We start from the raw sequence: 56,380 nt of genomic DNA, 5'->3' as shown, positions 1-56,380 counted from the left end.
CCCACTCAGCACCAAGGTTTCAGGGGGCAACGGCGCGCGCCGCCGTCGCTACCACGCGGAGGGTCTTGAGGCGGGCAAGCGCAGCACCAGGACGCTGCTCTGGATCCTCCTAGCGGCTGCCATGATCCTCTACGGCTTCCCGTTCCTCTACCTGCTGTTCACGTCTTTCAAGACGCCGATCGACACCATCGCCGTCCCGCCCACCATCCTGCCCAGGGAATGGACGCTGGAGAACTACACCAACGCCCTGGGACGCAGCGGGGTGCTGGCCTCCTTCATCAACAGTGCGCAGACGGCTATCATCAGCACGGTCCTGTCCCTCGTGCTGGCGGTTCCGGCCGCGTACGGCATCACTCGCTACAAGACACCCAGCGGCCGCGTTTTCATCATGGCGGCCCTCGTCACCCGGATGGTCCCGCCGGTGGCCATCGGCATCCCGCTCGCATCGATGATGTCGGCAGCAGGACTCGCTGACACCCCCATCGCCCTGTCCATCGCCCACACCACCATCTCGCTGCCGCTTTCCATCTGGCTGATGTCCAGCTTCTTCGAAGCCGTGCCGCAGGACCTTGAGGAAGCGGCCACCGTGGACGGCTGCAGCAGGCTCGGAGCCCTGTGGCGGGTGGTGATCCCAGTGGTGTCCGGCGGCATCGCGGTCACGGCGATCTTCGCCTTCCTCGCCTCCTGGAACGAGTTCCTGTTCGCCCTCCTGATGACCGCCGTCAGGTCCCAGACCACCCCCGTGGTGATCGCAAACTTCCAGACCCAGTTCGGCCTGGACTGGGGATCCATGACGGCACTCGCCGCCGTGTACTCCATTCCGGTCATCCTCCTCACCCTTCTCTTGCAGCGCAAGATCGTCGCAGGCATGACGCTCGGCGCCGTCAAGGGCTGAGAAACCACAACACAAAGGGAAGAACCTGTGTCAAGCAATAACTGCTACGACGTGACTACGTGGCCCGTCGGCAATCCGTCCGAGGACGTCGGTGAAGTAATCAACAGCATCATCGCTGACATCAAGGACCGGCAGACGGTCACCGATGCGAACAATGGCGGAAAGCCAGGCGCGGTGATCTACATTCCGCCCGGGGACTACCACCTTCGTACGCAGGTGGTGATCGACGTGAGCTTCCTCAGGATCCATGGCTCGGGACACGGCTTTACTTCGTCGAGCATCCGGTTCAACGTTCCGGAAGACGAATGGCCCGACTTGCATGAGCTGTGGCCCGGAGGAAGTCGCATTCTCGTCGACATTCCCCTCGGCGGCGACGGGGAGGAATCCAAGGGAGCTGCCTTTTACGTTGAGCGAAGCGGGAGCCCGCGGATCAGCTCGGTCGAGTTCTCCAACTTCTGCATCGACGGGGTGCACTTCAACCCGGATGGCTCGGGGATGCCTTCGGAGAACACCTACGTCAACGGCAAGACCGGTATCTATGTCGCGAACGCCAATGACTCATTCCGCGTAACCGGCATGGGGTTCGTCTACCTTGAGAACGCTCTCACTATCTACAACGCGGACGCGCTTTCCATTCACGACAACTTCATCGCTGAATGCGGAAGCTGCATCGAGTTGCGCGGGTGGGGACAGGCATCAAAGATCACCGACAACTTGGTCGGAGCAGGTTTCAAGGGTCACTCGATCTACGCCGAGAACCATGGCGGACTCCTGATAACCACGAACAACGTCTTCCCCCGTGGTGCGAGCAGCGTCCATCTCGACGGCGTCACGCGGTCAAGCGTCACCAACAACCGTTTGCATTCGTTCTACCCTGGGATGCTGATTCTCGCAGCGAATAGTTCGGAGAACCTCGTGGCCACGAATCACTTTTTGCGTGACCATGAGCCCTGGACGCCCTTCCTGGGAGTCGACAACGGACTGAACGACCTCCACGGACTTCTCTGCGTCAGCGGCAGCAATAACTCTGTCATCGGAAACCACTTCTCCGAGATCATCGACTCACAGAGCATCCGGCCGGCAGGGGCGACGCCTGTCATCATCCGGCTGATGGCGGGGGCTGGCAACTTCGTCTCCAACAACCACGTCGTGGCGCTGGACGTTCACTCCGAGTCAAGTGACTCCTGCTTCTCGGCTCAGGTGGACGCTCTGTTGACGACCGAGGCTTCGGACGCCCTCGCCGTTACGGCCGTCATGGTCGATTCCGAATCAGCTCGGAATACCATCCTTGATTCCGGAAGTGACGCCCAAGTGATCGCAGACAGGGCTGTTAACGCCTTGAGGGCCACACCCACGGTCGGTTTCCAGGCGGCACACGCACTTGTGGCCCAGTAACCCGCTCAGGCCCGGCGAGCCCCCCGGGGATCGCCAGCATCGAGGGCAGGGAAATGATTTACGAATAAGTTGAACGTAGGATCAGCACCAACACCATGAGGACGTGGGAGACCAATGACCAATAGATCAGTCGGTATCAAGGAAGTAGCAGTCGCCGCCGGGGTGTCTGTGACCACGGTCTCCCACGTCCTGAATGACGTGTCGTACGCACGGATCAGCGCGGAAACCAGGGGCAAGGTGAAGTCCGCCGCCGAGCAGCTCGGCTACGGTCCCAACCGCCTGGCCCAGGCGCTCCGCACGCAGCGGACCGGAATGCTTGGCCTGGTCAGCGAGGACATCGCCACCACACCCCATGCAGGACGCATCATCCTGGGCGCGGACGAGGCAGCCCGTGCCCGCGGCTACAACCTGATGATCATCAACACGTCCGGGTCCGCGAGCCCCGAATCCAGGGATGCCGACGTCGAGGCCCTCCTCGAGCGCCGCGTCGACGGCATCCTCTACGCCACCATGTACCACCGCCAGGTGCAGGTGCCGGTCAACCTTGGCAGCGTGCCGTCCGTTCTGGTGGACTCCGTCAGCACGCGCGGCAGCATCACTGCCGTGGTGCCGGACGAGGAGGGCGGTGCCCGTGCCGCCGTCGGAATCCTCCTGGCGGCCGGCCATACCCGCATCGGCTTCCTTAACAACACCGACAACGTCCCCGCAACCCGGGACCGCCTCCGCGGCTTCCGGGCCACACTGACGGAGGCAGGGCTCGACGGCGACGCGGCACCTGTCGAGTCGGAGATCTCCGAAGTGCAGGGAGGCTATGAGGCGGCCAGCCGGATGCTGCGGCGTGAAGACAGGCCCACCGGGCTGTTCTGCTACAACGACCGGATGGCCATGGGCGCCTACCGGGCCGCGGCGGAGCTTGGGTTGTCCATCCCCGGCGACCTGTCCGTGGTGGGCTTCGATGACCAGGAGCTAATCGCTGCAAACCTGTACCCGGGCCTGACCACGGTGGCCCTGCCGCACTACGAAATGGGTGCCTGGGCCGCCGAGAACCTGATCGACGCTATCGAGGGTAAGACGGACCTGGCCCTCATGGCGCTCCACCCGACCATCCTGGACTGCCCGCTGGTGCGGCGCGATTCGGTGGCGGCGCCCGCGCGCTGACCGCTGCTGCGTTACCGCCAGTTACAAGGGCCAAGGCCAGAACCTACCCACACCAGACCAAGGACCCACCACCCATGTCCAGTTACCTTGATGACGCACGCCCCGAGACGGACCCGGCCGGAACGCCGCACCTGCGTCCCGCCCTCCACTACACGGCGCGGGACACCTGGCTCAATGACCCCAACGGCCTGGTGTTCCACCGCGGCATGTACCACCTCTACTACCAGAACAACCCGTATGGGAACGTGTGGGGCAACATGTCATGGGGCCACGCAATGTCCACCGACCTGGTGCACTGGACCGAGCAACCCGTGGCCATCGCCTGCGACGATTCCGAGGACATCTACTCCGGAAGCATTGTGGTGGACCACGCCAACAGCTCGGGCTTCGGCAGCGCCGAAAACCCGCCCCTGGTGGCCATCTACACCAGCGCGTTCAAGCCCGGCACCCCCCATGAAGGCACCCAGGCGCAGTCACTGGCCTACAGCAACGACGCCGGCATGACCTGGACCAAGTTCGCGGGCAACCCCGTCCTGACGCGCGGCTCGGCAAACTTCCGCGACCCCAAGGTCTTCAGTTACCCCGGCCCTGACGGCCTGTGCTGGGTGATGGCCGCTGTCGAAGCGGGGGAGCAAAAGGTGGTCTTCTACCGCTCCGCCAACCTGCGCGACTGGGAGCTGGCCAGCGAGTTCGGACCAGCCAACGCAGCCGGGGGAGAGTGGGAATGCCCGGACCTGTTCCCGCTGCCCGTGGACGGCGATCCGGACCGGACCAAGTGGGTGCTGGTGGTCAACATCAACCCCGGCGCAGTGGCCGGAGGCTCCGGCGGGCAATACTTCGTGGGCGACTTCGACGGCTTCACGTTCACGCCGGATCCGTCGTCCCTGCTTGACTCCCCGGTCTACGGAACCAGCGGTGCGGGCGCCGAGGCTGGACGGCTCCGCGAATGCCGCTGGCTGGACTGGGGCCGCGACTACTACGCCGCCGTCTCCTTCAGCAATGTTCCCGACGGACGGCGCCTCATGATCGGCTGGCTCAGCAACTGGGACTACGCCAACAGCCTGCCCACGTTCCCGTGGCGATCCGGGATGTCGCTGGTCCGTGAGGTCTCGCTGGAAACTGTGGACGGGCGTCCGGCCCTGGTCCAGGCCCCCGTTCTTCCGCCCCTTGAGAGTGTCCAGCGCCTGGACGGCCGCGAGCTTCACGGTGTGCTGCCGCTGCCGGAAATCCTGCCAGGCGAAGCGCAGGTCATCGACGCCGAGATTCTCCCGGGCGCCGCGGGCCGCTGCGGTTTCCGGTTCTGGGAGGATTCCGACGGCGGTGCCGCCATCCTCGCCTACGATCCCGCCGCCGGGGTGCTGACCCTGGACCGCACAGATGCGGGGGAAACGGCCTTCCACCCGGCCTTCGCGTCCGTGGAGTCCGCCCCTGTCCTGCTGGAGGACGGCGTGCTCACGCTGCGCATCGTCGTCGATCATTGCTCAGTTGAGGTCTTCGCCCAGGGCGGGAAGGTGGTCCTGACCGACCTGATCTTCGCGCGCGTTGGAAACAAGGGTTCGTCCGTGTTCGCCGAGGGCGGCGCGGCCATCCTCCGGAAACTGGCTGTAGCCGCAGTCGACTGACCTGCGGAGTTCCGCTTTGCCTCCCACATCCCGCTACGCCCAGAGGGAACTTTTGCGCGGCACCGTGCGTGAATTACTCCGAACGGTGTATAGCTAGTAGCTGATGCAGCACCACACGCGCGTAGACTCACTCGCCGTGCAGCACTACCAGGAGGGACGGGGCCAGCCCCCGAACAGATGAAAGCTAAGAGTTTCTTCAAGGGCCCGGGCATCTGGATCGTTGTTGTGATCGCCATGCTTCTCGTGGCTTTTGCAACACTGGCTCCCGGTGGTGCGGCACGGATCGATACGGACAAGGGCCTTGAGCTCCTCGCCGACAGCGGCAAGGTTGAGCAGGCAAAGATCTTCGACGGCGAAAACCGCGTTGACCTGACCCTCAAGGACAACCTGGATGTCAACGGGCAGGACAAAGGCAAGAGTGTCCAGTTCTTCTTCGTCGACGCCCGCGCCATCGACGTGGTCAAAGCAGTCACCGCTGCCAACCCCGCGAACGGCTACACGGACCAGCCGATCGAAAGCAACTGGTTCTCCGGCCTGCTCTCGCTGCTCATCCCTGTCATCCTGCTCGGAGCGCTGTTCTGGTTCCTGATGACCCGGATGCAGGGCGGCGGCTCGAAGATCATGCAGTTCGGCAAGTCCAAGGCAAAGATGGTCAACAAGGACATGCCGCAGGTGACCTTCGTTGACGTAGCCGGCGCGGACGAGGCTGTGGAGGAGCTCCAGGAAATCAAGGAGTTCCTGCAGGAACCGGCCAAGTTCCAGGCCGTAGGCGCCAAGATCCCCAAAGGCGTGCTGCTGTACGGTGCTCCGGGAACTGGCAAGACCCTCCTGGCCCGTGCCGTCGCCGGTGAGGCTGGCGTGCCGTTCTTCTCCATCTCCGGCTCGGACTTCGTGGAAATGTTTGTCGGCGTGGGCGCGTCCCGTGTCCGCGACCTTTTTGAGCAGGCCAAGGCCAACTCTCCGGCCATTATCTTTGTCGACGAGATCGACGCCGTCGGCCGGCACCGCGGTGCCGGCATCGGCGGCGGCAATGACGAACGCGAGCAGACCCTCAACCAGTTGCTGGTTGAAATGGACGGCTTCGACGTTAAAACCAACGTCATCCTTATCGCTGCCACCAACCGCCCCGACGTCCTGGACCCGGCACTGCTGCGTCCGGGCCGTTTTGACCGCCAGATCTCGGTGGACGCCCCGGACCTGATCGGCCGCGACCAGATCCTGCAGGTGCACGCCAAGGGCAAGCCGATGGCCCCGGGCGTTGACCTCAAGGCCGTGGCGAAGAAGACCCCGGGCTACACCGGTGCGGATCTCGCGAATGTCCTGAACGAGGCAGCCCTGCTGACCGCGCGCTCCAACGCCAACCTCATCGATGACCGCGCCCTGGACGAGGCGATCGACCGCGTTATGGCCGGCCCGCAGAAGCGCAGCCGCGTGATGAAGGAACACGAGCGCAAAATCACCGCCTACCACGAGGGCGGACACGCCCTGGTGGCGGCCGCGCTGCGGAACTCGGCCCCGGTCACCAAGATCACCATCCTGCCCCGCGGCCGTGCCCTGGGCTACACCATGGTGGTCCCGGAGAACGACAAGTACTCCATCACCCGCAACGAACTGCTGGACCAGATGGCGTACGCGATGGGCGGCCGCGTGGCGGAGGAGATCGTCTTCCACGATCCCTCCACGGGAGCCTCCAATGACATCGAAAAGGCCACCTCCACGGCCCGCAAGATGGTCACCGAATACGGCATGAGCGAACGTGTCGGCGCGGTACGCCTGGGCCAGGGCGGCGGCGAACCCTTCCTGGGCCGCGACGCCGGCCACGAGCGCAACTACTCCGACCAGATCGCCTACGTGGTGGATGAGGAAGTGCGCCGCCTGATCGACCAGGCGCATGACGAGGCCTACGCCATCCTCACCGACAACCGGGACGTCCTGGACCAGCTGGCCCTGGAACTCCTGGAACGGGAAACCCTCAACCAGGCCGAGATCGCGCATATCTTCACGGACATCCGCAAGCGTGACTTCCGCGAGGTGTGGCTCTCGAAGGAGACCCGCCCGGTCCAGCAGGCCGGCCCCGTGGAATCCCGCCTGGAGAAGTCTGAGCGCGAAGCCCAGGAGGAAGCCAAGCACGCCCGCCTCGAGGAACCGCTGGACGCGCAGCCGCTGCACCCGCAGGGTGTCCCGGATGACGCCGCATTCCAGGGCGGCATCCCCGACTCGGGGCCTGACGCCACGCACGGCTAAGCTTTCTCCTGTGACTCACTTCGACGACGACGCTCCCGCCTCCGCCGGACACCCGGCGGAGGACGGCTCCCACCACAAAAAGCACGAGAAGGTGGACCGGCCCCGAATTGAGGCGGCCGTCCGTGAAATCCTCCTGGCCATCGGCGAGGACCCGGACCGCGGCGGCCTCCTGGACACCCCCAGACGGGTAGCCAAGGCCTACGCCGAGGTGTTCTCAGGGTTGCACCTTGACCCGGCGGACGTCCTCTCCACCAAATTCGACCTGGACCACGAAGAACTGGTCCTGGTCAAGGACATCCCGTTCTACTCAACGTGCGAGCACCACCTCGTGCCGTTCCACGGGGTTGCCCACGTCGGCTACATTCCCTCCCACGACGGCAAAGTGACCGGGCTCAGCAAGCTGGCGCGCCTCGTGGACATCTACGCCCGGCGCCCCCAAGTGCAGGAGCGGCTCACCACCCAGATCGTCGAAGCAATGGTCAGCCACCTCAAGCCGCGTGGCGCGATTGTCGTTGTCGAATGCGAACACATGTGCATGTCCATGCGCGGTGTCCGCAAGCCCGGAGCAAAGACCGTCACCAGCGCGGTCCGCGGGCAGCTTCATGACCCGGCCACCCGTGCCGAAGCCATGAGCCTCATCCTCGGAAGGTAAGTATCAGACCATGGACTCACTCGCTGCAGCCCCGGGAACCGGGCCCGCAACATCTCCGCTGCCCATCCTGCGCAAACCGCGCCCGGCCGCGAAATTCGCGGACCTGCCCACCGGCCGCACCCTGGTCATGGGCATCCTGAATGTCACCCCGGACTCCTTCAGCGACGGCGGAAAGCACCCGACGGCGGACACTGCCATCGCGGCGGGCCTGCGGATGTTCTACGCCGGAGCGGACATCATCGACGTCGGCGGCGAATCGACGCGCCCCGGCGCGGAGGACGTGACCCTGGACGAAGAGCAGCGCCGGGTGATCCCCGTCATCGAAGCCCTGGTCAAGGCCGGCGCCCTGGTCAGCATCGACACCACTCACGCCGCCACGGCCGCTGCTGCCCTGAAGGCCGGCGCCGCCATCATCAACGATGTTTCCGGGCTGACCATCGAACCTGAGATGGCCGAGCTCGTGGCCGCGTCCAAGGTCCCCTATGTGCTCACGCACCGCCGCGGCGACGCCCGCACCATGGACTCCCTGGCCCAATACCAGGATGTGGCCGGCGAAGTGGTGGCTGAACTGGCCGGCGTCCGCGACAAGCTCTACGCAGCCGGGGTGAGCAAAGAGCAGATCATCATTGACCCGGGCCTGGGGTTCGCCAAGAACGACGCCCAGAACTGGGAGCTCCTGCAGCACCTGGACCAGCTGGACAGCCTGGGGCACAAGGTCCTGGTGGCCGCTTCCCGCAAGCGTTTCCTGGGCACACTCCTCACGGTCGCCGGCAAGTCCGCCGCCCCCGAGGAGCGCGGCGCCGCCACGGCCGCCATCACCGCGATCAGCGCATTCCGGGGGGCCTGGGCCGTCCGTGTGCACGACGTCGCTCCAAGCCTTGACGCCGTCAAGGTGGCCGCGCGGATGGCCGCCGCCCCTACCACCACCTAAGCCGGGCACCCATGGACAGGATCACGCTGAGCGGTGTCACCGCCGTCGGCCATCACGGAGTCTTCGATTTCGAGCGCCGTGAGGGCCAGCCGTTTGTGGTGGACGCCGTGCTGCACCTGGACTTCGCCAAGGCCGCAGTATCTGACGACGTCCGGGACACTGCCCACTACGGCGAAGTGGCTGAGCGGATCAAGGACTGGATCACGGGGGAGCCGCTGAACCTGATCGAGGCCCTGGCCGTCCGGATCGCCGATGGCCTGCTCGCCGAATTCACCATCCAGGCGGTGGACATCACCGTCCACAAGCCCAAGGCACCCATCGAGGTGCCCTTCGGGGATGTGGCTGTCAGCGTGCACCGGGAGCGGCCATGAGCGGCGGGTACACCAAAGCCGTCCTGGCCCTCGGCAGCAACCTGGGCGAGCGGAACGACACCCTGTCCGAGGCCGTTGCCGACCTGGTGGACCCGCCGGAGGTCCGGCTGCAGGCCGTTTCCCCGGTGGTGCAGACCAAAGCCGTGGGCGGCCCGGCCGGCCAGCCCGACTTCCTGAACATGATCATCACCGTGGAAACCACGCTGTCCCCGGCGGAACTGCTGAAGCACTGCCAGGCCGTGGAAAACAAGCACCTCCGCGTGCGTGAAGTGCGCTGGGGGGCGCGGACGCTCGACGTCGACATCATCACCTACGGCGACCTCACCAGTGACGACCCGGTGCTGACCCTGCCGCACCCGCGCGCGGCCGGACGCGCCTTTGTGCTGTATCCGTGGTCGCTGATCGAGCCGGCGGCCACCCTGGGCGGGGAACGCATCAGCGAGCTGGCGGCCCGTGCCCCCGACTTTGACGACCTTGCCCCGTTCGACGGTTTCGGCGATTACGACGGCGTCCCCACAGCCGGGGCGGTCGAGTAACCGGTGAAGCCCATCAACCCTGTCCGCCTGCTGCTGATCGGCCTAGTCCTGACCGTGGCCGGCTGGTCCGCCACCGTGGTGACCACACGCTACAGCATGGCCACGCCGGTTCTTCCGGCTACCGCGCTGGCCACCATGGGCGTGATTGTTGCCATCACCCTGGTGCTTGGCATCCGTGTTCTCCGGTGGCGCAACAGCACCAAACGCAAAAAGGCATTGGACCCGATCCTGGCCGCCAGGACCCTGGTGCTGGCCCAGGCGTGCGCTTATGCGGGCACCGTCCTGCTGGGCTGGCATGTTGGAATCTTCCTGGACCAGCTGCGGATCTGGAACTTGCGCAGCGACCAGGGCATCACCTGGGTGGCAGTCGCGATCGCTGCTGGCGGTCTGGTGATGATCGTCGTCGGCCTGCTGGTGGAGCGGTTCTGCAAGATCCCGCCCGAAGACACCGATGCAACGCCCGGTGAGGGGAAACCCGGCCGCGGGGTACGCGGCGAAGCCGCAGGGGAAGGCGAATATGCGTACAGAGGCGATTGATCCGCCGGGCATCACCTGGCAGCGGGTATCCCCGAAATACGTCACGGTGCGGCTGGTGCAGTGGGCCATCGGGAACCTGGTCACGGTGATTGTCCTGGCACTGCCCCTCATCTTGGTCCTGCTCGGCTGGTGGCGGTGGCCGCCCCTGTGGCTGGCCATCACCGTCCCGGCGGTGACCCTGGTCCTGGCCATCTGGCGGCTGCTGCTGATTCCGCGCCAGGTGCGGGCCATCGGTTACGCCGAGCGCGACGATGACCTGCTGATCCGCGGCGGCATTTTCTTCCAACGGACCATGACGGTTCCCTACGGCCGCATGCAATACGTGGACATCGGCGTGGGCCCGGTGGAACGCGGGCTGGGACTCTGCACGCTCAAACTCCACACCGCCTCGCCCGGAACCAACGCCACCATCCCCGGCCTGCCCGCTGCGGAAGGGGCACGCCTGCGCGAGCAGCTGGCCGCCCGCGGTGAAGCGAGGCTGGCAGGGCTGTGACGGCAAACGTTCCGGAGGCCGGCGCACCGACTGCGGTTCCGGTGGCGCCCGACGGCGAGTGGCTGCGTGTGCACCCGGCGTCCCCATTTGTGCGCGGCTGGGTGGCCTTGGCGGCCATTGGTTTCTTCTTCGGGCGGGACTTTTTCGAACGGTTGCTGCAAGGCCGTCCCCTGTTCGAGGAGGACTTCGCCGGCCGGGCACCCTGGCTGGTGGCCGGCGGCGGCATCATCCTTGTGGTGACCGTGCTGGGCTTCATCCTGACCTGGTACTTCACCAAGTACCAGGTCGCCGAAGGGTACGTCCGGGTCAACTCCGGCTTCCTCTTCCGCCAGCAGCGCCAGGCCCGGCTGGACCGCGTCCAGGCCATCGATATCGTCCAGCCCCTGCTTGCCCGGATCTTCGGCCTGGCCGAACTCAAGTTCGAGGTGGCCGACGCCGGTGAATCGGCCGTCAAACTGGCCTACCTGCGGATGGACGACGCCCGCCAGCTCCGGGCCACCATCCTGGCGCGGGCCGCAGGCGTGATCCCGGACCCGGCCCGGCCGCAGGAGGCCGCGCCGGAGGCGCCCGAATATCCGGTCCTGTCCGTGCCGCCGTCGCGCCTTATCGGTTCCCTGCTGCTCAGTGAGCAGAGCTTTTTTGTGGTGGTGGGCGGCATCGCCTCCGTGATCCTGTCCGTCGTGACGGACAACCGCGGCTTCTTCTTCTACCTGATCCCGGCGGTGCTGGGCCTTGCCGCCAGCTACTGGGGGTCCTTTAACAAGGGCTACAATTTCACCGCGGCCATATCGCCGGACGGGATCCGGCTCCGCTACGGGCTCTTGGACACGCAGGCGCAGACGCTGCCCCCGGGCAGGGTCCAGGCGCTGAAAGTGGCACAGTCCCCACTATGGCGGATCTTCGGCTGGTACCGGATCCAGGTCAACGTGGCCGGGTACGGCGCAGTGGGGAGCAACGGCGAGACAGCGTCCCGGACCACGCTGCTGCCCGTAGGCAAGCTGCCCGACGTGATGTCCATGCTCGCGCTCGTGCTGCCGGATCCCGGCACACCGGAGCCCGGACGCACCTTCGCTGCGGGGCTCTCGGGATTGGATTCCGACGGCGGATTTGTCACCACGCCGCACCGCGGCAGGTTCCTCGCGCCGCTGGGCTGGCGCCGCAATGGCTTCGCCACCACTGACACCGCCCTGCTGATCCGCTCGGGCCGGTGGTGGCGGGAACTGGTGGTGGTCCCGCACCAGCGCACCCAGTCAATGGCACTCCACCAGGGTCCGCTCGCCCGGCGGTTCCGTGTGGCGGACCTTGTCCTGCACACCACGGCGGGGCCGGTCTCGCCGCGGCTCACCCAGGCCGGACTTGACGAGGCCCGGGGCCTTTTTGATGCCCAGTCCGCCCGCGCCCGGCTCGCCCGCAAGCGGCAGACCAGTGAACAATGGCTGGCAACGGTGGCGCCCGCTGCGGTCGTTGAGCCTGGGGCCACGACCGCAGGGTTCCCTGACCGAGCTCGCGAGGTTAGGGAGCGGGTGGGGAGCGAAACCGCTAGTCCGGTGGTCGAGCCCGCTCCGGTGGTTGAGCCTGTCGAAACCTCGGTGGTTGAGCCCGCCGAAACCAGTCCCCAACAGGAAGGCCCGCAACGTGGCTAAGCCCGGGCGCCTTGGCGTCGGAATCATCGGTGCCGGGAAAGTTGGCGCCGTCCTTGGCGCGGCGTTGCGCTCGGCCGAGCACGCCGTCGTCGGGGTTTCCGCGGTGTCCGAGGCCAGCCGCGAACGGGCGGAGACGCTGCTGCCCGGCGTGCCCATCCTGGAGATCCAGGAGATTGTGGAACGGTCTGAACTGGTGCTCCTGGCCGTGCCCGACGACGCCTTGGCCGTACTGGTGGACGGACTCGCCAAACTCGGGGCGTGGCAGCCCGGACAGATCGTGGCGCACACCTCAGGCAGGTTCGGCGTGGGGGTGCTGCGCCCGGTGCGCGCCGCCGGAGCCATCCCCCTTGCACTGCACCCCGCCATGACGTTCACGGGCATGAGCCTGGACCTGACACGACTGCTGGATTGCACCTTTGGCGTGACCGCTGATGCCGCGATGCTGCCCATTGCCCAGGCGCTGGTAGTGGAGATGGGTGCCGAACCCGTGGCCATCGCCGAGGGGGACCGGACGCTTTATCACACGGCCCTCGCCCATGGCTCGAACCATATGGTCACCCTGGTGGCACAGGCTTCGCAGCTGCTCCGCGACGTTGGCGTCGACGCGCCGGAGCGGATGCTGGGGCCTTTGCTGCGGGCCACGCTGGAGAACGCGCTCGCCTCCGGCGAATCGGCGCTGACCGGGCCGGTGGCCCGCGGCGATGTGGGGACAGTGGCGGCCCACGCCGAGGCGTTAAGGGAGTACGACGCCGGTGCGCACGGCGATGTGCTGGAGGCTTACCTCGCCATGGCCCGCGCCACGGCACGGCGGGCCAGCAGTCGGGGGCTGCTCAAAGAGGATCAAGTGGGGGCCCTCCGCGCGGCCCTGGAAGAGGGAAACTGACATGGCCACGCAACTGGTGACAACTGCCGCAGAGCTCAGGGAGGCGAGTGCCCGGCTGCTCGGGCAGAAGGCGGGCAGGTCGCAGGGCCTGGTGCCCACCATGGGCGCGCTGCACGAAGGCCACGCCCGGCTGGCGCGCACCGCCGTCGAACAGAACGACGTAGTGGTGGCGTCCATCTTTGTGAACCCGCTCCAGTTCGGCGATGCGGTGGATCTGGACCGGTACCCGCGCACGCTCGACGCCGATCTTGCCCTGCTTGAGGAACAGGGCGTGGACCTCGTGTTTGCGCCTCCGGTGGAAGAGGTCTATCCCGGCGGCGAGCCGCTGGTCCGCGTGACCGCCGGCTCCCTGGGGGAAAAGTGGGAAGGCGCCTCACGGCCGGGCCATTTCGACGGCGCCCTCACCGTGGTTGCCAAGCTGCTGCACTACTGCATCCCCGGCTCAGGGCTTCCGCCGGCCGGTGCGTTTGCCTCCGGCGGCGGGGGACTGCCGGCCTATCGGGCCTATTTCGGGCAAAAGGACGCCCAGCAACTGGCGCTGGTGCGCCGTATGGTGGCGGACCTGAATTTCCCCGTCGAAATTGTTGCCGTGCCCACCGTCCGGTCCGAGGACGGGCTGGCCCTTTCCAGCCGCAACCGGTTCCTCTCCGCAGAGGAGCGCGAGGCCGCCCTGGTGTTGTCACGGGCGCTGCGGCTCCTGGCGGAGCGGGCAACTGCCCACCAGCCGCTTGATCTGGAATCGGCCCGGGCCATGGTTGAATCGCAGTCGTTGGTGGGACTGGACTACTTCGACGTCGTGGATCCGCTCACCCTTGAGCCGCTGGCCGAGAACTGCCGGAAAGTCCCGTTCCGCGGCGAAGGCCTGGCTCTCATCGCCGCCAAGGTGGGGCCGGTCCGGCTGATCGACAACGTGCCGCTCAGCAGCTGATAAGTAGTGCGCGCCAGTGCGGCGTTCGTCAAGCTCACTGACACGCTGGTGGCCGACTACGACGTCGTGGATCTTCTGCATATCCTGGTGGAGGAATCCGTGGGTCTCCTTGACGTCGCAGCCGCGGGTCTGTTGCTTGCCGATCCCAGCGGAGAACTGCAGGTTGTCGCATCCACCAGCGAGCAGAGCCAACTCGTCGAGGTGCTCCAGCTTCAAGCCGGAGCCGGTCCCTGCGTTGAGTGCTACGTGACCGGGTCGGCAGTCTCAGTGGACGACATTGCCGGGCTTACCAAGTGGCTGGGCTTCCGCCAAGCCGCGCTGTCGCAGGGCTTCCGCTCCGTGCATGCTGTGCCCATGCGCGTTCACGGCAGGATTATCGGGGCCATGGGGCTGTTCGGCGCCCGGGAGGGTTTCCTGACTGCAGAGGATGCCGCGATCGGCCAGGCGCTTGCCGACGTCGCCACCATCAGCCTTATGCAGGAACGCACCATCCGGGAAGCGGTACTGGTCAACGAGCAGCTGCAGCTGCCTTGAACACCCGGGTGCTGATTGAGCAGGCCAAGGGCGTCATTGCGCACACTGCCGGAGTGGATATGGACGCAGCATTCAACCTGCTCCGGAACCATGCCCGCGCCAACAGCCAGAGCCTGCATGTGACCGCCGGGCGCATCGTGGACCGCAGCCTCACGTTTTAAGGCCAGCCGTTACTGCGTTGATTCACCCTGCGGGTCGCGGTTGAGCATCAGCTGCTGAAGCAGGGCACGTTCGGGCTTGCCGGGGTTCTGGGCGACGCAGCGGCGCAACCGGGCCCGGGACAACTCCTCGCCGGGAACTGTTCCGCGGAGCACCTCATCAATGATTTCCTGCGCCTGCCACCGCAAGGATTCCCGGGCGAAGTGCCGGACCTCGGCGGACGCAGCGGCACTCTCCATCCACGGGTCAGTGTCATCGCACTGGATAAAATCGTAGGTTCGCTCTGCTGACATCGGGGCCTCCTTGCACCAAGCCGACGGGGCCTTTACGGGGTCCCATCGTCGTCATAGCACTGCGTCTGGGAAAACATTACAACGAGTAAGACCGGTCTGTCTGCACCTGGGAGTAAACTATTCCTACGATGATTTCCGATGCAGACCACACTGCAGAACCCGCGCTGTCTCCGGCGGATTTACCCGCCGAGGCGGCAGTTCTGCCTGCCGATTCCCGGAGCCGGATCCTGGCTGTGGCTTACGAACTCTTTTCCCGCCGCGGTGTGCGGGATGTGGGTGTTAACGAACTGATCGAACGTTCCGGCGTGGCCAAGGCAACTTTTTACCGGCACTTCCCGTCCAAGGACGCGCTGGTTCTGGCGTTCCTGGAGCAGCGGGACCAGGTATGGACAGTTGATGCCATCGTTGGCCAGGCCAAACTGCGCGGCACTACCCCCACTGAACAGCTCCTTGCCATCTTCGACGTCTTCGGCGACTGGTTCCTGCGCGACGACTTCGAGGCCTGCTCCTTCATCAACATCCTGCTGGAAATGGGCCCGGCCCATCCGCTGGGCCAGGCCAGCATCGACTACCTGGCCAGGATCAGGGGCCATGTGCAGGCCCTCGCGGAGCAGGCCGGGTTGGACCGCCCGGAGGATTTCGCCCGGTCGTGGCACATCCTGATGAAGGGGTCCATCGTCTCAGCCACCGAAGGGGACACCCAGGCGGCCAAGCGGGCCCAGCAGATGGCCGGCTGGCTGATCGAGCACCACCGCAGCTGACCACCCGGCGCGAACGGATCACTTAAGCCCCCGGCGCGAGCGGACACTTAAGCCCCCTGCCCGCGAATGCTCCGTTCCCTCGATGCCGAGCGCCGGATTGCAAGGAGTCAGCAGGAGCTCGGTTAACCCGCGGGAAAGAGCGTCCCGACGACTGCCCGCGTCAGATCGTGGATCATTTCAGTGCGTTCGGCCTCGTCGGTGCTATCGGCGCCTTCCGTGAAGATCACCAGCGCATACGTTGTCCCGCCATGTTCCAAGAGGGCTGCGTCATGGAGGTTTCCTCCAAGCTGGCCGTATTTGTGATAGACGGTAATCCCGGGCCCCGAGGCGGCGGGGATAAGTTCCTCGTTGTTGGTTTCCTGCATGTACCCCAGCAACTGCGCGGTGTCATTGGGGTTAAGCAGCTGTCCGGCGTAAAGCTTCGTCAGGATCTGGGCCACTTCCCCGGGAGTCAGCCGGTTGTCTTCGGGATCGTAGGCGATGCCAATCGAGGCTGCGTACCGGATCAGCCGCTGGTAGCCGATCCTGCCCATCAACAGGAGCCAGGAATCATTGTTGCTGTTGTTGATCATGGACTTGAGCTGGAAAGCGGCAGTGTAGTTCCCCAGCGTCTCATCGAGTCGCGCTTCACCGGCCGCCACAAGCCTGAGATAGGCCGCTGCGGTGATGAGCTTGGCAGTGCTGGCCGCAGTATAGGCCGCCGTGTCGCCAAAAGTGCGGACCGGTCCGCCCGCTGTATCCGCGACGGCCACGCCAACGCGGAAGCCGGAGACCCTGCTGATAATCCTCGCGACGCTTCCGTCCTCGGCGTCTGCACCAACCGCGGCCATGGCGTCAACCTCGGCGCCTGCACCAACCGCGGCCATGGCGTCAACCTCGGTGCCTGCACCAACCGCGGCCATGGCGCCAACCGGCCCGGTCCCGGCGAAAGCCGCATTCACGGTTCCGGTAACGCCCTCAGAGCGGACCACGGCCGAAGTGACGGCAGCCAGCAAAACCATCAAAGCGGCAGCCACCGAAAGAACCAGGGACAACGGGCTTCGGCCATCGCCGTGGTAGTGGCGCCCTGCCGGATATGCGGGGGAGTACGCGTCCAACTGGGGCTCCTGCCTGACCGCTTGCGCGGTCGAACATCACTAGAGGCCCCAGCCCCGACTCATAACTCAGTGCGCTGATTAAACCACACCGGCCAGCCAAAACGACCGCTCAGAAAAAGCCCGTGCCGAAGAAAAATCCTGTTCGCCGGAATTACTCCGGCCGGTAGAGTGTTTGAATCTGCAGCGGCGATGCTCGCGAGCCACTTCATTCTTACTCCCTGGGGGAACACCCATGTCTACAGAAGTCTCTTCGAACGCCTCCGGGCGGCCCGGGCCGGTTGCGGCGCCGAAGTCCTCCGTGCCGGAGAAGATGTCCCGCGAATCGGTGACCATCATCGCCACCTTGCTCGTGGCGACCTTTGTGGTGATCCTGAACGAGACCATCATGAATGTTGCCCTGCAGCGGCTGATGGTTGACCTTGGCGTGGACGCGCCCACCGTTCAGTGGCTCTCCACCGGCTTTATGCTCACCATGGCCGTGGTCATCCCCACTACCGGGTTCATCCTCCAAAGCCTGTCCACGCGGGCCGTCTTTATGCTGGCCATGGGACTTTTCGCCGGCGGCACCGCCCTGGCCGCAGTGGCTCCCGGTTTTGAGATCCTGCTCCTGGCCCGCATCGTCCAGGCCGGCGGCACGGCCATCATGCTTCCATTGCTAATGACCACCATCCTCACCCTCGTCCCGCTGGCCAAGCGCGGCGCTGTGATGGGCAACGTCAGTATCGCCATCTCCGTGGCACCGGCCATGGGGCCGACTGTCTCCGGGCTGATCCTGGAGCACTTCACCTGGCGCTTTATGTTCGTCTTTGTCCTGCCGGTCGCCCTGGCCGCGCTGGCCATCGGCGCCAAGTACCTGACGAACGTGGGCGAAACCGAGAAGACCAAGCTCGACTTCCTCTCCGTACTGCTTACAGTTCCTGCCTTCGGTGGCCTGGTGTACGGTCTCAGCCAGATCGGCGGCGGCCAAAGCGGTCCGAGCGCCGTGGCCATCGCCGCGCTGGTCATCGGCGTCGCCAGCCTGACGGTCTTTGTGCTCCGCCAGCTCCGGCTGCAGAAGGCCGAAGCCCCTCTGCTGGACCTCCGCGCCTTCAACTTCAGGATGTTCACGGTCTCCGTCCTGCTGATGGTGGTGGCCATGATGGCGCTCTTCGGCGGCGTGATCCTGCTGCCGCTCTACCTGCAGGAAATCCGCGGCCTGGGTTCCCTAGAGACCGGGCTCGCGTTGCTTCCCGGCGGCCTGGCGATGGGCCTGCTGGGCCCGTTCATCGGCCGGCTCTTCGACAAAGTGGGCCCGCGGCCGCTCACCGTCACTGGTTCCGTGCTCATGGTGCTGGCCCTGTGGCAGTTCTCAACGCTCGACGCCGGCACTCCGGTTTGGTGGATCGTCACCCTCCATGTGGGGCTCAGTTTCGGCCTGGCGCTGCTGTTCACGCCGGCATTTACCACCGGCCTGAACCCGCTGCCGCCGCATCTCTACTCGCACGGTTCGGCGATCATGAGCACCACCCAGCAGGTGGCCGGTGCCGCCGGCACAGCTCTTCTGGTGTCCATTTTCGCAGTGGTCTCGGCCGCGTCCGGGCTCGTTGCCGGCATGAGCGCAGCGTTCCTGACGGCGACCGTCATAGCCCTCGCCGCCGTCGTGCTTTCCGCGATGATGCGCAAAACAGAAGGTGCCGCCCCGGGCCACGGCGCCCACTAGCGGACACCTCCAATCCAACGCGGGGTCACATTTCGCCCTTCCGGACCGCCGGATGGGGCGATAAGTGACCCCGCGTTGCAGTGATGGAGGCTAGCCGGCGAAGAAGTCGCTCAGTTCGGTGATGAGCTTGTCCGGTGCGCGGAGGACACCGTCGTGGCCGGCCCCGTGCAGGATGGTGTAGCTGGAGCCGGACAGGACATCGTGTATCTGGCCGCAGGCAACACCGAAGTACGCCGGGCTCTTCTCGCCCACAATAATCAGCGTTTCCAGGGGCAGTTCCAGGAACGGCTCGGCCGGCATGTCCGCGGCGATGATCGCCTTGATTTCCCGGACCCCGGTGCGCATCAGTTCGCGCATCTGCTTGCCCACGTGGGTGCCGGCGGTGAGCTTGTTGGCGATGGTGAGCATGGACAGCGGCATGCGTGAGAAGGCGCCGGCCTCCAAGCCCTTGGTGAGCACGGCTAGGGCGCGGTCGTCGTCCCCGGCAGCCGTGGCGCGTTCGTATTCAGTGGTCCAGTCGGCCTTCACGCTGTGGTTCACGGACACGGCGGGGTCATACACGGCGAGCCGCTCCACCGGAAGGGTCCGGGCCGCGTGCAGGGCCACCGCGCCACCGAAGCTGTGGCCAAACACGTCCGTGCTGGACGTGTGTTTCATCACCGCGTCCAGGTCCCGGATGTCCGCGTCCAGGATGTAATCCTCGGCCTGCGGCGACGAAGAACCCCGGCCCCTGCGGTTGAACGTGTGCACCGGGCGACCCAAGGCGGCGCTGAGTTTCTGGGCGAACTTTGTATAGTCGGCGGCGGTCACCATGGAGGCCGGGACCACAACCACGCCGGAGCCGGCGGAGGCCAGTTCAGCACCCGTGGAGTAGAGCTCCAGCGTGCCGCCGTCGGGGGTCTTGATGTTCTCGCTCGTCATGATCCGAGCCTAGCCGAGCAACCTGCGGAATGCCTTAGCCCTTGAAGTATTCGGCGATGTCGGTGACGAGTTCCTTCACTGCGGCCGGGATGGAGCCGTGGAAGCCCTTGGGTGAGAGTTCGAACGTGCTCCCCGGGACGGCAGCATGAAGGCGCTGGGCCGTGACCTTGTAGTAGCTCGGGCTCTTGCCGCCCACCATAAAGTGCGTGTTGGCGGGAAGGACGGCGAAGTTCCTGACATGCTCGGCTTCGTCATACGCGGCGCGCAGTTCGCCCACGCCCGTGGGCATCAGCTCCCGGAGCATCTTGTTCACCTTCGTGCGGGAAACCACGGCCATCAGCCCTGCCAGGACCGGCTCGGGGACCTTTGAAAGTGCGGTGCCCGGCTGCATGCCATTTTTCATCCGGGCCATGGCATGCCCCACCTTGCCGGCGTTCACCGCGGCCTCGAAATCGTCCAGCCACGACATGTCGATGCTGCCGTCGATGTTGACCGCAGCATCGTAGACCGCCAGCTTGTCCGGTTCGTAGGGGGTGCCCGCGAACTCCTGGACGGCGTTCAGCGCCACCGACCCGCCCAGGCTGTGGCCCAGGACGTTGCGGGCGCCCGTCGCATCCATGACCGTACGGACATCGGCAATCTCCGTGGCCATGGAATAGTCGGCCGGCTGCTCGGTGGAGTTGCCCCTGCCCCGCCGGTCATAGACATCCACGGCCCACCCGTCGCCCAGCCCGTCGGCCAATGCCATCGAGAACGGCCGGTAGATCAGGGCGGTGAGGAATGCACCGCCGATGACCACCACCCGGCGCTCGCCCGGCGCATCCTCGGTTCCGTAGCTGTACAAAGCCAGCCTGCCGCCGTCGTGCGTGGGGACTTCCTGCTCTTTCACGCTCCCCATCCTAGGCGCGCCCCCAGGCACCCCACCGGCAAAGTGACCTACCGGCGCCTCCCTAGCTTCCGGACCTGGCCGTCGCTGCCGTTGATGAACCGGGCCATCCGCACGGCCAGCCCCTTGCCCGGGCGGATGGGTCCCTCGTGCAGCTGGCCGGGGACCACCTGGAAGCTGATGGACGGCACGGCGGCGGCCAGTTGCCGGCCGGTCTCGGCAAAGTACGCCGGACTCCAGCCGCCGCTGAGCATCAGGATGGGAGTGGTGAGGGCGGTGAAATTCTCCAGGTCGGCGTCCGCGTCCAGTACGGCGCGCATTTCGGTGACGGCCGTGGGCAGCAGTTGGCGCATCTCCGCACCCAGGTTGGTCCTGGCCGAGAGGATGCTCAGCATCCGCAGTGCGCCGAGCGGGAGGTAGGACAGCGGACCGGCCGTGGCCAGGCCCTGGACCAGGTGCGCCCAGGCGTGGTTGAGCTGGCCCGCGCTGACGGCATCCTCAAGCTCCGGCCGCCAGCGGTGGGTCAGGTTTCCGGACACGGACACGGCGGCGTCATACGTCACGAGACGGCCGATCGGCAGGGTCCGCGCGGCCTGCAGCGCCACGAAACCGCCATAGCTGTGGGCCACCACGTCCGCGGAACCGGTCTCGCGCATGACGGCCGCAAGGTCGCGGACCTCCGTCTTCACCGAATAGTCCTCCGGCTGCGGGGCTGACCCCGCCCTGCCGCGCCGGTTGTAGCAGTGCACCGGCCGGCCCAGCAGGACGCTGAGCTTCCGGGCAAAAGGCCGGTAGAGGGCGTCGGTTACCAAAGTTCCGTGGATGAGTACGACGCCGGGAGGTCCCGCCGTCGTCGGGTCCAGCCGCGCGGGGGTGCGGAAGGAGTGCACGTCGAGGCGCCCGCCGTCCTCCGCTTCAACTTTCCACGTCTCCACAGCCCGAGTCTATGCCTGGGCGTCCGCCGGGAGCCGGCGGCGCGAACTCCCGGTAAACTTGGGGATTGTGACTTCCCAAAACACCCCCACCCCAAAAAATGCCCCAGAGCCGCTCGACGCCAGCGAGCAGATGCGCATCCGCATGGACAAGCGTGCAAAGCTGATCGAGCGCGGCACCGAGGCATATCCGGTGGGTGTGGAACGCACGCATTCCCTCACGGAGATCCGCGAAAAGTACGCGCACCTTGAGGCTGACGACACCACGGGCGACGTTGTAGGCGTCACCGGCCGCGTGGTTTTTGTGCGCAATACCGGCAAGCTCTGCTTCGCCACGCTCCAGGAAGGCGGCGTTGACGGCAAGGGCACTCGGCTCCAGGCGATGCTCAGCCTGGCCAACGTGGGCGAGGAAGCGCTCGCGGACTGGAAGGCGCTGGTGGACCTCGGCGACCACGTGTTCATCAAGGGCGAAGTGATTTCCTCCCGCCGCGGCGAGCTGTCCGTGATGGCCGAGTCCTGGTCCATGGCTTCCAAGGCACTCCGTCCATTGCCGGTGCTGCACGCGGAACTGAACGAGGAAACCCGCGTCCGCCAGCGCTACGTGGACCTGATGGTGCGCGACGAAGCCCGGGAAATGGTCTACACCCGCGCCGCGATTACCCGTTCCATCCGCGAGAGCCTGCACCGCCACAGCTACGTCGAGGTGGAAACCCCCATCCTGCAGCTGGTCCACGGCGGCGCCCTGGCACGCCCGTTCGAGACGCACATGAACGCGTTCGACCAGAAAATGACCCTCCGCATTGCCACCGAGCTTTACCTCAAGCGTGCCGTTGTGGGCGGGATCGACCGCGTCTACGACATGGGCCGGGTCTTCCGCAACGAGGGCGTGGACTCCACCCACAGCCCCGAATTCACCACCCTTGAGTGCTACGAAGCCTGGGCGGACCAGTTCGTCATGGCCGAGCGCATCAAGGAGATCATCCTCGACGCCGCTGACGCCGTGGGTGTGGGCCGCACCCTCCAGACCGAAGCCGGCGAGATCAACCTCGACGGCGACTGGGCCTGGGTTTCGGTCTACCCCGGACTGTCCGACGCCGTTGGCCAGGAAGTCACGCCGGACACTTCGCTTGAGGTGCTGCGCCAAATCGCAGAAAAGCACGAGGTCAAGGTGGACCCGAAGTGGGACACCGAGAAGCTGGCCGTGGAGCTGTTCGGTGAAATTGTGGAACCCACGCTCCTGAACCCCACGTTTGTGTACGACTACCCGCCGTCTGCCCAGCCGCTGGCCCGCCCGCACCGTGAGGACGGCCGGCTGATCGAAGCCTGGGACCTCATCATCGGCGGCATGGAACGCGGCACGGCCTTCTCCGAGCTGATCGACCCCGTCATCCAGCGTGAGCGGCTGACGGAACAGTCGCGGCACGCTGCCGCGGGCGATGTCGAGGCCATGCAGCTGGACGAGGACTTCCTGCGGGCCCTCGAATACGGCGCGCCGCCCATGGGCGGCATCGGCTTGGGTATTGACCGGCTGGTGATGTTGTTCACCGGAGCCGGAATCCGCGAAACCATCCTTTTCCCGCTTCTGAAGCCCGAAGGCCACTAATCATGGAATATGTAGCCGTACTCCTGCCCTCGCTGGTGGTTGGCCTGCTTTTTTGGTTTGCCATGAAATCCATCTTCAATGCCGATAAGTCCGAGCGTAAGGCCGAAGCCCGGGCCCAGGCCGAGGCGGAATCGCGTTCCGCAGCGCCATTGAACGAACAGAACCCGGAAACGGACAAATAGCTCGAAGGAGCTTTCTGCGGGTTCCTGTGGATTTCCACAGGAACCATCCGACGCTTTGACGCGTTGCCATTAAGAGGTTCATACTTTTAATAGGAACATCCTCATTTTCTGACAACCGAACCTTTCCAAGAGGAAGACATATTTAATGGCACAGAAAGTAAACATCATCCTCGTCGATGATCTGGATGGGGGATCTGCGGACGAGAACGTCCGTTTTGGCCTCGATGGGGTCAGCTACGAAATCGATCTGTCCTCGGCCAACGCGGCCGAGCTCCGTTCTGCCCTGGAGCGCTTTGTTGCCGCCGGGCGCAAGGCCTCGGCCGGCAGAGCAACCCGCACCAAAGCGGTGGTAGGCCCCCGTACCAACGACTCCGCGCAGATCCGTCAATGGGCGCGGGATAACGGCTACACGGTTAACAGCCGCGGCCGAATTCAGGCTGAAATCCAGGAAGCCTACCAAAAGGCAAATTCCTGACCTGCGCCTCTCTGACGGCGTATTAGGCCCTGTCTTCACCTTCGGGTGGGGGCAGGGTTTTTTGATGCCAATTTTGAATGCGCAAGACGGACTTGGGTATGCGCAAAATCGTTGCTGACTAACAGCCTCCGGGCGTACCGTTGGGCTAATCGTCGCGCAATTTCCTTGGGATGAGCCGGCGATTCGGTTTGAGCCTTCGGTCTGGGACGCCCGCTCGAATTTGCCCACTCGAATGTATGCGTGGCGGGAGTGTGGAATGTCTGGAATTAGCGGGTCTCGGCGATTTACGGCAGTCCTGGCGGCACTCCTATTGTTATTGGCGGCACCGCTCGGTGCTCCGGCCTACGCGGACCCGAGCCGCGTGTCAGTCAGCGTCCTCCTGGATTCCCCGGAAGTCATGGTCCTAATCAACGACAGTTCGCCTCTGTCACGCCACCGGACATTGTGTATGAAGTGTTTGATGCGACCGGTGACGGCCAAGAGCCGGTGGACACCCAGACGGCTCCCGGGGGCTTCGGCGAAGTCGTTTCGTTCAATCTTGCAGACGGATACTACAAGATCAGGGCCACCGCCGACGGTTACCAGGAGAGCTGGCACACCTCATCATCGGGCCGCTACTCAGATTCCTTCCGGGAATTGCTCGGCTATCAGGAGCGGAAGACCTTCGAGACGGCGGACGCGATTGTGGTGGACTCCGTAACCGGCACGTCCAGCTGGACTTCCGCAGGCTGGACGGTGCTGCACCCCTCGGAGTCATCGATCTCCGGTGGAGTGGGCAACGACGTTTCGGCTCAGCAAGGATCCTTATTGGCGGACGTGGCGGTGGAACTCTACGACGCGGCAGCGCCGGATCCGGGGGCCGGGCGGGTCGCTTTCACCGAGACCGACGGCAACGGTTACTACACGTTCCAGGACGTCGCCCCCGGGGTCTACAAGGTGCGCTTCAAGGCCGGAAACGTTGAACGTTGGTGGCCCGAAACCCCTAACCGTGCCGAGGCGGAACCCATCACTCTCGATGGCGCCAACCACTTCAACCTTGCCTACGCCTTCTTCCTCGACACTCCTGCGGCTGTGGGTCCGTTGCACGTCCTGACCCTCGCGGGTGAACCTGCCGTTGGCGCCACTCTGACAGCGTCGACCGACTACGTTGAGGGTGGTTGGGGTCTTGAGGGTTGCCTGCACCGGTACAGCTGGTACGTCGGCGGCCAGCTGGTCGGAGGCGCGTTCGGACCCACGTTTGTGGTGCCTCTTGCGGCGGACGGGAAGTCCGTGACCGCGCGCCTGGACATCGCCGGCGTCGGATGCTCCTACACTGCCTTTGCGAGCAACGCCGTGGGGCCGGTGGATCCAGGCCTCACCATCAGTGGAGCGAACGTTGTGGTGGCGCCCGTGGACAACGACGGAAGGACCGATGTGGCCCTGAAATTCGCTGACGTGGGAACACCCGGCACCACCACTGTCACGCGGCTCGGGTCCGGAGATGCCTACCCCGACGGCGGATTCTCCTCGCTCACTAGCCGTCCGCTGTACTACGACATCGAAACCACCGCGGTCTTCAGCTCAACGCTCGGGGTCCTTGTCTGCATCACGTTCGACACCTTTGGCATGTCAGATGACCAGGCCGCGGGCCAGCATCTCTACCACTACGTGGGTGGGGCGTGGGCTGACATCACTGATACCGCACTCAGCGGAACTGGCAAAGTGTGCGGCCGGACCACTTCCTTCTCACCATTCGCCGTTGGCCAGCCGCGTTGGCCGTTCCGCGGGTTCCTGCAGCCGGTGGATAACGGCGGCACCCTGAACGCCATGAAGGCCGGCGCTGCCGCGCCAATCAAGTTCGGGGTCGGCGGGAACCGGGGGCTGGATATCCTGGCGGCGGGAGCGCCGTCGTCGTCCGCTATTGCCTGCCCGGGCGGCGCAGCCCTGGACGACATCGAGCAGACTATGGCCGCGGGAAGCAGTTCGCTGAGCTATGCGGCCGGCTCCGATACGTACACGTACGTGTGGAAAACCCAGAAAGCCTGGGCAGGAACGTGCCGGCAATTCACCCTGGGATTGAATGACGGAACAACTCACACGGCGCTGTTCGACTTCCGGAAGTAGCGCACTGATGCAGCCTCAAGGCTGACCCAACGCTGCCCATGCAACGCTGAGCGCTACCAGCGCGGCCAGCGCCAGCCACGTGCGGTGGATGTTCCACCGGGTCCACCGGCGTTCGAACGATTTCCTGGCGGCCGCGGCATCTCCGGACGCGGCCGCCAGGTCCAGAGCGTTATTCAAGGGGATGTTCACCCCGAAAGTGATGACCAGCGTTGCCGTATAGCAGGCGAGGGCCACAGACATAGGCAGCGCGCTGGCAAGGCCGTTGGCCCATGAAAAGGCTGCCGAGCCCGCCAAGGCGAGGAAGGCGCCGACGAAGCTCAACGCGAACACTGGATTCTGGATGGCGGTGTTGATCCGGGACATGGCGCTGACGAATGTCGCATCATCAGTGGCGCGCAGCCCCGGCATCACCGAGCAGGCGAAGGAGTAGTAAAGCCCCCCAATCCCGGCGAGGGCTACGGTCGCGGCGGTCATGAGCAGGGTGATGGCTTCCATGACTCTGGTCCTGTTCCGGGGCGGGCGCCCATATCGGTAGTTGTTTGGAAACGAGCAAAAACCCCTCATTCCTGACGCTACCTTCAGTATGGGTTTCAAAACCGCCTGTGTGTCCACCAGCCGGGCAGACCGATACGGGAACGAATGAAGTTGAGTGGCGCGCGTATGTCGGACGGTCAACGTCCTTGGTTCGATAGGACCATGGAAAACCACAAGCCCACCATGGCATCGAACTTGACGGACAACGGCACTATCCTGGTCATCGGCGGCACGGGCAAGACGGGGCGACGGGTCGCGGAGCGGCTGACGGATCTCGGCATTCCCGTCCGCATCGGATCACGCTCCGGAAGCCCGGCTTTTGACTGGGAAGACGCCGGCACCTGGGATGCGGCCCTCGACGGAATCACCAAGGCCTACGTCACCTATTACCCGGATCTTGCGTTCCCCGGTGTGTCCGAGTTGATTGCCGAGTTCGCTGCGGCAGCCGTGGCCCGCGGCGTCGAGAAAATCGTCCTGCTGTCCGGCCGCGGTGAGGACGGGGCTGTAGCCAGTGAGGAATCGGTCCGCAGGTCAGGCGCGGCCTGGACCGTCGTGCGATGCAACTGGTTCAACCAGAACTTTAACGAAAGCTTCTTCTTGGGCCCTGTGTTGGAAGGCGTTATCTCCATCCCGGCAGGAGATGCGGTGGAGCCCTTCGTGGACGCTGAGGACATCGCGGACGTCGCCGTTGCAGCCCTGACTCAATCCGGCCACGACGGCCAGGTTTACGAGCTCTCCGGGCCCCGGCTCTTGGGATTCCACGAAGTCGCCCGGGAGATCAGCGCTGCAACCGGCCGTGATGTGGTCTACAGCCCGGTGACGGCGGCGCAGTATGAAGCCATCCTGGCCAAGGAAGGGCTGCCCCGGGATTTTGTTGACCTATTCACTCTGATCCTCGACGGGCGCAACGCCACCCTGACTGACGGTGTGCAGCGCGCCTTGGGCCGCGAACCCAAGGACTTCCGTGAATTCGCACGTGAAGCCGCGGCCACAGGGGTATGGGCCGTCGCAGCGGAGCCGGTGGCACGCGCAGTTTCAGGCGTCAGTTGACGGAGCCGTACGAAGACTGTTCATTATCTGAACAGCAAAACGCATATTCGACGCTCTAGGATTTCCTTATGGATCCGTTGGCTGATTTTCTTGATGGGCCCCGGGCGCGGAACGCCTTCCTGCTGCAGGTAAAGATGTCTCCGCCGTGGTCCATCAGGGTGGAGGACGACGCGCCACTCACCGTAGTTGCCATGCTGGGCGGCTCGGCGTACTTCCTGCAAAAAGAGAGCGAACCACTGCTGCTGGAGCCTGGAACCGTTCTGCTGATCCGGGATCCTTCGGCGTATGTCCTCGCCGACAATCCTCACGAAAAGCCCCAATATTTCATCGGGGTGGACCAGACCTGCTCGGGATCCAACGGCGAGGATCTTGCCCAAGACCTCCGCACCGGGTTGCGGACGTGGGGCAATGATGCGGACGGCAGGGATGCCATGCTCGTAGGCACTTATCGAAGCAGTGGCGAAGTGGGGGACATTCTGCTGGCCTCCCTGCCACCGCATCTGCTCGTAGAGGCAGCCGATAGTCCGATCGTCACTGTACTGATGCAGGAGATCGGACGCGACGGCGTGGCCCAGGCCAGCGTCCTTGACCGGCTTCTGGACCTTCTGTTCATCGGCGCTGTCCGGACCTGGACCGCCCAGGATTCCAACGCCGAGCACAGTTGGCTCACAGCGGAGCGGGACCCCGCCGTTCAGCAGGCCATCCGCCTCATCCACAGCTCGCCGGAGAGGGCCTGGACGGTGGAATCCCTCGCAGGAAGCGTCGGGGTCTCCCGGGCGTCACTGGCGCGCCGCTTCCATGAACGTGTCGGCAAACCGCCCATGGCGTACCTGAACCAGTGGCGCCTTGCAAAGGCTGCTGACCTGATGAGCGATCTGCGGCTAACTCTCTCCGCCATCTCGCGCCAGGTGGGCTACGGAAGCCCCTTCAGTTTCAGCACTGCCTTTAAGAAACGGTACGGCGTAAGCCCCCAGGAATACCGACGGCGGCAACCGGCAGCCCCAACTTTGGAGACGCCGCGCGGCCGCTGACCGTTCAACGTGCACCTCTACCGCAGACTCGATGCCGGCCATTGAACGCGTCATGTTTCCCCTGTGGCGAACACGCTCCCCAATAGTGGGTCTGCCACGTAGCATCAAAGTACGTCGTAGCTAGGAGTGTGGCGAAATGTTTGAGCGATTTACGGACCGTGCCCGTCGCGTAGTTGTGCTTGCCCAAGAAGAGGCACGCATGCTGAACCACAATTACATTGGTACCGAACACATCCTCTTGGGTCTGATCCATGAAGGTGAAGGCGTTGCCGCCAAAGCTCTTGAGTCCTTGAGCATTTCGCTCGACGGCGTGCGCGAGCAGGTACAGGAGATCATCGGCCAGGGCCAGCAGGCCCCGTCCGGTCACATCCCCTTCACCCCGCGCGCCAAGAAGGTGCTGGAACTCTCGCTGCGCGAAGCCCTGCAGCTGGGCCACAACTACATCGGCACGGAGCACATCCTGCTGGGCCTCATCCGCGAGGGTGAAGGTGTTGCCGCCCAGGTGCTGGTCAAGCTTGGCGCAGACCTCAACCGCGTCCGCCAGCAGGTTATCCAGCTGCTCTCGGGATACCAGGGCAAGGAAACCACCGGCGCCGGCGTCGGTCCCGGCCAGCCCGAAGGCACTCCCGCCGGTTCCGTGGTCCTGGACCAGTTCGGCCGCAACCTCACCCAGGCTGCGCGCGAGAACAAGCTGGACCCGGTGATCGGACGCGAGTCCGAGATGGAACGCGTTATGCAGGTCCTTTCGCGCCGCACCAAGAACAACCCTGTCCTGATCGGTGAGCCCGGCGTCGGCAAGACCGCCGTTGTCGAAGGCCTCGCCCAGGCGATTGTCCGCGGCGACGTCCCGGAAACCATCAAGGACAAGCAGCTGTACACCCTGGACCTCGGTTCACTGGTGGCCGGCTCCCGGTACCGCGGTGACTTCGAAGAGCGCCTGAAGAAGGTCCTCAAGGAAATCCGCACCCGCGGCGACATCATCCTCTTCATCGACGAGATCCACACGCTTGTGGGTGCCGGTGCTGCTGAGGGTGCCATCGATGCTGCGTCCATCCTGAAGCCCATGCTGGCCCGCGGTGAACTGCAGACCATCGGTGCCACCACCCTGGATGAGTACCGCAAGCACATCGAGAAGGACGCGGCACTCGAGCGCCGTTTCCAGCCGATCCAGGTCAAGGAGCCCTCCGTCGCGCACGCGATCGAGATCCTCAAGGGCCTGCGTGACCGCTACGAGGCGCACCACCGCGTCACCATCACCGACGGCGCCCTCGCGTCGGCCGCGAACCTCGCCGAGCGCTATATCTCGGACCGCTTCCTGCCGGACAAGGCTATCGACCTGATCGATGAGGCCGGTGCCCGGTTGCGCATCCGCCGGATGACCGCTCCGCCGGAGCTGAAGGCCATGGATGAGCGGATTGCCAAGCTGAAGATGGAGAAGGAATCCGCCATCGACGCGCAGGACTTCGAAGGCGCCGCTTCGCTCCGGGACAAGGAGCAGAAGCTCATTACGGAGCGCTCCGAGAAGGAACGCCACTGGAAGTCCGGCGGCATGGATGACATTTCCGAGGTGGATGAGGATCTCATCGCCGAGGTATTGGCCAACTCCACCGGCATCCCGGTCTTCAAGCTGACCGAGGAAGAGTCCACGCGCCTGCTGAAGATGGAAGACGAACTGCACAAGCGTGTGGTGGGCCAGAATGAGGCCATCAGGTCCCTGTCCCAGGCAATCCGCCGTACCCGTGCAGGCCTGAAGGACCCCAAGCGTCCCGGCGGCTCGTTCATCTTCGCCGGCCCCACCGGCGTCGGCAAGACCGAGCTCGCCAAGGCCCTGGCCGAATTCCTGTTCGGTGACGAGGACGCCCTCATCACCCTGGACATGTCCGAGTACTCGGAGAAGCACACTGTTTCACGGCTCTTCGGTGCCCCTCCGGGCTATGTCGGCTACGAAGAGGGTGGCCAGCTCACCGAGAAGGTCCGCCGTCGTCCGTTCTCCGTGGTCCTGTTCGACGAAGTGGAGAAGGCGCACGCTGACCTCTTCAACTCACTCCTGCAGATCCTGGAAGACGGCCGCCTGACCGACTCCCAGGGCCGCGTGGTGGACTTCAAGAACACCGTGATCATCATGACCACCAACCTGGGCACCCGGGACATCTCCAAGAGCGTTGCCACCGGCTTCCAGTCCGGCACCGACACACAGACCGGCTACAACCGGATGCGCGCCCGTGTGACGGAAGAGCTCAAGCAGCACTTCCGTCCGGAGTTCCTGAACCGTGTGGATGACGTTGTGGTGTTCCCGCAGCTCACCCAGGACGAGATCATCGAGATCGTGGACATGTTCGTTGGCCGCCTGGAGAAGCGCCTCAAGGACAAGGACATGGGCATCGAGCTCACCACCGCGGCCAAGGTGCTCCTGGCGACCCGCGGCTACGATCCCGCCATGGGTGCCCGGCCGCTGCGCCGCACCATCCAGCGCGAGATCGAGGACCAGCTCTCCGAGAAGATCCTGTTCGGCGAGCTCCACGCCGGCGACATCGTTGTAGTGGACGTGGATGGCGAAGGCGACGACGCCAAGTTCACGTTCGCCGGCAACGCCAAGCCGCGCATCCCGGAGATCGCGCCGAGCGTCTAAGGCAAGACAGCAAAGGCCCCGCCCGCTCCCCAAAGGAGCAGGCGGGGCCTTTGCGTTGTTCGGGTCCTCGTCCATGCCATGACCCCGGCGCAGTCTGCGCAAGACACCAGGCCTTCAGCTATCCACCGTCGTCATGATTCTCGGCCTGGTCCTGGAGGACTGATCGTCGATACGTGCTTGGTGTGAATCCTAGGTACTTTTGGAAGTCGTTCGTCAGATGGGCATGATCGGTGTAGCCGAGTTCGGCAGCTATCGCCGCGAGGTCTGTCGCCGGGTCGGTCCGTGACCGGTCAGCGGCCTCTTGCAGGCGGCGCCTCCGGATGAGCGCGGACGGGCTCAGGCCGATGTACTTCCGCGCTACCCGTTGCAGGGTTCTCGGCGAAACAAACAGACGCGCGGCAACGTCTTCAATGCGGGTCACGTCGGCGCATGTTCCGATCATGTCCATCATCGCGTTGGCAAGGATGCCTTCCTCGGACACCCCTGGACTCTGCGTTACCAGCCAGCCAGTGAAAGCCTCCACCGCGCGTTGTCGACGTTCCCGTGGATCAGTTCCCCTCATCGCCTCCGACACTGAGGCATGCAGATCCGCGAGCGGTAGTGGCAGCTGGGAATCCCGCAGGCTCCCCGGATCATCCGTGAAACGTGGAACCAGCGCGGGACACAGGAGGGCCCCAACCGCCCAGCCCCGGCCCGTGAGATCGCGATGCGATCGACGGGTTGTTGGGCCTGCGAACTCAACGAGATCCTTTTGGACCACAAGGTTGGACGCCGGGAACGCGATCACGTGCTGGCGGGACGTGTGCCCTGGCTCAATGTCCCACTCGGGGATCCAAAACCACTGCACCAGGTTCGTGACGCACTCAGGCGCGGGCACACGGTGAAATGTGGGGAGCCGGGCCGGGTAGAGGATTCCCTTGAACGAACCCACCATGGGAGGACACTCCTTATCCAGGCTGTCGCAATTCTCCAAGCCGCTGAGCCGACCTGTGCGTACCGTAAGATCCATGACTGATACTACAAGCCCCGAACTGACCAACGCCGCCGATGGCAAGCACACGAAATCCGGTATCCCGCACGGCTTCACGAGCCTCACGCCGTTCCTTGCGATCCCTTCTGCCAAGGAGGCGATCACCTTCTACCAGGACGTCTTCGGCGCGCGCACAGTAAATGTCACCGAGATCGGCGGAATCGTCGTCCACGCCGAACTGGACTTCGGTCAGGGGCGACTCCAAATTGGAGAGCCCAACCCGGACTACCACCTCGTTCCGGCGCCGAACGGCGACGATGATTGCTACTCCATCGGTTTCTACTGCGCCGACGCGGACGCTCTTATTGCGCGCGCCGAGCGGATAGGGGCTACCGTTCGGGAGCCGCTGTCCACATTTGTCTCGGGAGACCGATTCGCTAGCATCCGGGACCCCTACGGTGTGCGCTGGTCCATCATGACTCGGGTGGAGGACCTCTCCGAAGAGGAAAGCACCCAGCGCGTCGCCAACTGGGCCGCCAAGCAAGGCTGAGCTCTCGCTTTACCCTCCCTCCCGCTGGTGAGTCCGGCGTCGAGCAGCAGACATTTGCCGGCGCCTGCTCCTTCGTCGCTTTGACGGCGCCTACACAAATGCCTGATGCTCGACGCCTCGTGCGTTGGTACGGGAGCGCCCAAACCAGCGGGGCTGCCACCGTAGGATTATGGGGTGACCGACTCTGACTCCTTCCATATCCGTTCTGCACGTACCAGTGACGTGGCCGCCATCAAGCGCCTTGTAGCGCCGCTGGCGGAGCAACGGATCCTCATGGCGAAAGAGACGGTTGCCTATTACGAGAGCCTCCAGGAGTTCCGGATCGCCGAAGCCGACGACGGCGAGGTCATCGGCTGCGGGGCCCTGCACGTTATGTGGGAGGACCTCGCAGAAGTCCGCACGCTGGCCGCATCGGACGCGTGGCGCGGCAAGGGCGTAGGGCACGTGCTGGTGGAAAGCCTGCTGGCCGAGGCCCGTGAACTGGGTGTGGCCCGGGTCTTCTGCCTTACGTTCGAGGTAGATTTTTTCAAGCGCCACGGCTTCGAGGTCATGGCCGACCAGACGGCCGTGGACCCTGTGGTCTACTCCGAGCTGCTGCGTTCCCATGACGAAGGCGTTGCCGAGTTCCTGGACCTGGCGCGGGTCAAGCCCAACACCCTGGGCAACACCCGCATGATCAAGACCCTCTAGGCACCCCCAATCACCCTGCCGCGGACAATAGCGGCAAGAAGTCACCCTGTGACATAAATAGCTTTATATCGAATTGATGGATAAACTAACAGGGTTGCAGTGTGGGGCCTGCCGTAAGGGACAGTCATTGGGGGCTGTCCCTTACCGCTTCCGCCGCATCGTCGCAGGCTACCGGACTTCAGGCGGCGGTAGTAGGGTCAAAGTGCATCCTCCAGGAAGCACCCACACCCCAGGAGTTCTGCCATGAAAAAGCTCATCAATGATCCTCGTTCCGTGGTTGACGAATCCGTCGAAGGATTCGGTCTGGCCCACGCGGGACTCGTCACCGTCACTGCCGATCCGAAGTACGTCACGCGCAAAGACGCGCCGGTGGCAGGGAAGGTCGGACTCGTTTCTGGCGGGGGAAGCGGCCACGAGCCACTCCACGCCGGATTTGTCGGGCTGGGAATGCTCGACGCCGCCGTGCCGGGGGCGGTGTTCACCTCGCCGACGCCGGACCAGATTCTTCCGGCGACGCTCGCCGTTAACTCGGGCGCTGGCGTCGTCCATATCGTGAAGAACTACACCGGCGACGTCCTGAACTTTGAGACCGCAGCGGAACTGGCGCAGGCCGAAGGTGTGGACATCCGCACGGTCCTGGTGAATGACGACGTCGCGGTGGAGGACTCCCTGTATACCGCAGGCCGGCGCGGAGTGGGCGGCACCGTTCTGGTGGAGAAAATCGCCGGCGCCGCGGCTGAGCGGGGCGATAGCCTCGATGCCGTGGCCGCGATCGGTGACCGCGTCAACAGCAACGTCCGCACCATGGGGGTTGCGCTGTCCGCGTGCACAGTACCGCATGCGGGAACGCCCAGTTTCGACCTGGCGGATGATGAGATCGAGATCGGCATCGGCATCCATGGCGAGCCCGGCCGGCACAAAATCCCGATGGAGAACGCTGACGGCATCACGGACCGCCTGCTGGACCCGGTCCTCAGCGACCTGGGCATCACCGGCGGCGAGAAAGTACTGCTGTTCGTCAACGGCATGGGCGGAACCCCCCTGAGCGAGCTGTACATCGTCTACCGCCGCGCTGCACAGGTGATCGCAGAACGGGGGGCCGCCGTCGAACGCTCGCTGGTAGGGAACTACATCACGTCCCTGGAAATGCAGGGCTGCTCCATCTCGGTGCTCCGGCTCGACGATGAGCTGACGCAGCTGTGGGACGCTCCGGTGCACACCGCAGCCCTGCGTTGGGGCGTGTAACCGTGGTGCTGGACGTGAAATGGGCCGTCAGATGGCTGACTCTCTGCGCCCAGGCCATGGCGGAAAACCGGGTGTGGCTCATCGAACTCGACCGTGCGATCGGGGACTCGGACCACGGCGAGAACATGGACCGCGGCTTCCAGGCGGTGCTGGAGAAACTGGCTGAAGCGCAGCCTGAGACGCCCGGCGCGGCCCTGAAGCTGACTGCCATGACCCTGATGTCCAAGGTGGGCGGCGCCGCGGGACCCTTGTACGGAACCGCGTTCCTGCGCGCCTCCACCGCTTTGGGCGATGCCGCCGAGATTGATCCGGGGCGGCTCGCCGACGCGCTCGTGGCTGCCCGCGATGGGATCGTGGCCAGGGGTAAGGCCGAGTCCGGCGACAAGACCATGGTTGATGCCTGGACCCCCGCCGCGGAGGCTGCGCAGGCCGCCGCGGCGGACGGCGCAGGCACCGTCCTTGGAGTTCTGGTCGCAGCCGCTGAGGCGGCTGAGGCCGGCGCAGTGGCCACCGAGCCCCTGGTCGCCCGCAAGGGCCGCGCCAGTTATCTGGGGGAGCGGAGCGCGGGCCACCGCGATCCGGGCGCCGCCTCCAGCGCCCTCATTCTGCGGGCCGCCGTTGGGGCCGCAGCGTGACGGTGCGCCTGGTGGTGGTGTCCCATAGCGAGAAAATAGCCGACGGCGCCGTGGAGCTTGCCGCCCAGATGGCGCCCGACGTCGTCATCCTCGCCGCCGGGGGCACCGCCGACGGCAGGATCGGAACGAGCCTGGAAAAAGTCATGTCTGCCCTGGACAAGGCGGCCGGCGGCGATGGCGTGGTGGTCCTGACGGACCTGGGATCTGCAGTGATGACGGCGGAATCGGCCCTGGAGCTCGTGGAGGAGCCAGCCGGCGTGCTCCTGGCGGACGCGCCCCTGGTGGAAGGCCTCGTGGCTGCCGCCGTGGCCGCACAGGGCGGCGCCGACGTGAAGGCAGTCAAACGTGCCGCCGAAGCGGTCTACGGATTGGGACCGGAGGTGGCGGCCGCTTCGCGGGTGCTCGCCGAAAGCACCGTGGCTGAAGGGTCCGTCACCGGTTCAGGGCCGGACTTCACCGGCGACTTCGAACTGGTGAATGAGGCCGGCATGCACGCCCGCCCGGCCGCCAAGATCGCGGGCGGTCTGGCGTCCCTCAACGCCGAGGTCACGGTCAACGGCGTGGATGGCGCGTCAATGACATCCCTGATGACCCTGGCGGCAGGCAAGGGATCCTTGCTCCATATCGAGGCTTGGGGGCCCGACGCCGAGCGTGCCCTGAACTACGTCGGCGGCCTGGTGCAGGCAGGCTTTGGCGAGCCGTAGGCCGTAGCCTGAGTTGCCTATTTTACCTGGCGGCTGCGGCCCAGACTAAAGGACCGCTTGTCCACGAGCAGGTAAGTGCCGGCTCCCATCAGCAGGAAACCGCCGACGCCGACCGCGATGATCTGCGTGCTGACCCCGACAATAAGCAACACCAGCCCGATCAGGCATGCGATGGCACCGAGGTAGATATGGCGCCCAAACCTGAGGCCCACGGAGCCGGTCGAGAGTTCCTCGGCGAGCCTCGGATCGTCTGCCGCCAGGCCCAATTCCAGCTCCTCGAGCTGTTTCCGCTCCCTATCTGAAAGTGGCATCCTTACCCCTTTCCGGCGGGGAACCTGTGCTAAATCCAACGTTGCCGATGCTGGTAATACAGACCGTAGGAGTGTCCTGAGTGGAAGTCAAGGGCGGGGTTTGGCGGGGCTTATTTGTCGCCAGCTAGGGCGGTCAAACGGCTTGTCGCAGTCCCTCGGCGTCGAGAATCACCGAAGCCGTGACGAACCTCCCGCAATGCTCACCGTAGGGATACGCGCCGCGGGGCCGGAAATCCAAGGTGCGCACAGGGAGGGCGGATCCGCCAGCCGAAGTACCCGTGGCGGTCAGCGCCATCGGGGCCTCCGTGAGGGACTCAAGCATCAGCATCCCGATCATGGTCCCGTCCGGGGAAGCCGTGGCAGAGCAGACCCCGTCCGGTGCGCAGCCTTGGTCGATCGAGGCAGTGCCGGGAAAAAGCTCGACGGCGGCTTCCTTACAGACACCGTCCTGGCAGGCCTTCAGGCGCAACGACCCCACCTGCGCCACGTACTCCCGCGCCACTGTCACCGAGACGGCAGTGGCCTGGGCGATGGCAGGGCACGGCGGCGGGACGGGGTAGTAGTAGTAGTAGCAGCCGGAGGTGAGAACCGCCGTCGTCATCAGTGCCAGAAGTACCCCGGGCTTGCCCATACTTCAGCGTAAATCCGGAGCCGGAAGCCCGCATTGCTACCAGGAAAGTGATGCAAACATTGTTATGGCCGTGGCCCCAAAGATCACCATAACGAGACCTGTGGCCAGCCGGCCTTTGGCAACAGCGAAGACCGGCAGCGTGGATTCGGCGGGATTGGCCGGGTTGTAGACCACGGGTATGTGGGTGCCGATGATCGCCTGGTCCTGGCTGTAGATATCGGCCTGCCCCAGCCAGCGTTTTCCCCCCGCGTCCGCGAATTCGTAAGACGGCGCAAAGCGGTTCCGGCCGTTGCTTCCGGGTCCGTCCGTGCCGTGCAGGTTTCCCGTGACGGTGGCCGAAGCCTCCTGCCACCCCGCCATGGCACGTTTCCGTCGGAAGGACGCGGCCAGGGACAGCCCCATCAGGATCAGGCCCGCGGCAAGGAAAAGCCCGGGCAGGACGATGAACAGCAGTTTCAGGGAGTCCACGGTTCAGCCCAGCGGGAAGGCGCCGGCGGCCCAGAACAGCAGCAGGGCGAAGAATACGAAGACCGGCATGAGGCACCCGATCACCATTTTCGATTCGGACGCCACCTGGAACGACTGGTTGGGATTCGCCGGGTTATAGGCCACTTCCAGGAGCGATCCCGGCACCTGCTGGTTGGCGTACGAAACCTCGGATTCGCCGGCATACAGGGTCCCGTTGGGGTCCGCGAACTGGTACGTGGGGTAGAAGCGCCGGCTCCGCGTTGAGCCGCCTCCGCCATGTGTCCAGCCCGCCACGTTGCCGGTGACGGTCGCCTGCACCTTCGGCCAGCCGGCGATCAGTTTTTCCTGCCGCTTGGTTTTCCGCAGTGAACGGACCAGCGCAAAAATGACGCCCGCAACAAACAGCGCCCAGATGACGTACAACACGATTCTCATGAATTTCCCCCGGTTTGAGTCACCAGAAAGTATGCCATCCGGGCGCGGGCCACCCTAAAGGCGGCTCAGGCAGGCAGTCGGTAACCGCCCTGGTGCAGCTCGGCCAGCCCGTCGCCAAGGAGGCCGGCAATGGCACGTTCGAGCTGTTCCGGCGCGGAGTTCAGGCGGTGCAGTGCGGACAGCGGCACGCCGATTCCGTCCGCCGCGAAGCCCAGGTCAGCAGGCTCCCGCTGGAACATTTCCGCCGGCACGGGTGCGTCCGCAAGCCGGAGCACAGCCATCACGGCACCCCGGACCTGCCGGTCAGTTCCGTGCCACGCCTGACCTTTGGGAACGTACGACGGCGGCGGCTCGCCGGCTGCCAGCCACGCACAGGAGTCCCGCACCGGGCAATCCGCGCACTTGGGCGCACGCGCCGTGCAGACCAGCGCCCCCAGTTCCATCACCGCAGCATTCCAGTGCACGGAGGTCCCGACGTCGTCCGGCAGCAGTTCCGCCGCGAGCCGCATCTCCGCAGCGTTCAGCGATGGTGAGGGGAGCGCGACGCCGGATACCAGGCGCGCGTGCACACGCCGGATGTTCGTGTCCACTACAGTCTCCCGGCGTCCGAAGGCAAAGGCGGCAACGGCCGCGGCCGTGTAGCTGCCCACCCCGGGCAGGGCCAGCAGCTCCGTGTAGTTGCCGGGGACCCTGCCGCCGTGGTCGCTGACGATGGCAGCGGCGGCTGCGTGCAGGCGGAGTGCCCGGCTGGGGTAGCCGAGCCTGCCCCAGGAGCGGACGGCTTCCCCTGCAGGCACGCCGGCGAGGGCAGCGGGGGTGGGCCAGCGCTCGAGCCATTCCCGCCAGACAGGCAGCACACGCACCACTGGGGTCTGCTGCAGCATGATCTCGCTGACCAGGACTCCCCACGGTGAGCAGTGGCGTTCGCGCCAGGGCAAGTCCCTCGCCGTCTCAGCGAACCAGCCGGTGATCCTGCGGTGCAGCGCGGCCAGCTGGTCGGGGCGGAGTTCATCCGTGCCGGACTGGGCCGTAACTGGGGCGCCGTCCGCGGGCATGGCTGGGGAAAGGGTTGTAGCGTCGATCCCAACACTGTAGTGGATTCCCGGCAGCCCACGCGAAGATGCCACGGACAAACTGTGACCTTGGCGTTGGCCGGGGACCGGCGTGGTGGGACGGCAGAATCCGGCGTGTTCTCTAGCCTAGAAGGATGGGCAGGCAAGGCAATTCATCACCACGCAAAACGGCATCCGCATCCGGTTCCCGGGGCGGTTCCGGCGCTACCCGGCAGCCGAGTGCAGCCGTCTACCGCCGCCGCCGGCTTTTTGTGGGAACGGCCCTGCTGATGGCCGTGGCGCTCACGTTCGGTGGCTTTGCCGTGGCAGGCGCCTTCAGCGGCACCGAGCAGGCATCCTCCACCGACGGCGCCAGCGAATCCGCCGCCGTCCCCGCCCCCTCGCCGTCGGCAACTGCAGGCAGCGAACCCACTGCCACACCCACGCCATCCTGCAACCAAAACCTGGTGACGGTGTCCGCTTCGACCGACAAAGCCGCCTACGGCCCCGAGGAGAACCCGCTGCTCACCCTGAAGGTGACCAACGGCGGAACCATGCCGTGCGAGGTGAACATCGGAACGTCCCAGATGGAGTTCCTGGTGACCAGCGGCGCGGACAGGATCTTCTCGTCCAAGGACTGCCAGGCCAAAAGCGAAGACCTGGTGAAGACGATTGCCCCGGGCGCCAGCGAAACGGCGAACTTCCCGTGGGCCCGGAACCGCACGCTGGAAGGCTGCAGCCCCATTGAGGCCAGGCCAGGGGCCGGCGGGGCGTACTACATTTTCACGGCCAAGCTCGGCTCGAGGGCCAGCCCCAAGGCAGTGTTCCAGCTCAGCTGATCCGCCCTATCCTGGTCCCACTCCGGTGGGGATTAGAGGAAGCGGTCCAGCAGGCTGGCTTCGGCCATGCGGCTCAGGCCTTCGCGGACGGTGCGGGCGCGCTGGTCGCCGATGCCGTCAACTGTCATGAGGTCGTCGATGGTGGCCGCCATCAGGAACTGCAGGCCGCCGAAGTGGTCCACCAGGCGGTCGGCAACAGCCTTGGGGACTGCCTTGAGGCCGGACAGCAGCCGGTAGCCGCGCGGCTGAACCACGGCGTCGAGGTTGGCCTCGCCGCCGGCAAAACCGACGATCCCGGAGATCTTGCCCAGGTCGATCAGCTCTGTGGGGCCGAGGTTCACCAGCGCACTGACGGCCCGTTCGATGTCCTCGGGGGACGCGTCCGGTCCGGCGTAGTCGCGGATGATGACGTCGCTGCCCGGGCCGCGGCCCACCGTGAGCTCATCGAGCTGGAGGGACAGCAGCCGGCCGTCCTCGCCAAGCTCCAGGACATACTGCGAGATTTCCTCGGAGATCCGGCGGACCATTTCCTGGCGCTGCAGGGTGACCGCGACGTCACGGACGGTCACCATGGCCTCGATCTCCAGGGCGGACAGGGAACTGGTCACCTGGTCCAGCCGCGAACGGTACCGTTCCAGCGTGGCGAGGGCCTGGTTGGCACGAGCGAGGACCTTCTCGGATCCCTCCAGCACGTGCCGGAGCCCGTTCACGTACAACGCGATGATCTGCATGGACTGGCTGACGGAAATCACGGGAACGCCGGTCTGGATGGCCACACGCTCCGCCGTGCGGTGCCGCGTGCCGGATTCCTGGGTTTCGATGCTTGAGTCCGGGACCAACTGGACCGCGGCGCGCAGAATGTTGCCGGCGTCCTTGTCGCAGATGATGGCGCCGTCCATCTTGGCCAGTTCGCGGAGCCTTGTGGGGGAGAAATCGATGCCGATGTCGAAACCGCCGGAACAGATGGAATCGATGGTCCGGTCCGAGCCCAGCACGATCAGCGCACCGGTCCGCCCCCGGAGGATGCGTTCCAGCCCATCGCGCAGCGGCGTGCCTGGAGCCACTCTGCCCAGAGTCGCCTTGAGCGATTCTTCGGGGCTCCGAGCCATAGGTGTTCCCTTCAAAGGTGCAGACTGCCGCCCGCAGGTATGCCGGTTTTACACTCCGCCGGCAGGATCAAAAGTACTCAGTTTCCCGCAAGCTCCATGATAGAGGTAAGAAGCGGCAATAACCGCACGGACAAGCCCCAAAGTGCCTCGTTAGGGGGTGCCGCGAAGTGCCTCGGGAACGCGTTCGACGGCGGCCGCCCGGGAGGCATTTGTGGCCTGTTTGGGTGGTCGTCACATCAGAATGATGAAACGAGGCGGGAGAGCGGCGGGGGTGCCTGCCCAGCGGGCAATGCGTCGATGAGTAGACCTGCGTATCGGACCTTGTTGCCGCTGCGTCCCCCGAAGAACCGGCGCAACTGCGCCGTTATCGGCCGCTCTCGCTGTGAGGGCTGGCGTTGGAGGATCCGGAACGACGCGAGCTCGCCCTGAGCCGCGATGACGTCGAGCACGCCATCGACCCCAAGGCAGCGGATGAGTTCGTCCTCCAGGTCGGCGTGACAGACGTGGAACCCAAGCTCGGCCAGCGAACCGGACCCGACGCCCGCCCGGCGAGCGCTCGAGCGATGCCACGAGACTCCCCTGCATCACACAAGCCGAGCAACCGGTGGCCTGCGCCGTCCGGGCCGTAACGGTCGAGGAAGTGGACGATACTGGTCGCGCCTCCCATCGGCACGACCGTCACTCGCTCGGCTGTCAGATCATGGCCAAGGCGAAGGGCCAGTGTCTCGACCGCCATCCGGTCACTCTCGCCCTCGACCAACACCGTCGTCGCCTGCATAGAACCAGTATGATGAACGCCAGCCTGGGAGGCACGCGCGCCGTCAGCGGCAGATTTGGCACGGTCCGGAAAAATCCGACTCCTAGGCCTGGGGGCCGAAACGGCAATGCCCGACGATGCCCGAAAAGGACAAACGCCGACGCGCGGCGGTTGGTGACGGCGTCCCCCATCTGATGCGTCGTCTCCGTCCCGTTTGGGAACCCTTAGCGGCCACTGACTACGCGCTGAGCAGGCATTCTCTTAGATAAGGGTATGAGGAGGTTCGGTACGGATTCACGCTGAGGGTTATGTGGTCTCGCCGGTGCGTTTGGTGGCGCGGTAGAGCGTTGAGCGCGCCACCGCGAAGAGTTCGGCAAGTTCCACGGCAGTGTGAGTCCCTGCCCGGTGAACGCAGACCAGGCGGTCCTCCTGCTTCTTGGAAAGCTTGGGCTATTTCCCCCGGAGGCGACCTTTTGCTTTTGCGACCTGCACGCCCTTGCGGGTCCGCGCCCTGCACTCGGCCAGCGCTTCCCTGAGTCCCGGCCGTGCCCGGTTGGCGCCGGTAAGACTCTGGCCGGTGAAGGTCTGCTCCGGCGTTACCCCCAGAGCGGCCAGGGCGTTTTTCTGGGCGGTGAGCGCTTGGTCGTTGGTGGATACGCGGGCGTATCCGATGAGGAGTCCGGTCATGATTGAGAAGGTACCGTTTATCCCCCGCGGGATTCTATCGATCGAAGCAACACCTTCTTCAAGGTGGTTCGATATGCTTCCTCGTTCTTCGTCTCCGGCAGGGGTCCGCTTTCTTGCCTCGATCAAGCAAGGAAATAGTCTCAATTCTTCCGCCCGGGCGTCCGGCATCCATAAGGAGGTCGGTTACCGCTGGTTGCGTGAGAGATATTTGCAGTTACGCCAGGATGGATCAAGTCCCGCGGAGGTGACGGCGTTACTTGGATTCACCACCGCCAAGTTCCCAGCGTGGGAAGCAGCAGTAGCCGAAACTACGGGTCGCCACCATCTACAAGCAAACATTGAGGACGAAGCCATATTTTGGGAGGCCTTCGACCGCGGCCAAAGCCCGTCCCAGTCGGCTCTACTGGCCGGGGTTGGCCGTTCCACGGCGTATCGATGGCTTCCCGAGCGGTTCGAGATGCTCCGGAGCCAGAAGGTCACCCCGAAGCGTTGCCAAGCGCTTCTGCGGCTGACTGATCAGCGCTGCCACAGTTTCGAACGCGAACGCCTCTCCCGGCTGGCAAAGGAACGGAATGCGGCGATAGCTGCCCAGCACGCAGCCATCTTGTCCTCGAGCCGCTACGCAGATCAGGTAGCGGCCTCAACAGTTTCCGAAGCGCAACGACGCCGCACGGAACGGGACTCGAAGTACTGGCAGCTGATGCGCGAGGGCAAAAGCAACGCCGAAGCATGCAGACTCCTCGGTATGCACAGACGAACAGGCACGGCACTCCGGCGCGCCAACAACTACCAGATCCCCTCCCTCACACCTGTGCCAGCAGCGACGGGCCGCTACCTCCAGTCCCGGGAACGGCTACAGATCGCCGACCTCCTGGGACTGGGACATTCAATGCGGGCAGTGGCCCGTGAATTGGGCCGACACGCCTCCACCATCAAACGAGAGTTGGACCGCCATCGAGACGTTGAAGGCCGCTATCTGCCCCGCACGGCCGATCACGACGCCCGGGCGCAACGGGCACGGCCCAAGACCCATAAACTCGCCACGAACCCCCGCCTGCGCGGGCTCGTGCAACGTAAGCTCAACCGATGCTGGTCTCCGGATGAAATCAGCGGATGGATGAAGAAAACCTACCCCGACGACCAGAGCCTGCGGCTCTGCCCCGAGACGATCTACCGGGCCTTGCTGCTGCGCGAGAGCCGAGGACTGCACAAGCGCTACGCCACCAAACTGCGCACCGGTCGAAGAATCCGAAAGACCCGCTGGCGCACCCGCACAGGGCAGGGCTCACGGATCCCCAACATGACCATGATCGACCAACGGCCAGCAGAAGTCGAAACACGATTGGAAGCCGGCCATTGGGAAGGGGATCTCGTGATCGGGGTCGGTTCCGTCTCGGCGATGGTGACCCTGAGGGAACGGAAAACCCAGTATGGAATCATCGTCAATCTGCCCCGCGACCACACAGCTGCAAGCGTCAACGACGCCATCATCGGCGCATTCGCCAAGCTGCCGCCTGCTTTGAAGCGAACACTGACGTGGGACCAAGGGATCGAAATGGCCAGGCACGAGGAACTCACCAAGGAAACCGGGGTCCCGGTATATTTTGCCGAGCGATCCAGCCCCTGGCAGCGCGGCGCGAACGAGAACTTCAACGGACTCGTCCGCCAATACTTCCCCAAAGGAACCAACCTCGCCGTTCACAGCGCCAAACACGTATCTCACGTGATGCGGGAACTGAACACACGGCCCAGAAAGACCATGGCCTACGACACCCCGGCCGCACGCTTCAAGGCCGAACGCAACGCGCCAACCGCCATTTGGGGGTAGCCTCAAAACACCGGGAAAACGCACCCATTTCATTCAACTGTTGCGTCGACCAATGGAATCCGCCCCCCCGTCACCGGGCATTTTCTCGGGCGGGTCATACGGGAATCGAGCGGCCGCGGAAACTCGGCGATCGAGATTCAAAAAATTGTGAGCGGGCTTGTGCCGGTGGGGGACCGGCTTACGGGACGAGCCTTACCGGGAAAATCGGGCCCACCGGCTGTTGCCTAAGGTGCGTAACTCCGGTTCGTGAACTGGATCTGGATGCGGTTCAGCTCGGCGGGTGGAAGGATTCGTCATGGTCCTCGGCCATTGCACGGAGATACTGACGTTCGGTGGGGACGCCCTTTGCCAGGGGGCTGAAGAATCCTGCATCGAGTTTGTTCCTTGCCAATTTGAATGGCCACCCGGGCATCATCGAGATTTAGGTAGCACCACGGCGGGAGCGGAGCCGGCAGACTGCTACTCCAAGCCTCTTTCCGGGTGGGTTTCGGGCGGATTCGGGTCATCGCGTTCCAGAGGCAGCTGGGTTTCGATACGGCGCCGGTCCTCCTGCGCCGACTCGCGCAGTCGTTTCAACCGCGTCCCTCCCCTGGAAATCACTATGACACCGGCTATGACAATGAGCAGTGCCACGATTGCGATGGCCCAAAAAGTAGCGGGATCATCGGCATTGGGCCTGATGATGACTAGCACGAGAATGGCTACGAGCATGAGGATATTGGGGACCTGAAACGAGCCGAACATGGAGAAAAGAACGCCCCAGGTTGCGTTACTAGTCCGCTTCTTCATACCAAGTCGCTCCCTGTTCCCTGAACTCCCGCATCCGTATTGAACTTAAGCTTTTTTCGGATTCCCCCGTCCCCCAAAGGTAACGCTCCAGGCCCGCGTTCAAGTGCAGCACCGGTGGCCCCACGTCATAATCGCCACGTGTCGGCAAACCAACAAACGTGCCCGACGAGCGTCCCGCTCAAGGATCCTTCACCGGGGCACTCTGCAGGCTGGACGAGAGCTACGTGTGCCTCCCGCGGCGCCGGACAACACATTCGCCCGCCTCAGTGCGCCCGCTCTATGCGCGGCGCGGTCAGGCGGCATTGCCGCGAAGGGGTAGCGCAGTAGACTGTGGGAGTGGCCGTAGTGCAGGTGTCTGTCCGCGTTTCCGCCATCTCCCTTGCGGTGAGTGGTGCAGTCACCGCTGCTCTCTTACCTTTGCACCCAAGCATCTTTGACCGTCCCGTTGATGAGGTTGTACGGGACACTGAGGTGTGGCAGCCCATCCATGTCGCGAGCATCTTTGTGTTTGCATTGGCGTTCATCGGTGCTGCCGGCCTCGTCGCCGTTCACAACGGCCAGCTACGCCGGTTAGGGCATGTGGGATTAGTGTTCTCCTTCGCCGGCGCAATAGGCGGTTCCGCCATTGGCTTCTTCGAAGCGTTGGTTTTTCCTGTGCTGGCGGACAGAGACCCACAGTTGTTGGAGCTCAACGGGCCGATGTTCACATCGTGGCTGGCTATTGGGGCCGGGCTGCTAGCGCTCGGGTGGGTGCTCGGCCTGGCGGTCATTGGAGTGGCCGCCGCGCGTGCGGCAGTATTTCCTCGCGCGGCCGGAGTGCTGCTGGCCGTCAGCGGCCCGGCGTACCTGGCTCTGGGCGGACCTTTCATTCCCGTCGCCGGAGTGCTCTCCGGGGCGCTGTTCGGAGCGGTTCAACTGTGGTGGGGATGGCTGATCTGGAAGTCCCCCGCCCAGCCTGCAGAGGCCCATCGCCTGACGGTCGAGCGACGGTGACCGGGTCTCCACACTAGTTGTCCTCGAACGGCAGCTTCTGCCGCACGCGTCGACCCCGTATAGTCCGATGAACGTGTCGGTAGACGTTCCTTCAACGGGACGGCAAACCGCCATTCAAACTGTGATTTAACCGCCATTCCCGGTTAACAGTCACAACCATGGCCGAAGCCAAATACTTGGCCGAGGAATGGAAAGCTATCTACAATCTTGAACGGCCCACGGATCCCTGGACGGCATGACGCCGATCCGCTACTGGGATACGTGGACGCAGGAAAACCAGTCAGCCATCGCATAGCCGCTGGACTGCTAACGGGGGCCCAACCACCGCCTCTACTTCGCATCAGCACGCCTATCAAACTGATCAAGAAGTCTCTCAAGTTGGTCCCGGCGACCAGGAGTACAACAAGACGGGGCAGCCCCTTCCAAGCACAGTACCGTGCCCCTTAATTCGGCCTGTCTCCAAAAACATGACGAGCGCACGCTCCCGACAGAAGGTCTACCTCGACCCGCCCGCCCGTGGAAGTGCGTCACCCTCCGGACAGCGTCATGCGGAGCGAGTCGATCTTGGGAGCCAGTCGCGATGCTCCACCCGCCCGGTCCGATGTGGGGCCGGCGGGGCATCGGTCGCGTCGGGCTCTCAGTGGCAGTTGAAGAATTCGTTGACCGTGCCGTTCGGTCGGACGTTGAAGTGTTCGTTGACATGGTTCTTGAATGTCGACCCGTCAGATCCTGTCCCGCGCACGTTGAAGGTGAATGTGCCTTCGACGACCTTGCCGTTGTCGTTGAAGCCGCCCCAGACCGTGAACTTGCCTGTGTAGCTCGGAAGGCCCGCCGTGAGCGGCACGGCGACGAAGGTCCCTGTCTGGGTGAACGTGGAGTGAACCCGGCCGTCAGCGAAGATCGTTTCGTGGAGCACGAAGTTGCTGGTGGCAGTGATCGTGTAAAGCGGCCCGCCCCCTTCGCAGCTGGGCACCACGTCAACGAAGGTCTCGACGAGACCCTTCTCGTTGATGGTCTCCGTTATGGGTCCGGCGGCGAAGGCCGGTGCTCCGACCCACATCAGGGCTGCGGCCAGAAGTACGACAAGCATGCGGCGAACCATGGTAATCCTCCTAGTTTGTGATCCAAACCTGCCTAGGGGCGCCATGCGACAATGCGCCCCAGCTGGACTACTGCTCAGGCTCCCAGTTATACTCCGGCCCAACACGTCGCGACAAGACTCATCTAAAGTGCTCGCGAAAATGGGGTGCGTGCCTCATCTGATAAATGCTCGCGAAATGCCGGCCACCGTCCGGGCGCTGCGGTGGGCTCGGCGGATGGGTCAGTCATCGTCGATGGGTGCGCGCCGGGAGATCACGAAGAAGCACGCCGCGGAGTACGCCAAGGCGTCCAAGAAGGCCAAGGGTGTGATGCTGGACCATCTGGTCGCGACGACGGGCTGGTCGCGGCCAACGCGCGGCGGGCCTTGACGGCGGCCAGGAAGGCAAGGGCCCGGCCAAGGCGGGGGCGCGCAAGCCGCGGCCGCGGCCGTACGGGTATGACACGCTCACGGCCCTGATCCGCATCTGGAACCTCGCGGGCCGGCCCTCCGGGAAGTACCTGGCCGCGACGATGGACCTCTGGCTGCCGAGGCTGGAGGAACACGGCGAGCTGGGCCCACCGGGTTGGACGGGCACTGTGTCGCAATGCCGACAGTGCCGGAAAAGACGGAAGGCAACTGCCGACCGGCAACGGTCGCATTCGCTCCGCCCATAAAACTGTCCGTTCAGCGTTCCTTCAACGGGACGGCAAATCGCCATACACGCCCGGCCGCTTGGACACAGCGGCTGCCGTCCAGCGGCTCACCTACGGGTCAGCGTGCCCGACGGCGCAGGAGCCACTCAAGGTCCCGGCTCCCGGATCATGCGCCCAAGCTAGCCGGACGGGTTTCGCAGTCTTGAACTGCTGGTTTCGGGGGCGACAAGCTGCCACCTTCGGAGCCAGCCCGCACTGCGATAAACTTGGAACTTGGCTGTCACAGAGCCATGCTTCCCCTTGAGGCCTGCCGAGCGCCTTGGGGTAACCCCACCGCAGCGAAAGTAGCACCGTGTCCCAAGATGTCCTTAGCCCCGCCCGGGTCAACGAGATTCACAAACAGGCGGCCCGGCGTCGGACCTTTGCTGTCATTTCGCACCCTGACGCCGGCAAGTCCACCCTCACCGAGGCCCTGGCCCTGCATGCGAAGGTGATCGGAACCGCCGGCGCCTCCAGCGGCAAGGCCAACCGCAAGGAAACGGTCTCGGACTGGATGCAGATGGAAAAGGACCGCGGCATCTCCATCAGCTCCGCCGCCCTGCAGTTCTCCTACCGGGACACCGTCATCAACCTGCTGGACACCCCCGGCCACGCGGACTTCTCCGAGGACACCTACCGGGTCCTGGCTGCCGTCGACTGCGCAGTGATGCTCGTGGACGCCGCCAAGGGCCTGGAAACGCAGACCATGAAGCTGTTTGAGGTCTGCAAACAGCGCAACCTGCCCATCATCACCGTGATCAACAAGTGGGACCGGCCCGGCCTGGACGCGCTGGCGCTGATGGACGAGCTCACCGAGCGCACCGGCCTCCAGCCCATGCCGCTGACCTGGGCCGTGGGCATCTCCGGTGACTTCCGCGGTGTCTGGGACCTCCGCCAGGACCGCTTCGCCCGCTTCCAGCGCAACAATTCCGGCGCCAACATCGCGCTGACCGAGTACTTCACGCCCGAAGAGGCCGCGGAGACGCAGGGCAACAACTGGACCGACGCCGTGGACGAGGCCGGCCTGGTCATCGAGTCCAACCTCGAATTCGACGTCGACGCCTTTCACGCAGGCACCGCCACCCCCATCCTGTTCAGCTCCGCCGCCCTGAACTTCGGCGTGAAGGAACTGCTCGACGCCCTGGTGGACTTCGCGCCGCACGCCGCACCCCGGCCCGACGTTGAGGGCAGCCCGCGCCCGGTTGAATCATCCTTCTCCGGCTTTGTCTTCAAGGTCCAGGCCGGCATGAACAAGGCCCACCGCGACCATGTCGCCTTCATCCGCGTCTGCTCCGGAGTCTTTGAACGCGGCATGGTGGTCACCCAGACCCGCACCGGAAAGTCCTTCGCCACCAAGTACGCCCAGCAGGTGTTCGGCCGCGAACGCGAGGTCATCGACGAGGCCTACCCCGGCGACGTCGTGGGCCTGGTGAACGCCTCCACACTGCGCGTGGGCGACAGCCTCTTCCTCGAAGGGGCCGTGGAATACCCGGCCATCCCGCTGTTCGCCCCGGAACACTTCCAGGTGGCCCGGTCCAAGGACCCCAGCAAGTTCAAGCAGTTCCGCCGCGGCATCGAGCAGCTCGAGCACGAGGGCGTCATCCAGGTGCTCCGCTCCGACGTCCGCGGCGACCAGGCGCCGGTGCTTGCCGCCGTCGGCCCCATGCAGTTCGAGGTGGTGGAGGACCGCATGGCGCACGACTTCAGCGCCCCCATGCGGCTGGAACGCCTGCCGTACTCCATCGCCAGGATTTCGACGGCGGACGCCATGCCCGCCCTGGCCAACGTCCCCGGCGCCGAGGTGCTGTTGAGGTCCGACGGCGAATACCTCGCCTTGTTCAACGACGTCTGGGCCCTGCGCCGGATCGAGAAGAACCACCCCGATCTGACCCTCGTGCCCATCGGCACCCACAACCCCGCAAAGTAGCGACCAATGCCTGCAGACCAACCCCGCGCGCTGATCACCGGCGCCGGCACCATCAACCCGCTCGGCTCCAGTGTGCCGGAAACCTGGACCGGCCTGCTGGCGGGACAGTCCGGCATCGCCGCACTGGACGAGGACTGGGCGCAGCAACTGCCCGTGCGCATCGCCGGACAGGTCACCGCGGATCTCTCGGAGCACCTCACCACGCGCGAGCTGAAGCGGATGGACCGGTGCGGGCAACTGGCGCTGGTGGCTGCCCGGGAAGCCTGGCAGCAGGCCGGGGCGCCCGACGTCGACCCCGAACGGTTCGCCGTGGTGATCGGCTCCGCCTACGGCGGCCTCGGCTCCACCCTCGAACAGGACCGTGCGCTCACCAGCGGCGGCCCGCGCCGGGTCTCGCCGCACACCCTCACCCGGCTTATGGTCAACGGCCCCGCGGCCTGGGTCTCCATTGACCTCGGCGCCCGCGGCGGAGCCCGGACCCCGGTCAGCGCCTGCGCGTCCGGCGCGGAAGCAATTGTCCAGGGCGCCGAAATGATCCGCTCCGGCGCGGCCGACGTCGTGATTGCCGGCGGCGTGGACGCTTCCGTCAACGACCTGGTGATCACCGGTTTCTCCCAGATTCGGGCACTCTCCACGCGCAACGGCGAACCCCAGCTCGCCTCGCGCCCGTTCGACGGCGGCCGCGACGGCTTTGTCCTCGCGGAAGGCGCCGGCATTGTGGTGCTTGAGAGTGAAGCCCACGCCCTGGCGCGCGGCGCCGCCATCCTCGGCGCAGTGGCCGGCGGGGCGGTAACCTCCGACGCCAACGACATCGTGGCCGCGGACCCTGCCATGCAGCGGCGGGTCATGCAGAAGGCCCTGGAGTCGGCCGGAATGCAGGCTTCGGAGATCGGCTTCGTCCATGCGCACGCCACCTCCACCCCGGTAGGGGACCGGCTGGAAGCCCAGGCCATCAACGCCATTTTCGGTGCCGACGTGCCCGTGACCTCCACCAAAGGCCACACCGGCCACCTGCTGGGCGGTGCCGGTGCGCTCGCGGCGGTTGTGGTGGTCCAGGCCCTGCAGACAGGTCAGCTCCCCGGAACCGCGAACGTCGAGGCGCTGGACCCCGAAGTGAACCTGAACATCGTCACTGAGAATGCCCACACGCTGGCGCCCGGCTCCGCCCCCGCCGGCCTGGTGAACGCTTTTGGCTTCGGCGGACACAGCGTTGCCCTGGTGATCACTAAAGACTGAACCGGCCTGTGGAAACGACGTCGGTCCTTAAGGTCCACAAACTGCGGTATCTCACGCCAGCCAATGAACAGGCGGCCGGGAACTAGCCGAAGAAGCGGGTCACGACGCCGGCAGGACGAACGTGGCGGTGGTGCCTGCGCCCGGTGCGCTGGAGAGGCTCATCGAACCGCCGTGCCCTTCGATGATGGTCTTGCTGATGGGCAGGCCCAGACCGGCTCCGGGGATGGCCGTGTCGCGGGACCGCGCGGAGCGGAAGAACTTGGTGAACGCCTGCTCCTGGTCCTCCTGGCTCATGCCGATCCCCGGGTCCGTGATGGAGCAGACGAGGTCCGCTCCGGTCCGATGCACCCGGGCCGTGATGCGGCCGCCGTCGGGGGAGTATTTGATCGCGTTGGACAGGAGGTTGTTGACTACCTGGCGGATCCGCGCGGTGTCCATCCTGGCGGGGAGCGGATGCTCCCCGGCTTCGATCACCAGCTCCAGGCCCCTGGTGGCCGCCTTGGGAAGCGCGGAATCCACGACGTCGGTCAGCAAGCGGGCGAGATCGGCCTCTTCCAGGCTCAGGTCCACCCGCTCGGAGGCGACGGCTATCAGGTCGTTGACGAGGCCCAGGAGATGCGCGGCGTTGCGATGGACCACTTGCAGTTCAGCTTCAATACCTTCCAGGCCCGGCTCATCCATCACGAGCTCCAGGTAGCCCAGGATGGACGTGAGCGGCGTGCGCAGCTCGTGGGAGACGGTGCCGACGAAGTTGTCCTTGGCCGCCAGGGCAGTTATCAGCGCCGTCACGTCCACGAAGGTAATGACGCCCCCGGTGTGCCCGCCGTTTTTCGGTTTCATGGGATGGGCGCTCACCGAGTAGGCCCGCTGGTCTCTCCCGCGTCCGGCCCACATCAGCTCGTCAGTGAACCTCTCTCCACGCGCCAAGCGGGCAGCCGGGAGCATTTCCGCCGGTACAGGCGTGCTCCTGTCGCCCAACAGCAGGGCGGGACCGCCCTCCGGGTCGGCGAGCCCGGCCAGGGCCGGGTCGGTGCGGAGGGCCCGGTTGGTCAGGATGTCGTTTCCGTCCTGGTCAACCACCCAGACGCCCACTCCGACGGCGGCCAGCACGGCGTCCAGGAGCCGTTGGCGGTCCATGCTGTCGGCGAGCGTTTCCGCAAGTGCCTGGTCCTTCAGGACCAGCGCGGTCCGCTGCCGGTGGATGGTTCCGGACACGAGGTGCGCTGTGACGGCGACCGCGGACAGCACGAGGGGCAGGAAAATCACGCGGATCATCGACCCCTGCGCAGGAGGTGCACCGCCCAGCACTGCGGGCGGGACCACTGTGGCGAGTACTGTTGCCAGCACGGCCAGGACCACCCTGCTGCGCTGGCGGCCTACGGACAGCCAGATGACCGGGAACACCAACATCAGGCTCAGCACGTTGAAGGCAGGGCCGCCGGTTTCCCTCGTGAAGCCGATGGCAATACAGTCAAGGACCGGAATGATGACGAAGGCCCCCTGCGGCAGCTTCTCCCACGGCACGGCCAGGCAGGCGGCGAAGACAGCGGCATGGGACAGCAACGCCATCCGGAACTGAAGCTCAGCCAGTGTGGACGGGCTGAAAACGGCGGCGGCCAAGACAACAAGCAGCACCGTCACCGTGAGGGGCAGTTGGCTCATGACCACCCGGCCGCGGACGCCGAGGCCACCCGCGAACGCATCGATTCTCCCGGCGAACAGACTGCCCGCCGGTCCCTCGTCCTGTGTGGTGTCGCGGGTCGGTGTTCGGTTTGTCACTCTGGGCCCCCAGCGCAGCGGTGAAAACCTCCGGCTGCCTGAAGGTCGTGCCGTCAGCCTACCCCAGCCACGGGGCGGCGAAGCGCCCCCTCCCACACGAGTTTCACGGCGGCGTGCACGCGGGACCTCGTTTCCTCGTCGTCGGAGTCGGCGCGGACCACAAACTGGTAGTAGTACAGCCCGTTGATCAGGTCGATCATCGCCTCCACGTCCACGGACGGATCCAGTTCGCCCGCCTCGATGCCCCGGCGGATCTCGGCGGCGATGGGTGCCCGCCGCCGGGACACGTGCCTTTCCCAGGACAGCGCCCGGAGCGACTCGTTCTCCAGGCCCAGCGCCACCCGCTTCTTTACCAGCTTCCCTACTCTGCCGTCCACCGCAACCGCTGCCTGTTCGTAGGCGGACAGGATGGTCTCCAGGCTGCTGCCGCGGCGCGTCAGTTCAACACCTGAGCGGACGCTGTCCAGGGCGGCAGCCAGCAATTCTTCGCGGCTGGCCCAGCGGCGGTAGACAGCGGCCCGGCTGACCCCGGACCGCTCCGTGATGGCGGCGATGGTCACGTCCCGGGTGTCGCCTTCCAGGAGCAGGTCCACGGTGGCGGCAAGGACAGCGGCCTCCAGCGTTGTATCGCGCGGCCGGCCGGGTGCCCGGCCGGAGGCCGTGTCTTCAACCGTTGCCGTCTCAACCACCGGCAACCACCAGCCTGTTCCGGAGCTGGGCAATGGTTGCGTCACTGAGCCCAGCGCGACGAAGAGGTTCGATCACGCTGCCGTGGCGTTCGGCCAGGACCTGCTGCATCGCATCCATTGACGCAGCGTGCGCGCCCATCATCGCACCCAGCTCCGCGGTCTGCATCGTGACGGGAACCTCGGGCATCAGGCCGCCCATGATCGCCCGGAGCCTCGGAAACAGTTGCGGAAGGCGGGTTGCGGTCACCGCGTAATCCGCGGAGACAGTTTCCGGGGAGGCGCCCAACAGAGAAAGTACGACGGCGGCGAACACGCCTGTGCGATCCTTCCCGGCCGCGCAGTGAAAGACCGTGGCGCCCTCGCTCATCGCGACCAGCGTGACTCCGAGCGCGAGCTGCCGGGCCTGGGTTTCGAGGAGGTTCGCGTACCAGGAGCCCACGAGTTCCGGAGTGGCCGAGGCCGACAAAAGCTCGCGGCTGATGTCTTCGGGCATGGACACAGAGGCCGTCAGGGCAAGGTGGTGGTAGTTCACCCCGGGTACGGTCAGGGGGCCCCGCCCGGTGAGTAGTGCCTCCTCCGGTGAGCGGAGGTCGATAACGCTGCGGACGCCGTCGTCGACCATTTTCTGTGCGAAAGCGGCAGGCATGACGGAGACGTCGTCGCTGCGCAGAAGCACTCCGGTGCGGGTGACGCCGCCGTCGACGGTGAGGCCGCCCAGGTCGCGGAGGTTGACTGGGGCAAGGTCCACGGCCGGCTCAGGCATAGTGGCAACAGATGATTCGTGCATGTGGGATTCCTAACTGAGCTTGGCGCGGATGAAGGCGCTGATGCGGTCGATGATAGTGACCAACACGATGATGCTGATGATGATGGCGCAGAGGTGGCCGTAGTCGTACATGCGCATGGCGGTGGTGAGTTCCAGGCCGATGCCGCCCGCGCCCACAAGTCCCAGGATGGTGGCGCCCCGGACGTTGCCTTCGAAGAGCAGGAGTGTGTAGCTCACGAGCAGCGGGGCGGCCTGCGGGAGGACCGCGTAGCTGATGATCTGGCGCTTGTTCGCACCCACCGCAGTGAGCGCTTCGACCGGTCCGGGCTGCACGGACTCCATCGCCTCGGCGTAGACCTTGCCGATTGACCCCACGGAGCCCAGCACTATCGCCAGGATGCCGGCGAATGGGCCCAGGCCCACGGCGGAAACGAACATCAACGCGAAGATCAGTTCGGGAATGGAGCGCAGGACGTTGAGGATACCGCGGCAGGCTGTGTACACCCAACGCGGGGAGACGTTGCTGGCTGCGCCGAAGCTGAGCAGCAGTGACGCGAGGGCGCCGAGCACCGTCCCCACCAGTGCCATCTGCAGCGTTTCGATGAGGAGCTTGGCGATGACGCCGAATTTGTCGAACGTGGGCGGGAAGAGCCGGGCCAGGAAGTCGCCCATGTTCGGGATGCCGCTGAGCAGCTTGTCCGGGTTGATGCCCGCGCCCATGCCTGCCCAGACGAGGACGACGGCGATGATTGCCCAGAGTGCGGCGCCCCGGGGAGTCGGGAGGCTGAAGGGGCGGGAGAGACGGAGGCGCTCCGCCTCCGGGAGGTGGGTGTTGATCTGTTTGTCCCGGGTTCCCGGGGTCCCCTTCGGCTCTGCGGTGTCAGTTTTCGAGGAGCTCAGTGTCGGTGCCATAGATCTGGTGCACCTCCTTTTCGGTGAGATGGGCGGCCGGGCCGGCGAAGACGAGTTCGCCGGAATGCAGGCCGATGACGCGGTCCGCATAGCGGCGGGCGAGGCCGACGACGTGCAGGCTGACGATGACGGGAATGTGCTCCTCGCGGGCAATGTTGCGAAGAAGGCCAAGGATGTTTCCAGCGAGCCGGGGGTCCAGGGACGCGACGGGTTCATCGGCGAGGATGAGCCGCGGCTCCTGCATGAGGGCCCGGGCGATGGCCACACGCTGCTGCTCGCCGCCGCTGAGGCTTCGGCAGGCCTGTTTCGCCTTGTGGGCCAGCCCGACGCGGTCCAGGAGGTCAAGCGCCTTTGTGCGCTGGGCGCTACTGAAGGTGCCGAGCACGTTCAGCGGTCCGGCGGCGTGCAGGCCTCCGGTCAGGACGTTGGTCAGGGCGCTGAGCCGGGGGACCAGGTTGAAATGCTGGAATACGTACCCGACGTCGGAACGCAGCTCCCGCAGGCCAGTCCCCGTTTGTGTGCCGACTTCGCGGCCAGCAACAGTGAGTGCGTCCGCGGTGAACGGGGCGATGCCGGTGAGGGTCTTCATGAGGGTCGACTTGCCGGATCCCGAGTGGCCCAGCAGCGCGACGACTTCGCCCTGGTGGACGTCAAGGTCGACGCTGCTTAGTGCCACCTGCTCGCCGTACTGGACGCGCAACTTTCGCGCGTGCACGGTGGGCGTCGCCGACGGGTCGAGTGCTGCCGGTGACAGTTCCGGCCTTTCTACCGTGGGGCTGCTCATCGGAGGTCCTCGAGGTCCACCCCGACGGACTGGGCCACATCCACCAGGGGAGCGTAGGTGCTGAATTCGGGGTCCTTGGTGGGTTCTCCCTTGAGGCCGAAGGTTTTGGCGAGCTTTTCGTTGGCTGCCATCAAGGCGGGGAGCTTGTCCTTGAGGCTGGTGCGGGCGGCCTCGTCCAGGTCCTTGCGGACCACGATGGAGATTCCCACCGGGATGGGATCGGACTTTGCGATGACTTTGACGTCCTGCTCGGTGAACACGCCTTCTCCACGAAGGTTGGGTACAGCTGGCGGGCCGTGCAGGCCACGTCCACGCTGCCGTTGACCATGGCCATCACCGCGGCGTCGTGGTTGCCGGCGAAGGTGCTCTTGTAGTCCGTGCCATCGACGAGGCCGGACTTGGCCAGCAGCGATTTCGGCATGAAATAACCGGTCGTTGAACCGGGGTCAACAAAGGCGACCTGGCGGCCCTTGACGTCGTCCAGCGTGTTGACGCCACTGTCAGTCCTGGTGAGGCAGAAGCTGGCTGGCTCGGTGCTGGCGCCCCAGACCAGGAGCGGGTCCACACTGTCCGTCTTGTAAGCGAGGGCAGCGGAGAACTGGCTGAGGACGGCGACGTCCACGGAGCCGTTGCGTACGGCCTCC

57 protein-coding genes and 3 pseudogenes (2 of these 60 running past the window's edge) are annotated in these 56,380 nt (G+C 65.2%); 37 read left to right on the top strand and 23 right to left on the bottom strand.

The window, feature by feature from the left end; all coding sequences use genetic code 11:
• The 15 genes and pseudogenes from AU252_RS08930 to AU252_RS08860 form a co-directional block, all read left to right on the top strand.
• Positions 1 to 895: the 3' portion of a carbohydrate ABC transporter permease gene (locus tag AU252_RS08930; RefSeq protein ID WP_058932847.1), read on the top strand. Its footprint begins 23 nt before the window's first position; 895 of the gene's 918 nt are visible here — the last part of the coding sequence; its start codon lies beyond the left edge, outside the window; it ends in the stop codon at positions 893 to 895.
• A 27-nt stretch (positions 896 to 922) separates the two neighbouring features.
• Entirely contained in the window at positions 923 to 2,290 is a 1,368-nt protein-coding gene (locus AU252_RS08925) for a right-handed parallel beta-helix repeat-containing protein (protein WP_058930407.1), read from the top strand.
• Between the two features lie 114 nt (positions 2,291 to 2,404).
• Positions 2,405 to 3,448: a LacI family DNA-binding transcriptional regulator gene (locus AU252_RS08920; RefSeq protein ID WP_058930406.1), complete on the top strand. Its 1,044-nt coding sequence runs from the start codon at positions 2,405 to 2,407 to the stop codon at positions 3,446 to 3,448.
• A 74-nt stretch (positions 3,449 to 3,522) separates the two neighbouring features.
• Positions 3,523 to 5,070, top strand: coding sequence for a glycoside hydrolase family 32 protein (locus tag AU252_RS08915; RefSeq protein ID WP_058930405.1), 1,548 nt, complete (start codon positions 3,523 to 3,525; stop codon positions 5,068 to 5,070).
• A 177-nt stretch (positions 5,071 to 5,247) separates the two neighbouring features.
• Positions 5,248 to 7,314 carry an ATP-dependent zinc metalloprotease FtsH gene (gene ftsH, locus AU252_RS08910; RefSeq protein ID WP_058930404.1) on the top strand — a complete coding sequence of 689 codons (2,067 nt, stop codon included), beginning with the start codon at positions 5,248 to 5,250 and terminating at the stop codon, positions 7,312 to 7,314.
• A gap of 10 nt (positions 7,315 to 7,324) precedes the next feature.
• Positions 7,325 to 7,966 (top strand): GTP cyclohydrolase I FolE, encoded by a 642-nt coding sequence (gene folE, locus AU252_RS08905; protein ID WP_058930403.1) that lies wholly within the window; start codon positions 7,325 to 7,327, stop codon positions 7,964 to 7,966.
• 10 nt (positions 7,967 to 7,976) lie between these two features.
• Positions 7,977 to 8,897, top strand: a complete 921-nt coding sequence (gene folP / locus AU252_RS08900) for a dihydropteroate synthase (RefSeq protein ID WP_058930402.1) — start codon at positions 7,977 to 7,979, stop codon at positions 8,895 to 8,897.
• 11 nt (positions 8,898 to 8,908) lie between these two features.
• Positions 8,909 to 9,268 (top strand): dihydroneopterin aldolase, encoded by a 360-nt coding sequence (folB, locus tag AU252_RS08895; protein WP_058930401.1) that lies wholly within the window; start codon positions 8,909 to 8,911, stop codon positions 9,266 to 9,268.
• Positions 9,265 to 9,804, top strand: coding sequence for a 2-amino-4-hydroxy-6-hydroxymethyldihydropteridine diphosphokinase (gene folK / locus AU252_RS08890; RefSeq protein WP_058930400.1), 540 nt, complete (start codon positions 9,265 to 9,267; stop codon positions 9,802 to 9,804). The genes folB and folK overlap by 4 nt, the downstream gene beginning before the upstream one ends.
• A gap of 3 nt (positions 9,805 to 9,807) precedes the next feature.
• The gene (locus AU252_RS08885) at positions 9,808 to 10,341 is read left to right on the top strand and encodes a DUF3180 domain-containing protein (protein WP_058930399.1); all 534 of its coding nucleotides are present in this window, start codon (positions 9,808 to 9,810) and stop codon (positions 10,339 to 10,341) included.
• Entirely contained in the window at positions 10,322 to 10,834 is a 513-nt protein-coding gene (locus tag AU252_RS08880; protein WP_058930398.1) for a PH domain-containing protein, read from the top strand. Before AU252_RS08885 ends, AU252_RS08880 begins: the two co-directional genes overlap by 20 nt.
• On the top strand, positions 10,831 to 12,477 hold the full coding sequence (locus AU252_RS08875) for a PH domain-containing protein (protein WP_058930397.1): 1,647 nt from the start codon (positions 10,831 to 10,833) through the stop codon (positions 12,475 to 12,477). The genes AU252_RS08880 and AU252_RS08875 overlap by 4 nt, the downstream gene beginning before the upstream one ends.
• Positions 12,470 to 13,360 (top strand): Rossmann-like and DUF2520 domain-containing protein, encoded by an 891-nt coding sequence (locus tag AU252_RS08870; RefSeq protein ID WP_058930396.1) that lies wholly within the window; start codon positions 12,470 to 12,472, stop codon positions 13,358 to 13,360. Before AU252_RS08875 ends, AU252_RS08870 begins: the two co-directional genes overlap by 8 nt.
• Before the next feature lies 1 nt (position 13,361).
• The gene (locus AU252_RS08865; protein WP_058930395.1) at positions 13,362 to 14,288 is read left to right on the top strand and encodes a 4-phosphopantoate--beta-alanine ligase; all 927 of its coding nucleotides are present in this window, start codon (positions 13,362 to 13,364) and stop codon (positions 14,286 to 14,288) included.
• A gap of 6 nt (positions 14,289 to 14,294) precedes the next feature.
• Positions 14,295 to 14,983: pseudogene (locus tag AU252_RS08860) on the top strand (GAF and ANTAR domain-containing protein).
• 9 nt (positions 14,984 to 14,992) lie between these two features.
• Here the strand turns inward: AU252_RS08860 and AU252_RS08855 are convergent.
• Positions 14,993 to 15,274 carry a hypothetical protein gene (locus AU252_RS08855; protein ID WP_058930394.1) on the bottom strand — a complete coding sequence of 94 codons (282 nt, stop codon included), beginning with the start codon at positions 15,272 to 15,274 and terminating at the stop codon, positions 14,993 to 14,995.
• A 128-nt stretch (positions 15,275 to 15,402) separates the two neighbouring features.
• Here AU252_RS08855 and AU252_RS08850 point away from each other — a divergent pair, with 128 nt between their 5' ends.
• Entirely contained in the window at positions 15,403 to 16,035 is a 633-nt protein-coding gene (locus AU252_RS08850) for a TetR/AcrR family transcriptional regulator (RefSeq protein ID WP_083510324.1), read from the top strand.
• Between the two features lie 122 nt (positions 16,036 to 16,157).
• Here the strand turns inward: AU252_RS08850 and AU252_RS08845 are convergent, their stop codons facing one another.
• On the bottom strand, positions 16,158 to 17,132 hold the full coding sequence (locus AU252_RS08845) for a serine hydrolase (protein ID WP_058930393.1): 975 nt from the start codon (positions 17,130 to 17,132) through the stop codon (positions 16,158 to 16,160).
• Between the two features lie 232 nt (positions 17,133 to 17,364).
• Here AU252_RS08845 and AU252_RS08840 point away from each other — a divergent pair, with 232 nt between their 5' ends.
• Complete coding sequence (locus AU252_RS08840; protein WP_058930392.1) at positions 17,365 to 18,831, top strand: DHA2 family efflux MFS transporter permease subunit; 1,467 nt, start codon at positions 17,365 to 17,367, stop codon at positions 18,829 to 18,831.
• A gap of 90 nt (positions 18,832 to 18,921) precedes the next feature.
• Here AU252_RS08840 and AU252_RS08835 read toward each other — a convergent pair whose 3' ends face one another.
• Genes AU252_RS08835 through AU252_RS08825 form a run of 3 tightly spaced genes read right to left on the bottom strand, consistent with a single transcriptional unit; the run spans position 18,922 to position 21,573 of the window.
• Positions 18,922 to 19,752: an alpha/beta fold hydrolase gene (locus tag AU252_RS08835; RefSeq protein WP_058930391.1), complete on the bottom strand. Its 831-nt coding sequence runs from the start codon at positions 19,750 to 19,752 to the stop codon at positions 18,922 to 18,924.
• Positions 19,753 to 19,786: 34 nt separating this feature from the next.
• Entirely contained in the window at positions 19,787 to 20,650 is an 864-nt protein-coding gene (locus AU252_RS08830; RefSeq protein ID WP_430929473.1) for an alpha/beta fold hydrolase, read from the bottom strand.
• A 38-nt stretch (positions 20,651 to 20,688) separates the two neighbouring features.
• Positions 20,689 to 21,573, bottom strand: a complete 885-nt coding sequence (locus tag AU252_RS08825) for an alpha/beta fold hydrolase (RefSeq protein WP_058930389.1) — start codon at positions 21,571 to 21,573, stop codon at positions 20,689 to 20,691.
• Positions 21,574 to 21,640: 67 nt separating this feature from the next.
• Between AU252_RS08825 and lysS the strand changes: the two genes are divergently transcribed.
• The 4 genes from lysS (at position 21,641) to AU252_RS08805 (ending at position 25,933) form a co-directional block, all read left to right on the top strand.
• A complete protein-coding gene (gene lysS, locus AU252_RS08820; protein ID WP_058930388.1) occupies positions 21,641 to 23,173 on the top strand; it encodes a lysine--tRNA ligase in 1,533 nt (510 codons plus the stop codon).
• A 2-nt stretch (positions 23,174 to 23,175) separates the two neighbouring features.
• Positions 23,176 to 23,355, top strand: a complete 180-nt coding sequence (locus AU252_RS08815; RefSeq protein WP_058930387.1) for a hypothetical protein — start codon at positions 23,176 to 23,178, stop codon at positions 23,353 to 23,355.
• A 145-nt stretch (positions 23,356 to 23,500) separates the two neighbouring features.
• Positions 23,501 to 23,830, top strand: a complete 330-nt coding sequence (locus AU252_RS08810) for a histone-like nucleoid-structuring protein Lsr2 (RefSeq protein WP_058930386.1) — start codon at positions 23,501 to 23,503, stop codon at positions 23,828 to 23,830.
• Between the two features lie 453 nt (positions 23,831 to 24,283).
• Positions 24,284 to 25,933: a PxKF domain-containing protein gene (locus AU252_RS08805; protein ID WP_157768961.1), complete on the top strand. Its 1,650-nt coding sequence runs from the start codon at positions 24,284 to 24,286 to the stop codon at positions 25,931 to 25,933.
• 15 nt (positions 25,934 to 25,948) lie between these two features.
• On the opposite strand, the gene AU252_RS08800 is transcribed toward AU252_RS08805, so the two are convergent.
• Positions 25,949 to 26,428 (bottom strand): DUF1772 domain-containing protein, encoded by a 480-nt coding sequence (locus tag AU252_RS08800; RefSeq protein WP_058930384.1) that lies wholly within the window; start codon positions 26,426 to 26,428, stop codon positions 25,949 to 25,951.
• 222 nt (positions 26,429 to 26,650) lie between these two features.
• Here AU252_RS08800 and AU252_RS08795 point away from each other — a divergent pair, with 222 nt between their 5' ends.
• The 3 genes from AU252_RS08795 (at position 26,651) to AU252_RS08785 (ending at position 31,177) form a co-directional block, all read left to right on the top strand.
• Positions 26,651 to 27,517, top strand: a complete 867-nt coding sequence (locus AU252_RS08795; protein WP_058932845.1) for an NmrA family transcriptional regulator — start codon at positions 26,651 to 26,653, stop codon at positions 27,515 to 27,517.
• A gap of 68 nt (positions 27,518 to 27,585) precedes the next feature.
• Positions 27,586 to 28,548 (top strand): AraC family transcriptional regulator, encoded by a 963-nt coding sequence (locus tag AU252_RS08790; RefSeq protein WP_058930383.1) that lies wholly within the window; start codon positions 27,586 to 27,588, stop codon positions 28,546 to 28,548.
• A gap of 136 nt (positions 28,549 to 28,684) precedes the next feature.
• Complete coding sequence (locus AU252_RS08785) at positions 28,685 to 31,177, top strand: ATP-dependent Clp protease ATP-binding subunit (RefSeq protein ID WP_058930382.1); 2,493 nt, start codon at positions 28,685 to 28,687, stop codon at positions 31,175 to 31,177.
• A gap of 118 nt (positions 31,178 to 31,295) precedes the next feature.
• On the opposite strand, the gene AU252_RS08780 is transcribed toward AU252_RS08785, so the two are convergent.
• The gene (locus AU252_RS08780) at positions 31,296 to 32,111 is read right to left on the bottom strand and encodes a helix-turn-helix transcriptional regulator (protein ID WP_058930381.1); all 816 of its coding nucleotides are present in this window, start codon (positions 32,109 to 32,111) and stop codon (positions 31,296 to 31,298) included.
• Positions 32,112 to 32,184: 73 nt separating this feature from the next.
• On the opposite strand from AU252_RS08780, the gene AU252_RS08775 reads away from it, so the two are divergent.
• The 5 genes from AU252_RS08775 (at position 32,185) to dhaM (ending at position 35,971) form a co-directional block, all read left to right on the top strand.
• Positions 32,185 to 32,697: a VOC family protein gene (locus AU252_RS08775; RefSeq protein ID WP_058930380.1), complete on the top strand. Its 513-nt coding sequence runs from the start codon at positions 32,185 to 32,187 to the stop codon at positions 32,695 to 32,697.
• A gap of 174 nt (positions 32,698 to 32,871) precedes the next feature.
• Positions 32,872 to 33,387 carry an amino-acid N-acetyltransferase gene (locus AU252_RS08770; protein WP_058930379.1) on the top strand — a complete coding sequence of 172 codons (516 nt, stop codon included), beginning with the start codon at positions 32,872 to 32,874 and terminating at the stop codon, positions 33,385 to 33,387.
• Between the two features lie 243 nt (positions 33,388 to 33,630).
• The gene (gene dhaK, locus AU252_RS08765; protein ID WP_056347780.1) at positions 33,631 to 34,632 is read left to right on the top strand and encodes a dihydroxyacetone kinase subunit DhaK; all 1,002 of its coding nucleotides are present in this window, start codon (positions 33,631 to 33,633) and stop codon (positions 34,630 to 34,632) included.
• 2 nt (positions 34,633 to 34,634) lie between these two features.
• Complete coding sequence (gene dhaL, locus AU252_RS08760; protein WP_058930378.1) at positions 34,635 to 35,267, top strand: dihydroxyacetone kinase subunit DhaL; 633 nt, start codon at positions 34,635 to 34,637, stop codon at positions 35,265 to 35,267.
• Positions 35,264 to 35,971, top strand: coding sequence for a dihydroxyacetone kinase phosphoryl donor subunit DhaM (gene dhaM / locus AU252_RS08755; RefSeq protein ID WP_056347785.1), 708 nt, complete (start codon positions 35,264 to 35,266; stop codon positions 35,969 to 35,971). The genes dhaL and dhaM overlap by 4 nt, the downstream gene beginning before the upstream one ends.
• Positions 35,972 to 35,988: 17 nt before the next feature.
• Here the strand turns inward: dhaM and AU252_RS08750 are convergent, their stop codons facing one another.
• The 5 genes from AU252_RS08750 to AU252_RS08730 form a co-directional block, all read right to left on the bottom strand.
• Entirely contained in the window at positions 35,989 to 36,282 is a 294-nt protein-coding gene (locus AU252_RS08750) for a DUF3040 domain-containing protein (RefSeq protein WP_058930377.1), read from the bottom strand.
• Positions 36,283 to 36,415: 133 nt separating this feature from the next.
• Positions 36,416 to 36,913, bottom strand: a complete 498-nt coding sequence (locus AU252_RS24495) for a hypothetical protein (RefSeq protein WP_058930376.1) — start codon at positions 36,911 to 36,913, stop codon at positions 36,416 to 36,418.
• A gap of 36 nt (positions 36,914 to 36,949) precedes the next feature.
• On the bottom strand, positions 36,950 to 37,381 hold the full coding sequence (locus AU252_RS08740; protein WP_058930375.1) for a DUF3592 domain-containing protein: 432 nt from the start codon (positions 37,379 to 37,381) through the stop codon (positions 36,950 to 36,952).
• Positions 37,382 to 37,384: 3 nt separating this feature from the next.
• Complete coding sequence (locus tag AU252_RS08735) at positions 37,385 to 37,816, bottom strand: DUF3592 domain-containing protein (protein WP_058930374.1); 432 nt, start codon at positions 37,814 to 37,816, stop codon at positions 37,385 to 37,387.
• Positions 37,817 to 37,881: 65 nt separating this feature from the next.
• Positions 37,882 to 38,871, bottom strand: a complete 990-nt coding sequence (locus AU252_RS08730) for an A/G-specific adenine glycosylase (protein WP_058930373.1) — start codon at positions 38,869 to 38,871, stop codon at positions 37,882 to 37,884.
• Positions 38,872 to 39,023: 152 nt separating this feature from the next.
• On the opposite strand from AU252_RS08730, the gene AU252_RS08725 reads away from it, so the two are divergent.
• Complete coding sequence (locus AU252_RS08725; protein WP_058930372.1) at positions 39,024 to 39,707, top strand: hypothetical protein; 684 nt, start codon at positions 39,024 to 39,026, stop codon at positions 39,705 to 39,707.
• A 32-nt stretch (positions 39,708 to 39,739) separates the two neighbouring features.
• Here the strand turns inward: AU252_RS08725 and disA are convergent, their stop codons facing one another.
• Positions 39,740 to 40,816, bottom strand: a complete 1,077-nt coding sequence (gene disA, locus AU252_RS08720; RefSeq protein ID WP_058930371.1) for a DNA integrity scanning diadenylate cyclase DisA — start codon at positions 40,814 to 40,816, stop codon at positions 39,740 to 39,742.
• A 395-nt stretch (positions 40,817 to 41,211) separates the two neighbouring features.
• Here disA and AU252_RS23835 point away from each other — a divergent pair, with 395 nt between their 5' ends.
• Positions 41,212 to 41,445 carry a hypothetical protein gene (locus tag AU252_RS23835; protein ID WP_157768959.1) on the top strand — a complete coding sequence of 78 codons (234 nt, stop codon included), beginning with the start codon at positions 41,212 to 41,214 and terminating at the stop codon, positions 41,443 to 41,445.
• A gap of 434 nt (positions 41,446 to 41,879) precedes the next feature.
• Here the strand turns inward: AU252_RS23835 and AU252_RS24985 are convergent.
• A pseudogene (locus tag AU252_RS24985) lies at positions 41,880 to 42,260 on the bottom strand (recombinase family protein).
• A 244-nt stretch (positions 42,261 to 42,504) separates the two neighbouring features.
• Between AU252_RS24985 and AU252_RS08705 the strand changes: the two are divergent.
• Entirely contained in the window at positions 42,505 to 44,088 is a 1,584-nt protein-coding gene (locus AU252_RS08705) for an IS30 family transposase (RefSeq protein WP_240484355.1), read from the top strand.
• A 459-nt stretch (positions 44,089 to 44,547) separates the two neighbouring features.
• Here AU252_RS08705 and AU252_RS08700 read toward each other — a convergent pair whose 3' ends face one another.
• A complete protein-coding gene (locus tag AU252_RS08700) occupies positions 44,548 to 44,877 on the bottom strand; it encodes an ABC transporter ATP-binding protein (RefSeq protein WP_058930369.1) in 330 nt (109 codons plus the stop codon).
• 336 nt (positions 44,878 to 45,213) lie between these two features.
• Here AU252_RS08700 and AU252_RS08695 point away from each other — a divergent pair, with 336 nt between their 5' ends.
• Both AU252_RS08695 and AU252_RS23580 read left to right on the top strand, forming a co-directional pair.
• Positions 45,214 to 45,870 (top strand): hypothetical protein, encoded by a 657-nt coding sequence (locus AU252_RS08695; protein ID WP_058930368.1) that lies wholly within the window; start codon positions 45,214 to 45,216, stop codon positions 45,868 to 45,870.
• A 155-nt stretch (positions 45,871 to 46,025) separates the two neighbouring features.
• Positions 46,026 to 46,165 (top strand): annotated as a pseudogene (locus tag AU252_RS23580) (IS3 family transposase); the annotation flags it as partial.
• Positions 46,166 to 46,507: 342 nt separating this feature from the next.
• Here the strand turns inward: AU252_RS23580 and AU252_RS08690 are convergent.
• Positions 46,508 to 46,960, bottom strand: coding sequence for a hypothetical protein (locus AU252_RS08690; protein ID WP_157768958.1), 453 nt, complete (start codon positions 46,958 to 46,960; stop codon positions 46,508 to 46,510).
• Between the two features lie 160 nt (positions 46,961 to 47,120).
• On the opposite strand from AU252_RS08690, the gene AU252_RS08685 reads away from it, so the two are divergent.
• The 3 genes from AU252_RS08685 to AU252_RS08675 all read left to right on the top strand — a co-directional run bounded on the left by AU252_RS08685 (position 47,121) and on the right by AU252_RS08675 (position 50,806).
• A complete protein-coding gene (locus AU252_RS08685; RefSeq protein ID WP_157768957.1) occupies positions 47,121 to 47,339 on the top strand; it encodes a hypothetical protein in 219 nt (72 codons plus the stop codon).
• 617 nt (positions 47,340 to 47,956) lie between these two features.
• Positions 47,957 to 49,570, top strand: a complete 1,614-nt coding sequence (locus AU252_RS08680) for a peptide chain release factor 3 (protein WP_058930365.1) — start codon at positions 47,957 to 47,959, stop codon at positions 49,568 to 49,570.
• Between the two features lie 6 nt (positions 49,571 to 49,576).
• A complete protein-coding gene (locus AU252_RS08675; protein ID WP_058930364.1) occupies positions 49,577 to 50,806 on the top strand; it encodes a beta-ketoacyl-[acyl-carrier-protein] synthase family protein in 1,230 nt (409 codons plus the stop codon).
• Positions 50,807 to 50,905: 99 nt separating this feature from the next.
• Here AU252_RS08675 and AU252_RS08670 read toward each other — a convergent pair whose 3' ends face one another.
• The 7 genes in view from AU252_RS08670 to phnD are tightly spaced (at most 53 nt apart) and all read right to left on the bottom strand, a layout consistent with a single transcriptional unit that may run on beyond the window.
• On the bottom strand, positions 50,906 to 52,585 hold the full coding sequence (locus AU252_RS08670) for a sensor histidine kinase (protein WP_240484354.1): 1,680 nt from the start codon (positions 52,583 to 52,585) through the stop codon (positions 50,906 to 50,908).
• 53 nt (positions 52,586 to 52,638) lie between these two features.
• Positions 52,639 to 53,274 carry a TetR/AcrR family transcriptional regulator gene (locus tag AU252_RS08665; RefSeq protein WP_157768956.1) on the bottom strand — a complete coding sequence of 212 codons (636 nt, stop codon included), beginning with the start codon at positions 53,272 to 53,274 and terminating at the stop codon, positions 52,639 to 52,641.
• Entirely contained in the window at positions 53,267 to 54,061 is a 795-nt protein-coding gene (locus tag AU252_RS08660) for a tyrosine-protein phosphatase (RefSeq protein WP_058930362.1), read from the bottom strand. Before AU252_RS08660 ends, AU252_RS08665 begins: the two co-directional genes overlap by 8 nt.
• A gap of 9 nt (positions 54,062 to 54,070) precedes the next feature.
• Positions 54,071 to 54,952 (bottom strand): phosphonate ABC transporter, permease protein PhnE, encoded by an 882-nt coding sequence (gene phnE / locus AU252_RS08655; RefSeq protein ID WP_083510322.1) that lies wholly within the window; start codon positions 54,950 to 54,952, stop codon positions 54,071 to 54,073.
• Positions 54,921 to 55,736, bottom strand: coding sequence for a phosphonate ABC transporter ATP-binding protein (phnC, locus tag AU252_RS08650; protein ID WP_058930361.1), 816 nt, complete (start codon positions 55,734 to 55,736; stop codon positions 54,921 to 54,923). The genes phnE and phnC overlap by 32 nt, the downstream gene beginning before the upstream one ends.
• Positions 55,733 to 55,867: a hypothetical protein gene (locus AU252_RS24775; protein ID WP_276203741.1), complete on the bottom strand. Its 135-nt coding sequence runs from the start codon at positions 55,865 to 55,867 to the stop codon at positions 55,733 to 55,735. The genes phnC and AU252_RS24775 overlap by 4 nt, the downstream gene beginning before the upstream one ends.
• Positions 55,867 to 56,380, bottom strand: partial view of a phosphate/phosphite/phosphonate ABC transporter substrate-binding protein gene (gene phnD / locus AU252_RS08645; protein WP_058930360.1) — the 3' portion only. It continues 239 nt past the right edge of the window; only the last 514 of its 753 coding nucleotides appear in the window; the start codon falls outside the window, past its right edge; the stop codon is at positions 55,867 to 55,869. Before phnD ends, AU252_RS24775 begins: the two co-directional genes overlap by 1 nt.

Source organism: Pseudarthrobacter sulfonivorans (genome assembly GCF_001484605.1).
Taxonomy (GTDB): domain Bacteria; phylum Actinomycetota; class Actinomycetes; order Actinomycetales; family Micrococcaceae; genus Arthrobacter; species Arthrobacter sulfonivorans_A.
Note: the sequence above shows the minus strand (reverse complement) of the source record. Positions and strands in the feature narration are given on the sequence as shown.

Coding starts and splice junctions, on each gene's coding strand:
- AU252_RS08920 (WP_058930406.1), top strand. CDS start 2,405: ATGACCAATAGATCAGTCGGTATCAAGGAAGTAGCAGTCGCCGCCGGG.
- AU252_RS08915 (WP_058930405.1), top strand. CDS start 3,523: ATGTCCAGTTACCTTGATGACGCACGCCCCGAGACGGACCCGGCCGGA.
- ftsH (WP_058930404.1), top strand. CDS start 5,248: ATGAAAGCTAAGAGTTTCTTCAAGGGCCCGGGCATCTGGATCGTTGTT.
- folP (WP_058930402.1), top strand. CDS start 7,977: ATGGACTCACTCGCTGCAGCCCCGGGAACCGGGCCCGCAACATCTCCG.
- folB (WP_058930401.1), top strand. CDS start 8,909: ATGGACAGGATCACGCTGAGCGGTGTCACCGCCGTCGGCCATCACGGA.
- folK (WP_058930400.1), top strand. CDS start 9,265: ATGAGCGGCGGGTACACCAAAGCCGTCCTGGCCCTCGGCAGCAACCTG.
- AU252_RS08880 (WP_058930398.1), top strand. CDS start 10,322: ATGCGTACAGAGGCGATTGATCCGCCGGGCATCACCTGGCAGCGGGTA.
- AU252_RS08865 (WP_058930395.1), top strand. CDS start 13,362: ATGGCCACGCAACTGGTGACAACTGCCGCAGAGCTCAGGGAGGCGAGT.
- AU252_RS08855 (WP_058930394.1), bottom strand. CDS start 15,274: ATGTCAGCAGAGCGAACCTACGATTTTATCCAGTGCGATGACACTGAC.
- AU252_RS08850 (WP_083510324.1), top strand. CDS start 15,403: ATGATTTCCGATGCAGACCACACTGCAGAACCCGCGCTGTCTCCGGCG.
- AU252_RS08840 (WP_058930392.1), top strand. CDS start 17,365: ATGTCTACAGAAGTCTCTTCGAACGCCTCCGGGCGGCCCGGGCCGGTT.
- AU252_RS08835 (WP_058930391.1), bottom strand. CDS start 19,752: ATGACGAGCGAGAACATCAAGACCCCCGACGGCGGCACGCTGGAGCTC.
- AU252_RS08830 (WP_430929473.1), bottom strand. CDS start 20,650: ATGGGGAGCGTGAAAGAGCAGGAAGTCCCCACGCACGACGGCGGCAGG.
- AU252_RS08815 (WP_058930387.1), top strand. CDS start 23,176: ATGGAATATGTAGCCGTACTCCTGCCCTCGCTGGTGGTTGGCCTGCTT.
- AU252_RS08810 (WP_058930386.1), top strand. CDS start 23,501: ATGGCACAGAAAGTAAACATCATCCTCGTCGATGATCTGGATGGGGGA.
- AU252_RS08800 (WP_058930384.1), bottom strand. CDS start 26,428: ATGGAAGCCATCACCCTGCTCATGACCGCCGCGACCGTAGCCCTCGCC.
- AU252_RS08795 (WP_058932845.1), top strand. CDS start 26,651: ATGGCATCGAACTTGACGGACAACGGCACTATCCTGGTCATCGGCGGC.
- AU252_RS08790 (WP_058930383.1), top strand. CDS start 27,586: ATGGATCCGTTGGCTGATTTTCTTGATGGGCCCCGGGCGCGGAACGCC.
- AU252_RS08785 (WP_058930382.1), top strand. CDS start 28,685: ATGTTTGAGCGATTTACGGACCGTGCCCGTCGCGTAGTTGTGCTTGCC.
- AU252_RS08780 (WP_058930381.1), bottom strand. CDS start 32,111: ATGGTGGGTTCGTTCAAGGGAATCCTCTACCCGGCCCGGCTCCCCACA.
- AU252_RS08775 (WP_058930380.1), top strand. CDS start 32,185: ATGACTGATACTACAAGCCCCGAACTGACCAACGCCGCCGATGGCAAG.
- dhaK (WP_056347780.1), top strand. CDS start 33,631: ATGAAAAAGCTCATCAATGATCCTCGTTCCGTGGTTGACGAATCCGTC.
- AU252_RS08750 (WP_058930377.1), bottom strand. CDS start 36,282: ATGCCACTTTCAGATAGGGAGCGGAAACAGCTCGAGGAGCTGGAATTG.
- AU252_RS24495 (WP_058930376.1), bottom strand. CDS start 36,913: ATGGGCAAGCCCGGGGTACTTCTGGCACTGATGACGACGGCGGTTCTC.
- AU252_RS08735 (WP_058930374.1), bottom strand. CDS start 37,816: ATGAGAATCGTGTTGTACGTCATCTGGGCGCTGTTTGTTGCGGGCGTC.
- AU252_RS08730 (WP_058930373.1), bottom strand. CDS start 38,871: ATGCCCGCGGACGGCGCCCCAGTTACGGCCCAGTCCGGCACGGATGAA.
- AU252_RS08725 (WP_058930372.1), top strand. CDS start 39,024: ATGGGCAGGCAAGGCAATTCATCACCACGCAAAACGGCATCCGCATCC.
- disA (WP_058930371.1), bottom strand. CDS start 40,816: ATGGCTCGGAGCCCCGAAGAATCGCTCAAGGCGACTCTGGGCAGAGTG.
- AU252_RS08700 (WP_058930369.1), bottom strand. CDS start 44,877: ATGAAGAAGCGGACTAGTAACGCAACCTGGGGCGTTCTTTTCTCCATG.
- AU252_RS08690 (WP_157768958.1), bottom strand. CDS start 46,960: ATGCTTGTCGTACTTCTGGCCGCAGCCCTGATGTGGGTCGGAGCACCG.
- AU252_RS08675 (WP_058930364.1), top strand. CDS start 49,577: ATGCCTGCAGACCAACCCCGCGCGCTGATCACCGGCGCCGGCACCATC.
- AU252_RS08660 (WP_058930362.1), bottom strand. CDS start 54,061: ATGCACGAATCATCTGTTGCCACTATGCCTGAGCCGGCCGTGGACCTT.
- phnE (WP_083510322.1), bottom strand. CDS start 54,952: ATGGCACCGACACTGAGCTCCTCGAAAACTGACACCGCAGAGCCGAAG.
- phnC (WP_058930361.1), bottom strand. CDS start 55,736: ATGAGCAGCCCCACGGTAGAAAGGCCGGAACTGTCACCGGCAGCACTC.
- AU252_RS24775 (WP_276203741.1), bottom strand. CDS start 55,867: ATGGCAGCCAACGAAAAGCTCGCCAAAACCTTCGGCCTCAAGGGAGAA.